This is a genomic window from Nitratireductor sp. GZWM139, from assembly GCF_030068685.1.
Taxonomy (GTDB): Bacteria; Pseudomonadota; Alphaproteobacteria; order Rhizobiales; family Rhizobiaceae; genus Nitratireductor; species Nitratireductor aquimarinus.
Window position 1 is genome coordinate 110,659 of record NZ_JAMQML010000002.1, and the last position, 55,316, is coordinate 165,974.

Below are 55,316 nucleotides of genomic sequence, written 5' to 3' on the forward strand. Positions count from 1 at the left end.
TTTTGCCGCACATGGCCGTGTCCCGCGTTTGGGAAGGCGCGCGCAGCAGCACATTTCACTTGGTGAAAGCACTTCACATAAACATTCAATTGTTTTATTGATTGATTGCGTAATGAAGGAGGACTTGTCAATGGCGGATCGAACCGGGCAGCAGCTTTATGCCCAGGCGGCGGAGCTTGCGCGCGCGCTCGCAAGCCCGCACCGCATTGCGCTCTTGGAGCATGTTGCTCAGGGTGAGCGCCCGGTGGAGCGGCTCGCCGCGCTGACAGGGCTTTCCATGGCCAATGCCTCGCAACATCTGCAGCATCTTCGGCGTGCCGGCCTCGTTCTGGCCCGGCGCGAGGGCAAGAATGTGCTTTATCGTCTGGGGGAGGGGCCGGTGGTGCCGCTTCTGGCAGCCCTGCGTGCGCAGGTGGCGCATACACATGCCGAGGTTATGGCGCTGGTCGCCGGGGGCGAAAACGGCAAGGGGGTGGTGGAAACCGTCTCGCGTGACGAGCTTCTTTCGCGCCTGCGCGACGAGACGGTTCTTTTGCTCGACGTCCGCCCGGAGGAGGAGTTTGCGCAGGGGCATCTGCCCGGTGCGGTGAATGTGCCGCTCGATGCGCTGGAGAAGCGCCTTGCCGAATTGCCGCGAGACCGCGAGGTCATCGCCTATTGTCGCGGCCCCTATTGCATGCTGTCGCTGGACGCCGCCCTTCTGCTCCAGCGTGAAGGTCTGGCGGCCAGCCGTCTTTCCGATGGTTTCCCGGACTGGAAAGCGGCTGGCCTGCCTGTTGAACGACTGAACTGAGTTTCAGTTCGTGTCGAAGGCTGGCGCCGCCAGGCGCTCCAGATGTGTTCTGAGATCTTTCGGCCAGTTGCTGATCCGGCTCTTGAAGGTTTTTGCATCGCCTGCATAGAGCGCGCGCGCCGCTTCCTCGTAGCCGGGTTTGTCGCCGAGCATCGCCATCATGAACCTGTCGGCCGCGGTCTTCGCCCTGCGGATCTGCTCGCGCGGCATATCGGCTGTGCGGGCCGCGTCCACCAGTTTGCGCAGGGTTGCCGACGCGCCGCCGGGCTGTTCACTGAGCCATTCCCACTGGCGCGGCAGCAAGGTGATCTCACGGGCCACCACGCCGAGCCTCGGGCGCCCCGGCGCGCGCTTCTCGGGCGCTGCCTCCTGCGGTTTCGGGGCCAGCCGCTCCAGAACCTCGGCCTCGCTGCCGGTCAGGTTGAAGTCGGTCTGCCGGCCAGTCGCATCATTGAAGATAAGCACATCCGCGCCGGGATAGTCGCTGAGCAATGCTTTGGCTGCCAGGGCAACCTCGGTTGCGGTGCCGCTGGCGAGAAACTTCTCGCCATGAAAACCTGTGAAACTGGACATCGGGGTGGGGCTCCGTTGAATGTCGAATGGCTTTTACCCGGGTATAATATTTCTGTCAATATACCCGGATAAAATGCAGCCTTGACGCTGGTTGAGCATCTGTGCCTAGCGTTCTGGCGCGCTTGAAGGCTGGTTCAACGCGTTTCTTGGAGGGCGAATGAAAGAGCTTCTGCTTTTACGGCATGCGAAATCGAGCTGGGATGAGCCCGGCCTGAGCGATGCCGAGCGTCCGCTTGCGCCGCGTGGACGACGCGCCGCGCCGCGCATGGGGCGAGAACTCGCGCAGCGTGGCTGGTTGCCGGATCTGGTGCTGGTGTCGCCGGCGCGCAGGGCGCAGCAGACATGGCGACTGGTCTCGTCAGCGCTGAAGGGGCCTGCTCCGGCGATTGGCGATGGAAGCGGGCTTTACATGGCAACACCCGGGCAATTGCTGGCCGCTCTCCACAAAGTGCCGGAAGAGGCGGGGCGCGTGCTCGTTGTCGGGCACAATCCGGGCATGGAGGACTTCGCCAGCCTTTTGGCCGGAAATGGTTCCGGGGAAGACGCGCTGGAGCGCATGCGCGAGAAATACCCCACCGCTGCGCTTGCCCGGTTCGCCTTTGATGGACGGTGGGACGCTCTGGCCTTTGGCGGTGCGCGACTGCTCCATTTCATGAAGCCGAAAGACTTCAGCGCATCGGCCTGAAAATCGGAACAGGTTTTCGGAAAGCACCATGCGTAGGTTCAACAGGTTAGAGCGTCCTTTGTGCGTTCGAATGGACGCACGGCGCTCTAGCTGACAGCCGGCGCAATCGAAAAACGATAGATCGTTTCGTCCGTGTCGCTGCTTTTCTCGATGTTCTCCGCACCGGCGGCAATGATCGCTTTTGGCCAGAAGATCTGTGCTGCCTGATTGCCGGCCATGATGCTGACCTCCCACGTGCCGGGGTGCCGGTGCATGGTGCTCACGGCCATCGACCGGCCAAGTCCTCTGCGGCGTGCGTTCGACAGAACCGCGAACTCCGCCATGGAGAAGGTGACGCCATCTTCCTCCAGCGCCCGCACGAACGCGAAACCGGTAACGGTCTTGCCGTCGCGGAAGAGATAGGGCCAGCGCCTGTCGGTCTCCTGCCAGTAGAGGTCCAGATAGGGATAATCGTCATCGACGCCGCCATGGGGCGAGAGTTCTTCAAGGTATTCCCGCAGCATCCGGTCGATCAGCGGCCTGTCGGTCTTTTTCGCGAGGATCAGTTGCATGAGAAGTGGCGCTCGACTGTTCTTGTGGCGCGCAGCATATCACCCTCACATGTCCGCGCGTGGCTTCTGCAAGCTTGCCTTTCCTACATGATCGCGCTAGATCGCGCCAAAATGTCTGGAGGTTTTATGTCCCGGTGAAGCGGGGGCGGGTCTCGCCCCGGAAATGGATGATGGATGGCGCAGTTCCGTCCCGCGCATCCGTTTCGCTTTCAAACCAAATTATTCTGCAGTGCGTGTGTCGTTGTCGACGCGCTTGATGCTGCATAGCTGGACATAAACGAAAATGATCAAGACCTATCAACCCGGCGTCGATGACGACGCCATTGTCGACATCTGGCTCAAGGCGAGCCGGCTCGCCCACGCGTTTCTGGATGATGATTTCCTGACGCGCGAAGCCGACAACATCCGCAATGTCTATCTGCCCATGGCTGACACCCGCACCGTTTGGGCGGATGACCGGCTTGTCGGCTTCATCTCGCTTCTGGGCAACCAGGTGGGTGGCCTCTTTCTCGACCCGGATTGTCACGGTCGGGGGCTGGGCCGAGCGATGGTGGACGATGCGGTTGCGCGCATGGGCGCGCTGGAACTCGATGTCTTCGTGAAGAATGACATCGGCAGGCGCTTCTATGAACGCTACGGCTTTGCGGAAGTGGAGCAGCGCATCGACGAACCCACGGGCGAGCCGGTTCTGCATCTGCGCTACCCGGCCTGATATCCGGACAGGCGGGGGCTCCTGACACCCTTGTGTCAGGAGCTGTGCGGGGTGATGCTTTCCCCATGCGTCACCCCTTTCCATTTGGGGGCAGCGATTCCATATTCAGGGCATGGCCAAATCATCCGAAAAGAAGAATGGCGGCTTCGCCGAAGCCCCTCAGCCCGAGCTTTCGGGCACGCCGCTGACCGGTTCCATCGCGGACTGGGCAAGCGAGATTGCGCAGGAAGCAGAGAAGCCCGCGCCGGCGAAGGCCAGGGACAAGGCGAAGAAACCGAAGAAAACGGCTGAGCGTTCCGCCGGCGGCTCGAAGACCGCGCGCGGCACCTCCATGGGCGGCGCGGCCTCTGCGCGAGAGCGCGCGGCTGCCGGCATGATGCCCGTCGCCGGTCTCGACGTCACGCTGGAGGAGGCCGAGGGGCTTTCTTCCTCGGGCGTTACCGCCACGGTCGCCGCTCTTTCGCGGCTGATCGAGGGTGGCGATCCCAACCTTCAGTCCAACTGGACCCCGCACCGCCCCTCCCGGCCAGCAAAGTCGGAAGGCGGCGTGCCGATCAAGATGGTCACGGAGTTTACGCCCTCCGGCGACCAGCCGACGGCCATTGCCGATCTGGTCGCGGGCGCGAACGAGAACGAGCGCACCCAGGTGCTGCTCGGTGTTACCGGCTCGGGCAAGACCTTCACCATGGCCAAGGTGATCGAGGAGACGCAGCGTCCGGCCATCATCCTCGCGCCGAACAAAACGCTGGCCGCCCAGCTCTATGGCGAGTTCAGGTCCTTCTTCCCCGACAATGCGGTCGAGTATTTCGTTTCCTATTACGATTACTATCAGCCGGAGGCCTACGTTCCGCGTTCCGACACATTCATTGAGAAGGAATCCTCGATCAACGAGCAGATCGACCGCATGCGCCACTCGGCCACGCGCGCGCTGCTCGAGCGCGATGACGTGATCATCGTCGCTTCCGTGTCCTGTATCTACGGTATCGGCTCTGTCGAAACCTACACGGCCATGACCTTCCAGATGCAGATTGGCGACCGGCTGGACCAGCGCCAGCTTCTGGCCGATCTCGTTGCCCAGCAATACAAGCGTCAGGACATCAACTTCGTGCGCGGCTCCTTCCGGGTGCGCGGCGACACGATCGAAATCTTTCCTGCCCACCTTGAGGATCGCGCCTGGCGCATTTCCCTCTTTGGCGATGAAATCGAGACCATCACCGAGTTCGATCCGCTTACCGGCAAGAAGACCGGCGACCTGGAGTCGGTCAAGATCTACGCCAATTCGCACTATGTCACGCCGCGCCCCACGCTGAATCAGGCCGTGAAGGGCATCAATGCCGAGCTGAAACAGCGTCTGGCGGAGCTTGAGCGCGCCGGCCGTCTGCTGGAGGCGCAGCGCCTCGAACAGCGCACCCGCTTTGATCTGGAAATGCTGGAGGCCACCGGCTCCTGTGCCGGCATCGAGAACTATTCGCGCTATCTGACCGGCCGTGCGCCGGGCGAGCCGCCGCCGACCCTGTTCGAGTACATTCCCGACAATGCGCTGGTCTTCATCGACGAGAGCCACGTCACCATTCCGCAGATCGGTGGCATGTATCGCGGCGACTTCCGCCGCAAGGCGACGCTTGCCGAATACGGTTTTCGTCTGCCCTCCTGCATGGACAACCGTCCGCTGCGCTTCGAGGAATGGGACGCGATGCGCCCCGCCAGCGTCGCCGTTTCGGCCACGCCTGGAAACTGGGAGATGGAGCAGTCTGGCGGCGTGTTCGCCGAGCAGGTCATTCGCCCCACGGGTCTCATCGACCCGCCCGTCGAGGTGCGTCCCGCCAAGACCCAGGTGGACGATGTTCTGGGCGAAATCCGCGAGACCGCAGCCAAGGGCTATCGTACGCTGGTGACCGTGCTGACCAAGCGCATGGCGGAGGATCTCACGGAATATCTTCACGAGCAGGGCGTGCGCGTGCGCTACATGCACTCCGACATCGACACGCTGGAGCGCATCGAGATCATTCGCGATCTGCGTCTTGGCGCGTTCGACGTTCTGGTCGGCATCAACCTTCTGCGCGAGGGCCTCGACATTCCCGAATGCGGTCTTGTCGCCATTCTTGATGCCGACAAGGAGGGCTTTCTCCGCTCCGAAACATCGCTCATCCAGACCATCGGCCGTGCGGCGCGTAATGTTGATGGCCGGGTCATGCTCTATGCCGACCGCATCACCGGTTCCATGGAGCGCGCGATGGAGGAGACCAACCGCCGCCGCGACAAGCAGCTCGCCTATAATGAGGAGCACGGCATCACGCCGGCTTCCGTCAAGAAGAACATCGCCGATATTCTCGACTCCGTCTATGAGCGCGACCATGTCCGCGCCGATATCGGCGGTCGCGGCAAGGGCGAGGACCTCAACAACCTCGTGGGCAACAATCTTGCCGCCCATCTGGAGCATCTGGAGAAGGCGATGCGCGATGCGGCTGCCGATCTCGACTTCGAGGAGGCCGCGCGCCTTCGCGACGAGATCAAGCGCCTCAAGGAGACCGAGCTCGCCATCATGGACGACCCGCTGGCCCGCGACGCCGGTGTGGAGAACACCCAGAAGTCCCGCCGCGACAAGGCGCGCAGCAGGAAGGCACCGCAGAAGCAGGCGCAGGGTGAGGGTGGAGCGGCCTCCGCTTCCTCTCTCTTTCACAAGCCGGATCTTGATGAAATGGGCACGTCCGGCGCGCATGCCGTGCCGGCTGGCAAGGGGCTCTTCCGCAAGAACGATCTGGATGAGATGACGGTCGGGCGCACGGAAAAGCCGGTCCGCAGGCCGGTTCCGCAGAAGCCGGAGGATGACGCCAAGCCCGTTCGACGCCACAAGATCGGCCTTGGCTCTTATGAAGATCCAGCCGACGACCGGGCCCGCAAGCGCCGGCCAGGAAAGACCGGGCGGCCGGGACGGTAGGCGGCTGGGTTTTCACGGTGGTGCGTCAGGGGACGGACGTTTCATCTGTGGTCGGTGCCAAGCGCCCCCGCCCTTCGACAGGCTCAGGATGAGGGCTGTTGAGATGAGGCTCAGGATGAGGGGTCTTGAGATGTGAAGCGTCCCTCTTCGGGGCCTCCGCCAGCGTAGAAGTAACCCTCATCCTGAGCCTGTCGAAGGGCGAGGGTGCCTGGCTCCATCCAATGCGGACGGGCATCCTAAAGCGACTGAAATCGAGTGCATCATGAAACGTATTATTGCCTGCGCCTTCGCGCTTCTTCTGTCGGGCGCGGTGGTGGCGCAGCCGATTGATGATTTTGATTCACTGTCCACGCCGGAGCTGATCGACGTCGCGCCGGAGGCACATCCGGCTGCACTCTACGTTCTTTCTTCGCGCCTCATGGCGCAGGGGCGCGGACTGGAGGCGGCAAAGTGGATGTATGCCGGCCAGTTGCGCTACCGGTTTCTTGTAACGGCGCTCGGCGATGCCGGGCAGGATGAAAACATCCTGCTTTCCGCCCTGACGGAATCCGTCGGGCGTCCGGTGAACGAATATATCGCCGCCGATCCTGATGAATGGATCGAGGCGATGAAGTGGGCGCTGGACTGGGACGCCGCCCATGGCAATGCCCTGACCTCGAAAACGACGCATGCCTCCGATCTCGCCGCGATCCGCTCGGGACTGCGCGACTTGATCGTGCAGGTGGACGAAAACCGCGATCTTATCCGCAAGAGGCGCAGGGAAGCTGGTCTGCCTGTCCGATGAGGGACGGGCGCCGGATGCGGGGCCGGTTCAGTGTGGCTGGTCGTCTTCCCGGTTCCGCTCGTATCGTTCTTCAACCGGAAAGGGCGGGAGCCAGGCTTCGCGCCTGATGCTCCACAACTCATAGGAGGGGCTCAACTGGCTGGGTTCGTCCAGCGTGCCGAGATGCACCTCGGTTTCGTCGCCGGTCTTGGCGAAAACGGATGAACCGCAGCGCGGGCAAAAATGCCGCCCCTCATAATCGCGTGTCTCGCCGGTGATGGTCACCCTGTCCTGCGGGAAGACCGCTGCAGCATAGAACAGCGCGCCATGGTGCTTGCGGCAGTCAAGGCAGTGGCAGATCCCGACCCTGTCGGGCTGGCCCTTCGCTTCGACGCGCACGGCGCCACACAGGCACCCTCCTGCAAAATGATCCATGCCGCCTTTCCTTCGTTGTCGATACGTTGCGCGAACTCTGACGCCTGATCAGAAAGGCTGCAAGCGTTCACGGGGGCTGTGAGGCAGGGGGGGAGAGGGGCTGGTCTGTCTCAGCGCTTGCCCGCCAGCTTATGTAATCCTGAAGCAGATCGGCTGAACGGCTGAAAAACCGCCCGTCACCGCGCCTTTGCGCGCTGCGTATCGAGATCAGCGGGAAAGGGGCATTTGGCATTACCTGCCGGTGTTTTGGGGAATGACTGTCTTCGCCGGGCCAGAACTTGCCGAACATGAGGCCGGCTTTCGTGTAGTCCCGCTTCAATGGCCAGTGCAGCGCGCCGAGAAAGGATGCGTGATCGGTGTTTTCCGGCAGGCCGGCAAGCAGAACATTGTAGCAGAGCAGGCGTCCCGGAACGCGGTCAAGCCTGCTGCGCTCGGCAAGGAAAGCGTGGGTCAGACCGTGGAGAGCATCACGAAAGAGCTCCACATGCGCCGTGCCGGCGGCGCATGTGGGGTCGTATGTGGGGGCGCATGCGGCGTCGCGCTGCGCCAGCTTGAACGTTCTGATCGTGCCCGCAGCCCGTGCCTGCTGGATGAAGGGGCAATAGCGGGCGGAGGCGGTGAGAAAGCCGTCAATCTCGGCTTCTCCCGTCTCCGCAAGTCGCATCCGTGCCCGGACTTTGCGCATTGCCGGGCCTACCCGCCGCGCGAGGAGGTTTTCTTGTCCTTGTCGCTGTCGCGTATCGGCTTGGGAGGTGCTGTCTTCCCGCTGTCCTTGCCGTCATCCTTTGGCCTGCGTTCCATCGGATCGGGCTGAAGCGGGCTGCAATCCCACGAGGCGATGACCATGCCGGTTTGCAGATAGTGGTCGCGGGCAGGGCGATCCACCACACCGCCCTCGTTCATGAACCAGATCTCGGGCAGTTTCCCAAACCGCTCTTCATATTCAGCAGTCCATGAAATCAGCCCGTGGCCCTTGCCTTCGGCGTGGATGATGCGCCGGCCGCATGCCTCGATGCAGAACCGGTCATAGGCTTCATGGGCTTTCGAAGAGGATGTGCCCGGCTCGGCGGTCTCGCTGCCGGGTAACATTTCGTGCCAGTGCCTGTCGATGCGCTCCGACCACATTTCGATCGGGCGGTCGAGCGCGACATGGAGTTGGAAGAAGCGCGCCAGTTCTTCGGCAGCTGCTGCGTGATGTGTGTCTTGTCCGGGCATTTTCATACTCCCTCAGCAGCCATTTCTTCCGGATCCACGCTGTAGAAGCGGGGCGCCACCAGTGTGAGGTGCAGGATGTGGGGATGGCTCACCGAGAGTGCGCCCAGATGCCAGTAATTGTGCGCGGCGAGGTGTTCCCACAGGGCTCCATAGGCCGGAAAGCGGCAACCGGATGGGGTTGGCTGGTCCCACTTGGCCACATCGAAGGCGTTCAGTGCAGCAATCGTTCGGTACTGCTCATTGGCGAAGGCGTTCTCGATCTCTCGCCTTGTGCCGAACCGGTCGCGGTCTTCATCGTAAACGGCGCGCCCGCCCTTGAAGGCTTCGCGGGACGCGCGGTCGACCCTTGGTTCAACACCGCCAAAGACGCGGATCCGCGCCCAGTCCTGCAGCGTAAAGAGATGTGTCAATGTCCAGGCCATGGAGCCGCCATTGGCGGGCTCATCGAAAAAGCCGTCGTCCGAAAGTGTCTTGGAAACACGTAATAGCAGTGTTCCACTCGTGTCGATCTGACGCCTGATGGCATCCTTGATTCCGCTCAAATTCCCCTCCCATTGGATGTTCGCCCGGTTTTCCGTTTCCGGGTAAGCGTGAGGTTGCACCCCATGATTGAGGTGCCCCCCGGTAGAGGAAGTACTCTGGAGGCAATTTTACGGGTGCGTTACGCGCTCTGAATGGAGGAGGCAGGGCCGGAAAGCGTCGGCAGGGTTGTGCCAAAAATGCGCTGGAGCGGCGTCAGAAGCGGAGAGTGAAGCGGGTTTTCAGCGTCTGCTTTCTGCCGCTGCCGCGCGTGTCGGCGCTCAGGCCGTAATCCGTGGTCAGTGTCGCGCGCGGATTGAGCGCCCAGTCGAAGCCCGCCCGGGCCGTGATCTTTGCGCTGTCTTCCAGGCGGCGCACCTTCTGCGTTGCGACGGGCGCGGTGCGTTCGCTGCGGGCGGCGCTCCATTCCAGACCTGCGCGCGGCGTGACCCGTCCGCGCCGGGTTTCAATCCGGGTTTCGCCGGTCAGGCCGAATTTCATCTTCGCCGCTTCATTGCGGTGGCCGCTGGCCGCGCCGCTGAAGCGCATGTGCGAAAACGTGGCTTCACCATAGCTGCGCAGCTTTAGCCGATCCAGTGTGAAGGCGCGGCTGGCGCGCAGCATGGCGAACAGACGGTCGCCATCGCCGCCCGGAGCCCGGACGCCAAGCGAAGACCATCCAGAAAAGCTGCTGCGCGATGCGCCCAGCGCCACATCCAGATAGGTCCGGTCGCCGGTAAACAGCGTGCCATAGAGGGTCTGGCTCAGGATGCGTGTTGAATAGGTCATGTCGGTGGCAAGTGGCGAGCGGTCATAGGCAAGGCCCGTTGCATGCCCGATCAGGAGCCGAGGGCTCACCCGGTAATCTGCGCCAAACGCCAGCCCCTTGGTGGAAAACGCCGAAGCGCGGCGGTCATTGGCGCGCGTCTCGCTCAGCACGGCCTTGCCGCCCATCCAGCGGGCGAGCCTTGGTGTGCGTCGCAGCTTCTCCGCCGCGACGATCCGGCGGGTGTCGAGCAGCCGGCTTTCAGCATCATGACCGTGCCTGCGCTTCACATGCAGCCGCACGAGGCTTGCCTCGGCATTGCCGCCACGCGCCCTGAGCTGGCGCGTATTGGCCATCCGCTCACGCACGATGGAGAGCTGCCGCGCTTCGCTGTCGGCCGCGCGCGCCCGCTGCCGCACATGGATCGCCGTCATGTCGAACGACAGTTCCGCCGCACGTGCTCCTTCCGGAGGCGCGGATGATAATGCGACAGTCATGGCGAGCGCTGCCACCACGGGGGTGGAGCGTTTGCGGGCGAAGAACATTCCTGAAAGGCCCCGGTCATTGTTTGGGACGAACACGCCCACGAAGATAGAATGATCGGAGCGCGAGCGGAATGATCACGGCGTGTTTCTGTGTGAAATACTCCGTTTTCGCCCGGCCCTGTTGTCGATATGCCATAGGAGGCAATGCAGGGGCTCCTCAGCAGGCCCGGGGTCCCGGGGGGAAAGGCGGGAGTTCTCTTGTTCCGGGCAGGGGATGATCGCCTTCTTCGCATCGGTTGCCTGTTGGCGCATGGCGAAGAGCCTGATGTGCGGTCGCAATGGCTGGCGGCCGGACTGCGCCGTTACGCCATCGGAGTTTCTGAATCTGGAGTGCGTTTCGATTGCAGCGCTGCCATGGTTGCTGGCCGCACTGCTTGTGATTCTGGCCTGACGGCGGGCAAAGCGAGAGACGCAGTCATGGACAGCGTCCGCTGGTTCTCCGAGAGTTTTCGGGGGAGGAGCTGGGCGCAGCAAAACCCTTTCGCGCCACGGCGCGTCGGGCAGTCTCTGTTCGGCTGATGCTCTAGGCTTCCAGCCGCGTTCCGCCGTCCAGTCCGGCCTGAACCAGGTTGAGCGGTGTGCGGCGTCCATCGGCCCATGATCGCATGACATGTCCTGCCACACGTTCGCGGGTCTTGTTGTCGCTACGCTTTATGCCAAGTTCGCTGCAGACAGCTTCGATGGCGCTTTCCATTTCAGCCATCTCTGCTGCGTCATAGATGCCGGCGCTGATATGCGGTACTCCAGACTTGGCCATCGTCCGGCCCTCCTCTGTCGTTGAGCTGCGGTCGGCGTGCGTTACCTCCTCTGCCGCCGTCCACCTTCGCCCCACGCTATACGGTAACACGTTTATTTCCTCTTTCCATTATGGCGAATCTATGTTGCGCCCATGCGACAGCTCTGGAGGCAAAAAAATGCCCGGGCGCGTGAACCTTTTCGCTTACCTCCGCGACAGACGCATATCGGACGGCCGGGATGGCCGGCCCTTCGTTGCAAAAGGAGGATGATGAAATGACCCTGACCCTGAAACGCACTGTTACCCGTGGCCTGCTGGCTCTCGCGCTCACCGCTTCCGCGCTTTCGTTTGCGCCGTCTGAGAGCCGCGCCGGCAGCCTGTCTCCGGGTGAGGCGGCTGCGATTGCCGGGCTTGGCGGCTTCATCGCCGGTGGTCTGATCGCGGACTCCCGCGCCCGGTATTACGGCCCTGCGCCTGTCTACGGCGTTCCTTCCGCCTGGGACCGTCACGTGGCCCGCTGTTATGCGCGTTACCGCTCCTATGACGCTTACAGCGATACGTTTCTTGGTTACGACGGCTACCGTCATCGCTGTCGCCTGTAACCCTCATTTCTGAAGTGCAACAAAGGAAAGGAGGTGCGAGCGGACGCCGGATGACCGTTTTATCCCTCTCTCCCATTCATCGCGGTCATTCGCGGGCCGGTGCTTCCCTCAGGCGCCGGCCCGATTCACGTGTCGGGTGCGTTCGGTAACCGTTGTTTATCGGGCTTTGCCCGAACGCGGAAAAACACGCGCGGATGTGATCGCGCATTTCATGGATTTTGTCCGCTTTGCAGCACGGCATGATTGAACCATTGGCGCTGTTGCGCGTTGTTGCGCGGAGAGTGCCCGCCGCAGGGGCGATTGCGGCAAAGCTTTGGCGCAGGCCGTGTTTTGGATGGTCACTCTGATTGATTTGAGATTGGCGGTGTTCCGCCCCATCTTTCTGTCCGTCGGCCTGGTTCCCGCTTCCCCCAAGAACTGTCACCGGGGACTGGGCCGACAGTTGAGCAACAAAGGGAGTTCTGTTGATGAAGAAGATCCTCGCAACCCTGGCCGCCACCGGTTTTCTCACGCTCTCGGCCTATGCCGCCGAAGTGCAGGGCACGGTGCAATCCGTGGATGCGGAGACCCGGACGATCGCGCTTGACGACGGCACGGTCTACACCGCTGGTGAGGGCGTCGATCTTGCCAGCATAGCGTCCGGAGCGGCGGTTACGCTGACCATCGATGACACGACCAATGAGGTGACGTCCGTAGACGCGCAAATGTAATCCTGCCCACTCTCACCTGAACGGAAAGCCGGTCTCCACGCGAGGCCGGTTTTCTTTTGTTTGTTGTTTCGGAACAAACTGTCATAAAACTTTGCTAAGGGGGCTCTCTGAAAGGGAATCGAATGGTTCCCATAGCCCGATGCTTTGATTACCGGAGGCAGAATTCCATGAAGATTGCAGTTCTTGGCGGCGATGGATTCGTCGGCTGGCCGACCTCGCTTCACCTGTCGGCACGCGGACATGATGTTCATATCGTTGACAATCTGTCCCGGCGCTGGATCGACACCGAGCTCGGTGTCCAGTCGCTGACCCCGATGGATTCGATCCAGGAGCGCACGCGCATCTGGCATCAGGAGACCGGACGGCGCATCCATTTCCACCTGATCGATCTTGCGCGCGATTACGATGTGCTGAAGGCGTGGCTCGATGAGCATCGCCCCGACGCCATCGTGCACTTTGCCGAGCAGCGCGCCGCGCCCTATTCGATGAAGAGTGACCGGCACAAGAATTACACGGTCAACAACAACGTCAACGCGACGCACAATCTGCTCAACGCGATGACGGAGATCGGCCTCGACGCGCATCTGGTGCATCTGGGCACGATGGGCGTTTACGGCTATTCCTCGGTCGGCGCAGCCATTCCCGAAGGCTATCTGCCGGTTGGCGTCGAGACGCTTTCGGGCGATACGGCTTCGCTCGATATCCTCTACCCGACCAATCCGGGCTCCATCTATCACATGACCAAGTCGCTGGATCAGCTTCTGTTCCAGTTCTACGCCAAGAATGACGGCGTGCGCATCACCGACCTGCACCAGGGCATCGTCTGGGGCACGCACACGGAAGAGACGAAGCAGCATCCGCAGCTCATCAACCGCTTCGATTACGACGGCGACTATGGAACGGTGCTCAACCGTTTCCTGATCCAGGCGGCCATTGGCTACCCGCTGACCGTTCACGGTACGGGCGGTCAGACGCGCGCCTTCATCCACATTCAGGATTCCGTGCGCTGCGTGGAGATTGCGCTCGCCAATCCGCCCAAGCGCGGCGACCGCGTCGAGATCTTCAACCAGATGACCGAGACGCACCGCGTTCGCGATCTGGCCGAAATGATCGCCCGCATGACCGGTGCCGAGGTGGCCTATCTGCCCAACCCGCGCAAGGAAGCCGCTGAAAACGAACTCGTGGTCAAGAACGACAAGTTCCTTGCGCTGGGCCTCAATCCGATCACGCTCGAGGAAGGGCTTCTGGCTGAAGTGGTGGATGTGGCGAAGAAGTTCGACTACCGCGTCGACCGTTCGCGCATCCCTGCCGTTTCCGCATGGACCAAGGACATCGCGCCGACAATCGAGCGCGATCCCGAGGGCAAGCGCCTCAAGAGCGTCGGTTAAGCGGCGCTCCCAATGCCGAAACAGGCCTATGTGACGCTCGTCACCAATGCCGATTATGCAATGGGCGCGCTGGCTCTGGTGCGCTCCCTGCGGCTGACGGGCACCGATGCCGATCTTGTGGTGATGCACACCGGAGGCACGCCGGCCGAGGCGCTGGAGCCGCTTGCGGCTCTTGGCGCGCTTCTGGTGCCGGCGGAGCTTCTGCCGACCTCCGATGCCTTCAATGAGCGGCATCAGCGGGCGCGGCTTCACGCCAATGCGCCCTTTACCAAGGGCAACAAGCCGGCCTTCCACACACCGCTCGACAATTTCGCTAAGCTGCGCCTGTGGCAGCTCACCGAATATGAGCGGGTGGTGTTCATCGACGCCGACGCCGTTGTCGTGCGCAACATCGACCGGCTGTTCGGCTATCCCGAATTCTCCGCCGCCCCCAATGTCTATGAGGGGCTGGCGGATTTTCACCGGCTGAACTCCGGCGTGTTTGTCGCGCAGCCTTCGCAGGCGACCTTCGCTGCGATGCTTGAGCGGCTCGACCGGCCCGACGCCTTCTGGCGGCGCACCGACCAGACCTTCCTGCAGGATTTCTTTCCCGACTGGCATGGCCTGCCGGTGTTCTTCAACATGCTGCAATATGTCTGGTTCAACCTGCCGGAGCTGTGGGACTGGACGTCCGTTTCCGTAGTTCACTACCAGTATGAAAAGCCGTGGGAGCGCGATCATCCCAGGGCGGGCGAGCTCAAACCGCTCATCGATCTCTGGCACGCCTATCATACGGGCGAGAACATTCCCGACATCGATACGCTGGCGAACCCTGCGTCATGAGCATGCCGCACAGCATCGTCTCCGGCGGAACCGGGCTTGTCGGCCGCTTCATTGTCGAGGCACTGCTGACGGCCGGGCACCGGGTCACAATCATGGGGCGCAACGCCCCGCCGGATGGTTTCTTTTCTGAGTCCGTTGCCTTTGCTCCGCTTCGCCTCGAACCGGCGTCGATATCGACTGCCCTTTTCGAAGGGGCGGATTTCTTCGTTCATGCAGCCTTCGACCATGCACCCGGAAAATACCGGGGCGGCGAGGGCGATGACGCGGAAGGGTTTCGGCGGCGCAATCTCGATGCCAGCCTTGCACTTTTTCGCGCGGCAAGGGCCGCTGGGGTTTCCCGAACGGTGTTCCTCTCCACGCGCGCTGTCTATGGGCCGCGTGCGCCCGGCGTGATGCTGGACGAGATGGAGACCTGCCTTCCCGATACGCTTTATGGCGAGGTGAAGCGCGCTGCCGAAGAGGCGCTTTCAGCGCTCTGCGATGATGGCTTTCACGGCATCAGCCTGCGGGTGACCGGCGTCTACGGGGCGGCTGGCATCGGCCGCCGGCACAAATGGGCAGGGCTCTTCGAAGACTATCTGGCCGGCCGTGAGATCGCACCGCGCGCGGCGACCGAGGTGCATGGCGAGGATGTCGGATCCGCGGTGCGGCTGATGCTGGAAGCACCGGTGGCGGCGCTTGCGCAGGGCCTCTTCAACGTGTCCGATCTGGTGCTCGACCGTCGCGATCTTCTGGCGCTGGTGGCGCGTGAAACAGGATGCGGCAATGCGCTGCCGGAGGCTGCCGACCGCAGTGCCGTCAACGCGATGCACACCGAACGGCTGCGCGCACTGGGGTGGAACCCCGGCGGCGAAGCGCTTCTGGAGCGCACCGTCAGGACGTTGTTAAACGGCTATTAACCGTGTTGTGGTGAGATGGTGTTGTGTCGCCGTTCGGTATGAGCGGCGGCAGACCACCACCGAAATTTTCCCCGTGAAGCATTTCTGGTGAAAAGTGGCGAGACCGGCGGGCGCTGCCTGCGGTTATGCGAGCCGTTGCCGCACGTTTACGGTAAAACCTCATCCATCGATTCAAGATGTTGATGTATTGATTCACGTTTTTCGCGCATTGATTCACGTTGTCGCGCCAAGGCTTTGACGCAGAATCGAAAAATCGCGCTGCATTCTTTGCGTAAAGGAGCGGCGTGCCGGATGTTGCGGCGGGGCCAGGCGGCAGGTTTCTTGACCTGTCATTGGCGCGCAGCTACGCCCGGTTCAGACAGGATGAAGGGACCAGGAACCATGAATGCACCGGAAAACCCCACCGGCGACCTGACGCTGCGCACACAGGCGATGCCTGGTGACGCCAATGCCGCCGGCGACATTTTCGGTGGCTGGGTCATGGCGCAGATGGACCTTGCCAGCGGCATTCGCGCTGCCGAGCGCGCGCATGGCCGCGTGGTCACGGCAGCCGTGAAGGAAATGGCCTTCGCCAAGCCCATGAAGGTGGGCGACACGCTGTGCATCTACACGCACATCGAAAGCGTGGGGCGCACATCGATCCGGCTCAAGGTGGAAGCCTGGGCGCAGCGTTATCTCTCGCCGACCATCGAGATGGTGACGCATGCGGATTTCGTGATGGTGGCGCTCGACGTCAATGGCAAGCCGACGCCTGTCCCGCCGGAGGAGTGAGGCTTGGCGCATCGGCCCGAAAATCGGAATCGATTTTCAGAAAGCACGGTGCGCAGATTCAACAGGCTGGAGCGTCCTTTGTGCGTCCGAATGGACGCACGGCGCTCAGGCCTCCGGCGTCTCGTCGAGGCGGGTCGCCAGAACACGGTCGATGCGGCGATTGTCGAGATCCATGATCTCAAACCGCCAGCCCATCGCATCGGTGCTTTCGCCGGTCTTCGGCAGATGCGTGAACTCGGACAGAAGGAAGCCGGCGAGCGTCGTGTAGCTGCGGTCAAGCGGCAGGGTGAAGCCCAGATGGTCCGCCATTTCGTCGGCGGGCATGGAGCCCGGCAGCAGCCACGAACCGTCAGCGCGCTCGACAATGTCCATCTCGCCTTCTTCGGCATCGGCGCGGAACAGGCCGGCAATCGATTCCAGAATATCCGACGGCGTGACGATGCCCTCAAAATGACCGTGCTCGTCATGCACAAGCGCCATGGGCATGTCGGCTTCGCGCAGGATGGAAAGCACATCCAGCGCATCCGCCATGTCATGCACGACGGGGGCAGGGCGCACATGGGCGCGAATGTCGAGGGGCTCGCCCGCCAGATCGGACGCCAGAAGGTCGCGCAGTTTGACGACTCCCACAATCTCGTCGATCGAGCCTTCGCCGGCCGGCAGAAGTGAATGTCCCGAAGTCTTGAGGTTGGCCGCCAGCGCCTCTTCGCCCGCCGAAAGGTCCAGCCAGTCGATTTCGCCACGCGGCGTCATGATGGCGCGCGCCTTGCGGTCGGCAAGACGCATCACGCCGGCGATCATGCGGCGTTCGTCGGATTCGATGGTGCCGCTGCTCTCGGCTTCGGCGATCAGCGTCCTGATCTCCTCGTCCGTCACGCGCTGGCTCGATTCCGCGCTCTGCCCGAGCAGCGCCAGAACCAGACGGCCCGACACGTCGAGCAGCCAGACGAGGGGCAGGGTGATGCGTGACAGGAGCCCCATGATCGGCGCAACCTTGACCGCAATGCCTTCGGCATTCTTGAGCGCGATCTGCTTGGGCACCAGCTCGCCGACGATCAGCGACACATAGGTGATGAGCGCCACGACGATGCCGACGCCAAGCGGGTTTGCCACGTTGGTCGAAAAGCCCTGTGTAATCAGCCATTCCGAAAGCCGGGTGCCCAGCGTTGCGCCGGAGAAGGCGCCGGAAAGGACGCCGACCAGCGTGATGCCGATCTGCACCGTGGAGAGAAAACGGCCGGGATCGGCGGAAAGCGCCAGTGCGCGGGCTGCACCCCGCTGCCCCTGATCGGCGCGCGACTTGAGGCGCGCGGGCCTTGCCGACACCACGGCAAGTTCCGACATGGCCATGAAGCCGTTGAAGAGAATGAGGACGAACAGAATGACGATTTCAACGATGAGCATGGTTGCTCTTTAGCACCCCGGAAAGGACGGCGCGAGCCTTGGTGTGTGTGTATGACTGTTTCAGCGCACAGCTTTACTTGCAGGCGCGATAGCCGTTGCGGCGGCCCTTCAGGTCGAAGTGGAAATGATCGCGGTGATCGTAATTGTAGCCGGGGCCGAGAACGGTGGTGAAATAGTCGCAGCCTTCGGCGCGAACCGAGTTGAGCAGGCCGCGCTGGCGGAAGGCGAAGAAGCCGGGCTTGCGCACATCGACTTCGCGTCCGTTCTTCAGTTCCACACTCATCACGTCGAGCGCGTTGCCCTTGGAATGCTCCGAGGCGACGCTGGTTCCGGCGATCCGGCGGCACGAATAGCTCGAGCCCTGGCGGATCTTGCCGATGCCGGTGAAATAGCGGGTGCGTGCGGCTGGTGCGAGCTCGTTCTTTGTCCAGCGGGCGAAGGTTTCGGCCATCTGGCAGTTAAGCGTCGCTGCGGGCGCCATCTCGATGCCGCCGGACAGTCCGCTGACCTTGATCGGCCAGTCGATGCGGCATGCGCCGCCATCATTGATCGGCTCAAGATCCTGATACTGGACGCCGAGGCGCTTCAGACGTTTGCGGCATGCGACCTCTTCCGGCGGCATGACGCGCGCGGAGCTTTCGTCACGCGGTACGGTAAAACGCGGATAGGACACCATCATCGGATTGGACGGGACGAGCGCCTGAAGGCCCTGCGCCCTGGCCGGCGCCGGTGATGCAGCCGGTGCTGCGGGTTGCACCAGCTGAGCCTGAACCGGTGCCGGCGGCGCAACCTGTTGCATGACTGGCGCTGGCGGTGCGATCTGGCTCACCGTGGCCGCGGGAACGGCAGCGGTGCGCACACCGAGATCCACGGACGGTCGCGGCGACATCACATCGCTGACGGAACATGCGGAGAGGGTTGCAAGCGTCAGGCCGGCGAGCATGAGCCGCACGCGCGGACGCCGCACCGGTGCAACCAGCCTGTCAACTCGAATACCCGCCATGAACACGCCCCCGTCACCTCTCGAATTTGCTGAGAGAAGCTGAAGGTTAGCGCGTCAAGGTAAAGGAAGTATCAGTGACGCCGTTCAGACCTGTGACGTCTTTGTGGCGAGGGGGAGGACCTATCGGCAATAGGGGCGGTCGTTGCGGCGCGATTTCATGTCCAGATGAAAGTGATCGGCGTGGTCCGCGTCGCTGCCGGGACCTAGCACGGTGAGGAACGGGCCGCAGGCCGCCTTGCGGAACGCGTCGAGAAAGCGCGCACCGTCGCTCTTGAGGTCGTCCTTCTTGGAGACGGTCAGTGTGGCGCCGTCTGCCAGCGTGAAGGCTGCAATGTCGAGCGCATTGCCGAAGGCGTGTTCGGAGAGCGTGTTCGTGCCGTTGCGCGCGCGGCAGACATAGGCGGAGGCGTGACGCACGGAACGAATGGGTTGCTTCAGGTGCTTGCGAGCAAGGGCAGGAACCTGTCCGGAGAAGAAGCGGGCCAGCGCCAGCGCAGTCGTGCAGTTGAGCGTGGCTTCAGGCTCCAGCGAAATCTTCCGCGACAGGTCTTTGATGACAAGGGGATGCGGGATGCTGCAGCCGATGTCCTTGTCCCCAATCGGCTCCCGATCCTCGAAGGTGACGCCAAGCTCGGACAGCGCCTTGCGGCAGGCTGTTTCTTCCTTCGGTGTGCTTTGTAGTCTGGGCTGATCCTTGCGCTGCGGTGCTGGCTGATCCTTTTTGGTCCCGGCCTTTTCTTTTTCTTTGCCTTTGCCTTTGTCGGTCGGGCGCGGAGAGGGGATCGGCACAACGACCGACATCTCCTGACGCTTTACCTCACCCCGTAAATGCGGAATGGGTCCCGAAGAGGGAAGCGTGATGCGCCCGCCCTTTTCGGCAAGGACACTCTGCGCCGGAGACAGTGTCAGCGCGAAAAGACTGAGCAGAATGGGCCGAAAGGCGCGCCGGACGGCAGGTCTGTGGATCATGCGGGTTGATTGCATCAAAACCCGATAATCGGGAAATAAGCGCTTTTTCTGATCGGCATTTTATCGCGCGCCAATGGCGTCGAGGGCTTCATCCAGCCAGTCGCCGAGCATCGGCATGCCGAGAAGATAGGTGGCCACCCGTTTCGCGCCGTGCTGTTTGGCGTCATTGACGGCATTGGACCATTCGCTGATGTCGTAGTCGCCTCGACCGATCCAGGCGAGCGCCATCAGTTCGGCCGCTTCATCCACATTGAGGTCGGCCACGAGTTCGCGGAACTCCTCTTCCGTCAGATCCTCTTCTTCCTCTTCAATGAGGCCGTCATGCTGGTGGGTGTCGCGCGCTTCGCCATCGATCTCCACTTCATGCTCATGGCCATCGTCATAGTCGCTGTTGAGGCCGGCGCTGATGGCGCGCGCCTTGCCTGCGAGCAGGCGCACTGTGTCGGGATCGATCGACAGTTCCCATTCTCGTTCGACAGGCTTCTGCACGTCCATGTCCTCCAGCAAACGCTGTCATGATAGCGCAGAAAATGTTGAAAGCGCGATGCCTGACGATCGCTCCGTGAGAAAACGCTCAGGCCACGCTTCGCCGGCGGCTGCGGATGGCGGGAACGATCTCGACGGCAAGGATCGCCGCAAAGATCAGTCCGCAGCCCGCAAGGCCAAGCGGCGGAAGCCGTTCGCCAAGGAAAATCGCGCCAAACAGGGCGGCAAACACGGCCTCGGTGGAGAGGAAAATGGCTGCCTGCGGCGCTGTCGTGTAGCGCTGGCCGATGACCTGCAGCGTGAAGGCGATGCCGCCGGAAAAGACGCCTGCATAGAGGATTTCCGGCAGCGCGATGCGGATGGCGGCAAGATCGATGGGCTCTATGAATGAAGCGATGGCGAGCGCGATGACGGCAGTTACCCCGAACTGTGTCACGGACAGGGTGACGGGACGCCCCGTGTGGCTGGCGCTGCGCCCGATCATGATCACCTGAAGAGCCCAGAACAGGGCGCAGAGGATCGTGAGCCAGTCGCCGATCTGGAGCGAAACCTTGCCTGCGCCGGAAAGGAGCCAGATGCCGGCAAGGGCGGAAAGTGCTGCCGGCCAGACAATCCGGTGCGGCCATTGCCGAAACAGGAGGACGGCGAGAAAGGGGACCATCACCACATAAAGCCCGGTCAGAAAACCGGAATTGGTGACGGTCGTTGTAAGAAGCCCCACCTGCTGCGCAGCCATGCCGGCAAAGAGGAGCACGCCGATGACCACGAAATTGCGCTTGTCCAGAACCGTCAGGCTCGCTGTGCTGCGGCGGCTTTCCCACAGGGCGAAGGGCAGCACCGAGAGGCAGGCGATTGCAAAGCGCAGACCGATGAAAAGGAACGGGCCAATCGCATCCATGGCCGTGGACTGGGCAACAAAGCCCATGCCCCACATGGCGCCGGCAAGAAGCAGAAGAAGATTGGCCTGAACCCGTGTCATGCGCGTATCCGGATCGTAGAAAGAGCGTATTCCTTACGCAGCGCAACCCTGCGGCGCAAGGGCCGCAGGCCCGGCGGCCTATGGTCCAGAACGGCAGGAAAGTTTCGGGCTATTCCGGTCGGAATATGCGGATGATCTCACCCTTGCGCTTGTCGGTCAGAAGCCAGATCGAACCGTCAGGCGCGACATTCACATCGCGGATACGGCCGAACGCGCCCCGGAACAGGCGTTCCTCACCGGTGATTTCCCCGTCCTCATCGCGTTCGAGACGGGCAACGAGGTGGTATTTAAGGGCCGCAACCAGAAGATCACCTTCCCATTCGGGGAACATTTCGCCTTCATAGACAGCCGCTCCCGACGGGGCGATGGAGGGGTCCCAGTAATATTCCGGCTGTTCGTAGCCGGGGGCTTCGGTTCCCTGACCGATCTGCGTTCCGCTGTAATTGACCCCGTAGGAGATGACCGGCCAGCCATAGTTCTTGCCGGCCTCGGGGCGGTTGACCTCATCCCCGCCGCGCGCGCCATGTTCCACCGTCCAGATCGACTGGGTGACGGGATCGAAGACCATGCCCTGCGGGTTTCTGTGCCCCATGGACCAGATCTCGTGCGCGGCGTCGGGCGTGTTTGCAAATGGGTTGTCCTGCGGGATGCTGCCGTCGCGATTGATGCGCAGGACGGAGCCGGCATGATCCGTGGGATCCTGCGCGCGGCCGCCTTCGCCGCGGTCGCCGATGGTGAAGAACAGCGTTCCGTCGGGATGCAGCACGATGCGCGAGCCGAAATGCTGACCGGCCCCGGTTTTCCGGTTCATCGAAAAAATGGTGGTCACGTCTTCAAGTCGTGGGGTCTCGCCGTCCAGAACCAGCCGGGCGCGTGCGATGGCCGTGCCGGCTCCGCCCTCACCAGGTTCTGAATAGGAGAGGAAGATCGTTCCCGTCTCGGCAAAGTCCGGCGCGACGGCAACATCCAGAAGCCCGCCCTGTCCGGTTTCGGCGACGGCAGGCACACCCGGAATTGGAGCCGAGAGGGCGCCATCGGCGTAAAGGCGCAACTGGCCCGACCGCTCCGTGACGAGAGCGCTGCCGTCGGGCAGGAAGTCGAGCCCCCAGGGATTGGAAAGACCGCGCGCGAGCGTTTCGGAGGAGACGGTCACCTTGTCCGTGGCAAACGATTTGGCAGCCGCAAATGAGGGCAGGGCCAGAAGGGCGGAAGCCAGAGCTGTTCGCAGGACCAGGTTGTGCATGAAACTTTCTCCCATTACGCGATTCCGTCAACAGACAGGATGTAGCCACATTCAGGCAAGACAGATTTGTTCGCGATTGGAGCAGTTGTACGTTCGGAACGCAAAAATTTGCGTGAAAAACGTCATGACCTTGTTATATTGACAGGGGTCATGAGAAGCGGTTCCGCAGGCAGAAGCTTTCGGACCGTTTCTTTTTATGTCTGCGCCTGTGGCAGGGCGGCGTTTCGCGCATCGCGTGCGGAAGCTGTTCCTGTTTTCATGTCTGGAAGGTGAATGAAATGATCAAGGTTCCGATGACGCTCGCCGGAGCTGCGGCGTTGAAGGAAGAGCTGCGTTGGCGTCAGCAGGAAGAGCGCCCGCGCATCATCGAGGCAATTGCCGAGGCGCGCGCGCATGGCGACCTTTCGGAGAATGCTGAATATCATGCAGCCAAGGAGGCGCAGAGCCTCAATGAAGGCCGCATCGGCGAGCTCGAGGATTACATCGCCCGCGCTGAAGTGATCGACGTGTCGAAGCTGTCCGGCGACACCATCAAGTTTGGTGCAACCGTGATGCTGGTCGACGAAGACACGGAAGAGGAAAAGACCTACCAGATCGTTGGCGATCAGGAAGCCGATGTGAAGGCCGGTCGTATTTCCATTTCCTCGCCCATCGCGCGTGCGCTGATCGGCAAGGCCGTTGGTGATTCCATCGAAGTGAATGCTCCGGGCGGTGCGCGGGGCTACGAAGTGATAGAAGTCCGCTACGGCTGACCATGTCCGGCAAAGTGCCCGCAAGCGCGAGCGGCCAGCCACTTCCCGTCAGAGACGTGGAAGTGGTGGCCCCGAACTTCAAGAAGCGGCTTTCGGGCGTCACCAGCACAATCGTGCAACTGGTGCCCAAACAGGCCGAGAGCCTGGCCATCACAACCGTGGGGCCGGGCCTTCCCGACACACTGCCGAAGCTGCGCTGGTGGCAGGTGCCGGGTCTTTTGCTGAAACCCCATAACCGTCCGTTCCGTGTCTGGCATGCCCGGCGCAATCCGGAGATGCTGGCCGGTGTGGTGCTGCGTGATGTTTTCCGCGCGCCCCTGAAACTGGTCTTCACCTCCGCTTCCCAGCGTCATCACACGCGCTGGACGCGCTTTCTGATCAACCGCATGGACCGCGTGGTGGCGACGAGCCGCAAGACGGCGAGCTATCTCGAGGTCCCCAATCAGGTTGTGATGCATGGCATCGACACCACGCGCTTCTCGCCGCCGCCAGGCCCCGCCGAGGGGGCGGCGGCCGTCGGCATGCCTGAAGGGCAGCGCTATGTCGGTTGCTTTGGCCGGGTGCGGCATCAAAAGGGCACCGATCTCTTCGTCGATGCGATGATTGCCTTGCTGCCGGAGCGGCCGGGCTGGTCTGCGATCATCGCCGGTCAGGCGACGCAGCCGCACGCCGCTTTCGAGGCAGGGCTGAAGGAAAAGGTGCGCGCTGCCGGACTTGCCGACCGTGTTCATTTCGTTGGCACCCGCGAAGACATTCCCGCTTGGTACCGTGCGCTTTCGCTTTTCATCGCGCCGCAACGTTGGGAAGGGTTTGGCCTGACGCCGCTCGAAGCGATGGCGACAGCGGTGCCTGTCGTCGCCACGGATGTGGGCGCATTCTCCGAGTTATTGGAAAATAGCGGTGCGGGCACGCTTGTTGCCGTTGATGATCTCGGAGCGATGGTTTCTGCGGCAGCGCATTACATGGATGACGACGCCTTGCGGGGCAGGGCAGCCGATGCAGCGCTTTTGCATGCACGGTCGCATTTTCCCCTTGAAGGTGAGGCAAAAACGCTGAACGGGATCTATGAGGATCTGTGGCGAAAGGCTTCAAAGTGAAGATCGAAGGCTTCATCATTCACCTTCAGCGCGCGACCGCCCGGCGACAGCAGGTGGATCATCTTCTGAAAGAACTGCCGGTCAAGGCCAGCGTGGTGAACGCGGTGGACGGTCAGGCAATGAGCGATGAAGAGATCGCAGGCCATTATGTGAAGGAGCTTCACCGGCCGGCTTATCCGTTCGCCCTGCGCAAATCCGAAGTGGCCTGCTTCCTGTCGCACCGCAAGGTGTGGCGCATGATCGTGGAGCGCGGGCTCGATGCGGGGCTGATCATCGAAGACGATGTGGCGCTCGACGTCGCGCTTTTCGGGCGCTGCTTCGAGATGGGGAAGGCCGCCTGCAAGGGGGCTGCCTATGTGCAGTTTCAGACGCGGCCTGTGAAAGGCGCGTTTCGCACTGTTGCACGCGGTGATGGGATTGACGTGGTTTCGCCCGAAATCACGCAATTGCGCACGTCTGCCCAGCTGGTTTCGCGCGAAACGGCGGAAAAACTGCTCGATCTCAGCGAACGTTTCGACCGTCCGGTGGACACCTTTCTCCAGATGCGCTGGCTGACGGGCATTACGCCGGTCTGCGTTGTTCCGTCTGGCGTTTCCGATCGCACGCAAGAGACGGGCGGCAGCACGATTCAGGGTGGCAAGACGCCTTGGCAGCGGGTCTCGCGTGAGTATCACCGCTTCATGTACAGGCAGGCCGTGCGACGCCTGTCGGCTGCAGACCGATGCTAATTCTGGTCATCAATCTCGACCGGGAGAAAAAGCGTCTTCAACACATGCGCAAGGAGTTCTCCGCGCATGGGCTCGCGTTTCAGCGTGTTGCGGCGGTTGATGCCGCCCGGCTTTCCGACGAGACGATTGCTGCGTATCGAAAGGGCAAACCGAATTTCTACGAACTCGGCGTGGGTGAGGTGGCCTGTTTTCTTTCCCATCGAAAATGCTGGGAAATCGCGGCGGAAAGTGCGGAAAACCACACGCTCGTGTGCGAGGACGACCTCTTTCTGGGCGAGAATGCCGGGGAAGTGCTGGCCAGTGGAGACTGGATGCCTGCCGACGGCGGGATCGTGAAGGTGGAAGCGTCACGCTTCAAGACCCTTGTGGGCAAGGTTCCCGTGGCGGAAATTGCGGGCCATGGCGTCTTCGCGCTTCATCGCGATTATGCCGGTGCGGGCGCCTACATCATCTCCCGCGACTGCGCGCGCGAACTGCTGGCGCTGACGGAGACGTTTTGCGATCCTGCGGATCAGTTTCTGTTCAACCGTACGGTGCCGGGGTGGCATGGCAGGCCGATCTATCAGCTGATGCCCGCAGTGGCGATCCAGGAAGTTTTTCTGAAACCGGCATCCGGTCAGGCGCTTGGCAGCGCTCTGCAGGGTGAGCGGCGCACCAAGCGGCGTACGGGCTTTGACAAGCTGCGCCGTGAAGCGGCGCGCCCCTTCGAGCAATTGGGTGGGGTGATCAGCGGCGTGGTAACCGGACTTTTCTCCGACCGTCGCTGGGTGCGTGTCCCTTTCCGCTGAAAGGAAGGGACGGATCTCACCACAATGATGGGCTCTTGTTGGTTAAATTAGATCTCGCCCGATTTATGCGGCAATTGATATTTTATAAGGTCGTTTATTGCGACTCAGGAGTCGGTTTAATCTGATTTCTGCAATAAATTGGCAGTGTCGAGTAAATGAAGCTATACCTGATAAACCTTCGCAGGGCAGAAGATCGCCTGGCGCTGCTCCGCGAGCGTTTCGGGGCGGCGGGGCTTGAGGTTACGCGCGTCGAAGGCGTCGACGGCAGATTGCTGGACCAGTCCGAGCTGGATCGGCACATTTCCGGGGAAGGGCGCTGGGGACGGCTGACGCCGGGCGAGGTCGGCTGTTTTCTGAGCCATCGGGCCTGCTGGCGCGCTCTGCTTGAGGATGGCGGGCGCTTTGGCGCTGTCTTTGAGGATGATGTTCTGCTTGGCGAGAATGCCGGCGCGGTTCTGGGCGACACTGCCTGGATCCCCGAGGACGCGGATATCGTGAAGATCGAGACGACCGCATCCCGTGTCTTTTTGGACGCAGAAGCCCGTGGCGCTGTCGATGGTCGAGCGCTCCATCGTCTGCGTTCATCGCACTATTGCGCGGCGGGTTACATCGTCTCGCGCGATTGCGCGCAGAGGCTTCTGTCGCAGAGCGAAGCATTCTGCGAGGCGCTGGACGATTTTCTCTTCAGTGGTCTCTCGCCGGTCTTCAAGTCATCGAGGATCTATCAGCTTTCACCGGCGATCTGCGTTCAGCAATGGGAAACGACGGGCGACGGCAGAACGCATGACCCGCACACCAGCATTGAAGGGCGCGACGACAAGGTGAAGCGCAGGCTGCCGCCAGGCGAGAGGCTGCGCGAGGTCTGGGGTAAGGAAAGCCGGACGCTGACAAACAAACTCATGGGACTTGCCGGTAAACGCCGGCGGCAGGTCGTGGAGTTCCGTTAAGATGCAGGATCCGTCTTCCTGGCTTTCCAGCCGTGATCAGATCGCACCTGATTGGCGAGACCGCATTTTCGTGTTCTGGCTGGGGCCAGCGGAGCTTTCCGAAACGCGGCTTGAGGGGCTGCGAACACTGACAACAAGCGAATGCAGGGTCCACCTCGTGACCGAGCAGACGCTTGCGAGCTTTGTTCTGCCCGGACGGCCCTTCCATGCGGCGTTCGCGTTTCTTTCGCCGATCCACCAGTCCGATTATCTGCGCGCCTATTTCATGCATCATTTCGGCGGCGGCTACACGGACATCAAGCGCTGCCACGCTTCATGGAAACCCGCATTTGAGGCAATCGAGCGGGAAGAAGCGCTTGGCGCGGGATATGGTGAAGTGCCGGGTGGCACGGCGCGTTTCCATAAGTCGAAAATCGCGGGCCAGCGGTATTTTCTGGATAGGCCGGCCGGTGCGCTGGAGATGGCCTGGCGCTATCGCAGGACAAAGCGGCTGCGTGGGCATGTGATCGGCAACGGCGCTTTCATCTTCCGGCCTGACACGGAACTGACCGGTCGCTGGCTTTCGATTGTCGAAAAGCGGCTGGATATTCTTCTGCCGCATCTCAAGGCCAATCCCGCGCGATACCCGAAGGAAGTGCCGGGCGTTGATTATGGCGACGGGCCTTCACGCTACCCGGTGCCGTGGAGCTTTCTGCTTGGGGATGTGCTTGCGCCGCTCACGCTCGAATATCACCGGCGCATTCTGCAACTGGTGCCTGCGCCCGATTTCGAAAACTACGAATAGCAATGCCGGGTAAGTGCAGGAAGTCGCGATATGCAGCTTCCGCGTGCCTAGTCTATGGCGACGAGGCCTTCGTCCTTGACCTGGCGGATGGTGAGCGCGGTGCGCACCGTGTCGACATTGGGCGCGGAGGTTAACTGCTCGATCACGAAGGTCTGGAAGGTGGTGAGGTCCGGGGCCACGCAATGCAGCATGAAGTCGGAATCGCCTGACACCATCCATGCGCGGCGCACGATTGGCCATTTGAGCGTGCGCTCGGCAAACGTCTTGAGCTCCGTCTCGGACTGGTAATGCAGCCCGATGAGGCAGAACGCCACCACGTCGAGACCAAGGGCCGGTGAATTCAGGAGGGCGCGGTACCCCTTGATGATGCCGCTCTCTTCGAGCCGTTTGACACGGCGAAGACAGGGCGGGGCGGAAATGCCGACGCGCCGCGACAGTTCCACATTGGTCATTTTGCCGTCGGCCTGAAGCTCGCGCAGAATTTTCCAGTCGATTGCGTCAAGATCGGCCTGTAGCGGCATTGTGTTTCCCAATTCTGTTGCCATATCGCCGTGCGTCCATCTCGGCGCACAAAGGACGATCTACATTTTACTGGAGCATCGGAACAGCCCGAAAAGCGGAAACGCCCCAGCGCGCGAGAATCTCTCCTGCACGCAGACCGAAATTAGGGCATGCGTCATGGCAAGCCAAGCAATGCATTTGTTTGCGACGGGCTCTATCCACCGTGTTTGAGGGTATGCAGACTGCGATAAACAGCGGTAGCGGCGTTCGGTAGCTGTTGGAAACGCATTCCTCGCCTTGCACAATCGGGTGGTGAATACTTAGATCATGTCACCGAATTGTCCGGATGGTGGCCTAATAGGTCGGCCGTCCAAAAAATGCGTATCGTTGGCGGGTGGCTGCTTTGATGCGCGCAGAGCCAGAATTGCAGCCGGCAAGCGACCAGATGTCAGCTTCTGCGGGCCATCGAGGAAGAAAGGATTCACTCCATGTCACGTCGTCATGCACCCGTTCTCATCATTGGTTCGGGTCCGGCCGGATACACGGCCGCCATCTATGCGGCGCGCGCCATGCTGAAGCCTCTTCTCGTTGCGGGCATGGAGCAGGGCGGTCAGTTGATGATCACCACCGAGGTGGAGAATTATCCGGGCTTTGCCGATCCGATCCAGGGCCCCTGGCTGATGGAGCAGATGCGCGGCCAGGCGGAGAATGTCGGCGCGGAAATCGCCAACGACCTGATCGTGGAAGCGGATCTTTCCTCGCGCCCCTTCCGGCTCAAGGGCGATTCCGGCACGGAATACACCTGTGACGCCCTCATCATCGCCACAGGCGCAAAGGCGAAGTGGCTTGGCCTGCCCTCCGAAGAAACCTTCATGGGCTTCGGTGTCTCGGCATGCGCCACCTGCGATGGCTTCTTCTATCGCGGGCGCGACGTCGTGGTGGTCGGCGGCGGCAATACCGCGGTCGAGGAAGCGCTTTATCTTTCCAATCTCGCCAAGACCGTAACGCTGGTTCATCGCCGCGACGAACTGCGCTCCGAGCGCATTCTGCAGGAGCGCCTGCTGGCGAAAGAGAATGTGAAGGTCATGTGGGACACGGTGATCGATGAAATCACCGGCACCCCGGCCAAGCCGCCAATGCCGGCATCGGTAACGGGCGTGCGCCTCAAGAATGTGCATTCGGGCGAGGTTTCCGAGCTGGCAACGCATGGCGTGTTCGTGGCCATTGGCCATGCGCCGGCGGTTGAGCTGTTTGAAGGCAAGCTGAAGCAGAAGCCGAATGGCTATCTCTGGACGCAGCCGGGCACGACACAGACCGATGTGCCGGGTGTGTTTGCAGCGGGCGACGTGGCCGACGATGTCTACCGCCAGGCGGTCACGGCGGCGGGCCTTGGTTGCATGGCGGCGCTTGAAGCGGAAAAATACCTGGCGGCGCTGGAAACAGAAAAGGCGGCTGCCGAATAGAGCGGGAACAACACGCAACGACAGCCGGGCGGCAACGCCCATAACGGTACGAGCGCCTGACAGAGGAGAACGAGGCGTTGGACTGGGACAAGCTCAGAGTTTTTCACGCTGCCGCAGAGGCTGGCTCGTTTACGCACGCCGCTGAGATACTGCATCTTTCGCAGTCGGCGATTTCGCGCCAGGTGAGTGCGCTGGAGCAGGAAGTGGGCGTGCCGCTTTTCCATCGGCACGCGCGCGGCCTCGTTCTGACCGAGCAGGGCGAGATGCTCTACCGCACCGCGCATGAGGTGCTGATGCAGCTCGAAAGCGTGCGCGTACGGCTGACCGAGGCGAAGGATCGCCCATCCGGCCTGTTGAAGGTCTCCACCACGGTGGGGCTTGGCACGGGCTGGCTGACGGAGCGTCTGCCGGAGTTCATCGAACTCTATCCGGACATCGAGTTGCAGCTGATCCTCGACAATGAGGAGCTGGATCTGACCATGCGGCAGGCCGACTGCGCCATTCGCATGCGTCAGCCGCAGCAGCCGGATCTCATTCAGCGCAAGCTGTTCACCGTGCATTTCCACCTGTTCGCATCGCCATCCTATGTGAACAAGCATGGCAAGCCGTCGTCGATCGCGGATCTGGACAAGCACCGGATCGTGACGTTTGGCGAGGCAGTGCCGCCGCATCTGAGCGACATGAACTGGCTGGAGACCGCTGGCCGACCGGAGGGCCAAAAGCGCCAGACAGCGCTTCAGATCAACAACATCCTGTCGATCAAGCTGGCCGTTCAGCGTGGTGCCGGCATCGCGATGCTGCCTGATTATGTGGTCGGCAAGAGCAACGATCTCGTGCAGCTTATGCCCGAAACGGCGGTGCCATCCTTCGACACCTATTTCTGCTATCCGAACGTGATGAAAAATCAGGCAAAGCTGCATGCCTTCCGCGATTTCTTGATTTCAAAATCGCGTCATTGGGCATTTTGACGCAGTATTTCCAAAGAAATACGGCGTGTCATGCAAAATTGCATGGGTGAATTGCAAAATCATGTGGTTGTTATTTAGGCGGCGATTGCCCATATGAGAAGCACTCCCGGGGGCGTTCTCCTCCCATTTGCCCCCGCGAGTGTTCCCCTCTGGAGGTTTCGCCTATATGGCACTTCCAATGACTAAGCCGGATCTCTTTTGATCCGGCTCTTTTTTTATCTGCACCCCAAAACCGCGATTGTCAGCGATAGAGCTGTTCGTTTTCGAGCCCCGCATAAAGCGCGGCAACCTCTTCGCCATAGCCGTTGAAGAGCTGCGTGGGCACGGTCTCGCCCGTGTGGAGGACACGCTCTTCCGCCTGGCTCCAGCGCGGATGCGGAACCTGCGGGTTCACATTGGCCCAGAAGCCGTATTCGCTGGCCGCGATCTCTTCCCAGAAGCTGACGGGCCGCTTTTCCGTGAAGCTGATCCGCCGGATCGATTTGATGGACTTGAAGCCGTATTTCCAGGGCAGGGCGAGGCGCAGGGGCGCGCCGAACTGTTTTGCAAGCGGCTTGCCATAGACGCCCGTCACCATGAAGGCGAGGTCGTTGGCCGCTTCCTCCATCGTGACGCCTTCCACATAAGGCCAGGGATACCAGACCTGTTTCTGTCCGCCGGCAACGCTCGGGTCGTTGAACGTCTCGAAACGCACATAGCGGGCGGCTGAGAGCGGACTGGCGAGCGCCACAAGGGCGGAAAGCGGAAAACCCGTCCACGGCACGGTCATCGACCATGCCTCAACGCAGCGATGCCGGTAGAGACGTTCTTCCAGCGGCATGCGTTTGGCCAGATCCTCGAAGGCGATGGTCATGGGCTTTTCCACCAGACCGTCGATCTCGATGTCCCACGGATGGGTGGGCAGCGCCTGTGCGGCGCGCGCGATCTGCTTGTGGGAACCGAATTCGTAGAAATTGTTGTAGGCGCTGCTGACGTCTTCCGGCGTCACGTCACGTTCGATCGTGTAGGCCGTGTTGCGCTCTGCCGGATAAAGCGCGGCGGTGCGGCCTGCGGCGTCATCCCCGCCCTGCGCCCGTGCCATCCCGGGCAGCAACCCGGCGCCGGCAATCGCGCCCATGCCAAGCCCCAGCCCTTTCAGAATGGTCCGGCGGTTGGCGAAAACGTCTTCCGGCGTGGCCGCATGTTCGGCGACCGCCCAGCGCGGGCGGCGGTGGATGGCGGGCATGGCTTTCTCCAGCTTGCTTTTCCAGTTTGTCCAAGTGGTAGGGCCAGATGCCCGCCTGTCAAAATCACACGACTTCACGATTGTGTGCCGCAGGGGCTGAAGCCCTGCGGCTGTTGCCGCTTACGCCGCCTTCCCCTGCGCGTTCATTGCGGCGTCTGCCAGCCGCCCCGTAAGCTCGGCCATATGATCGAAGCTTGCGCGATAGCCCGCCACGCCTGCCGTGGCCGAGCGCAGTTCGATGATCAGGTCGCCTGTCTCCGATGCCGGGATCATCGCTTCCACCACGTCCCAGCCGTTCCAGCCGGGGCGCGCGTCAAAACCGAGGATCTGCCCGCGTCGCTGAGAGAGGATGGCGGTCACCCGCGCCGTCGCATCGGACGGCGTGTGAACCTCCACCTTGAGGATCGGCTCCAGCAAAACAGGAGAACAGTCGCCAAGCCCTTCTTTCATGGCCAGCCTGCCGGCAAGCTGGAAGGCCATGTCGGAGGAATCGACGCTGTGATAGGAGCCGTCTGCAAGGTTCACCGCCACATCGATGACGGGAAAGCCAAGCGGCCCGCATTTCAGATAATCGATGACGCCGGCTTCCACGGACGGGATGTACTGCTTGGGCACCACGCCACCGGTGATCGTGTCGGTGAACTCGAAGCCCGAGCCGCGGGGCAGGGGGCGGATATCCAGAACCACATCGCCGAACTGCCCGTGCCCGCCCGACTGCTTCTTGTGGCGGCCACGCTGGGTGGTGTTTTTGCGGATCGTCTCACGGTAGGCGACGCTGGGCGGGGCCGTGGTGATCGGCACCTGGTATTTGCCTTCCAGCCGCTCGCGGGTGACGCGCAGGTGCATCTCGCCCTGGCCGCACAGCACCGTCTCTCCGGTTTCCTGCCGCTGTTCGAGGCCAAGTGCTGAATCTTCCTCCGCCAGCTTCTGCAGGCCGAGCGAGAGCTTTGCCTCGTCCTTTCTGTCGCCGGGCCGCACAGCCATGGAGTAGACGGGCTGAGGCGGCTCAAGCGCGATCAGCGGCGCAATCGGCGTCTTGCCCGTGGTGAGCGTATCGCCTGTCCGCACGTCGTCCAGCTTGCCGAGAGCAACCGTTTCGCCGGCCTGTGCGCTGGCGACCTTGTTCTGCTCGCGGCCAAGCAGCGTGTAGATGCCCGAGACCTTGTCGGATGCCTTCTCGTTGCGCACTTCCGTTCCGTCGGTGAGCGTGCCGCACAGCACGCGCGAGACCGAGAGCTTGCCGCCATGGGGCGTGTGGATGGTCTTCATGACCTGAAGAACCGTGTCGTCCGTCTCCTGCAGGCCAAGACGCTCGCGGGTGGCTTCGATGTCGGGTGAATCGTGCCGGATCGACTTCAGCAGCCGCAGGATGCCATTGCCCTTTTCCGCCGAGCCGATGAGAACCGGCGTAACACTGCCGTCGCGCAAATCGGCCGCCAGATCGTCGAAGATCGCATCGCGCGGCGGTTCGATCTCTTCGAGCAATTGCTCCATCAGCTTGTCGTCGTGGTCGGCCAGCGTCTCCAGCATGGAGAAGCGGGCCTCCACCTCGCGCGCCCTGTCGTCGTCGTCGATGGGCGCGATCTCGCTGCTGGCGTGTTCGCGGTAGATGTAGGCGCGCTCAAGCGCCAGATCGATGGAGCCGATGACAATGCCGTCCTTGCGCAGCGGGATCTGGCGCAGCATCAGCGGTGTGTCGCTGGTCGGCTGCAGCATCTTCAGCATGTCGCGCACGCCGAGCGTGGCATGCTCGATCTTGTTGAGAAAGATCATGCGCGGAATGCCCAGCTCGTCCAGCCGGTGGAGGGTGAGCTGAAGGGCGGCGATCTTCTTTTCGTCGGGTTCCGTCACGACGATGGCCATGTCGGCAGCCGCCAGAACGGGATCGGCCTCATGGGCGAATTCAATCGAGCCCGGGCAGTCGACGAAGGTCATGCTCTCGCCCAGAAACTCCGTCGTGGCGATGCTCGCCTCGACGCTCATCTGGTGCTCTCTGGCCTCTGCCGAATGATCGCCGACTGTCGCGCCGGAGCCGGTCGCGGCCTGTTTCATTATGGCGCCGGTACGTTCCAGAATGGCTTCAAGAAGGGTGGTCTTACCGCTTGCAAACGGACCGACAATGGCGATGCATTTCGGTCCGCGGCTTCTTTCTCCCGAGCGTGTTCCCATGGCTGGCGGTCTCCTGTCACGCGTTTCACCCACACGTTTCATGAGCGGCGGCCGGCCTCGGCGGCCGTCGCGCGGTCGTGGCGCGTTGACGGATGATCAGGAGCATTCTGCGCCCTTGAGAAACCCGTGCGTGGCATCTGCATGCCGGAGCGCCGACGTTCTCCGTGAAAATATCGTCACACGGCTGCGGGTTTTGGGCAAGGGGCGTCAGGCCGAGAGAGCTAGCGCCCGACGTTCAGTGAGGCCGGGCGCTTCTCGAAAAGGGGGCAGAGGCTGCGGTTTTCCCAGATAATAGCCCTGAAAGCGATTGCAGCCGGCCGAGCGGGCCAGCCGGAACTCTTCCTCTGTTTCGATCCCCTCCGCCACGATGACGAGATCCTGAATGCGCGCGATCTGGGTGAGGGCGGAGACGAACACCTGGGCGATGCGGTCATCGTCCAGATTGTGAATGTAGCTGCGGTCGATCTTGATCGCATCGATGGGCAGCGTCTTGATGTAGTTGAAGCCGCAGTGACCCGTGCCGAAATCGTCGAGCGCAATGTGGAAGCCCATCTCGCGCAGCCGAACGATGCGGGCGATGATCTCCGGCGTGGCGGCGGTGGCCACGGTTTCGGTAATCTCGAGAATGAAGCGGTTGGCCTGCGCATCCGTCTCCTGCAGAACGCGGTCCAGCATGTGCACCAGACCATCACGCTTCAGCTGCTCGCCCGAGACATTGATGCTGATGCGGTTGTCGGGGAAGCGGTGCAGATCGAGGCAGGCCCGGCGGAAAACCCATTCGCCGATCATGTCGATCAGGCTTGACCGTTCGGCAATGGGGATGAACTCGCCCGGCGATATCATTCCGCGCACCGGGTGTCGCCACCGCACAAGCCCCTCCACGGCCGCGCGGTTTCGCTCCGTGTCGGTGATCACCTGATAGTGCAGCTCGAGTTCGTTGAGGTAGACAGCCGCCCTGAGTTCACGCTCGAGAAGACGGCGCTGACGTTTCTCCGACAGCATGTCCGGATCGAAAACCGTCACCCTGCCGCGTCCTGCGCCCTTGCTTTCGTAAAGAGCCAGATCCGCCAGAAGTGGCAGTTCCTTGTGGCTGCTCGCGTGCTGTGGCGCGACGGCAATGCCGATGGAAGCGCTGAGCGGCACCTGATGTCCTTCGCAGGCGCGCCCGTCCTGCAGCATGGCAAGCAGCTTCTGGGCGCGCGTGCGGCAGCGGTTGAGGTCATTGCCGTACATCAGGATGGCGAACTCATCGCCGCCCAGTCGGCCAATGGCGCAGTCGGGAAAGCAATGCCGCGCGCAGGCGACCAGATGCGCAAGCGCCTCATCGCCAAACTGGTGGCCGAAACCGTCATTGAGCTGCTTGAAATGGTCGAGATCGACGAGCAGGAGCATGATGCGTCGCGGCTTGGACAGCGTGCCGATGCTTGCGCTCAGTTCGTCAAGAAAACGGCCGCGTGTGAGCGCGGTTGTCATGAGGTCGGTTTCGGTGACCCTGTGGCGCTCGGCTTCGATGCGCACGGCATCCTGAAGCTGCTGTGAAACGGTGCGTCGCAGATAGGTGAGCAGGGCCAGGCCTGCGACACTGAGCACCATGCAGGTCAGCAGCAGCCAGGTCGTGAAAGCGCTTTCCTCAGGCGGCGCAAAATAGGCGATGGCCACCATCGCCGTCGCCGAAATCAAAAGCGCTTGAACGCCGCTGTAAAACCGTTCGCCATTACGCTGCACGGTGGAGAGGATGCTCATGCCCCCGCTTTCTCCCCAAGGCCCCTGGAGACGGAGAGAACAATACGAAACTCTAAGGGGGCGTTAAGAATGTTGCGCGGCAAAAAAGATATTTTGCCGCGCAATCAAAACACCCCCTAAGGCAATTACTTCAGCGATGCGGTGAAGCGCTGAATCCGGTTGCAGGCTTCTTCAAGAAGCTCTTCCGACGTGGCGTAGGAAATGCGGAAGTTCGGGCCAAGACCAAAGGCCGAACCATGCACCACTGCAACGCCCTCGGCTTCCAGAAGCTCGGACACGAAGTCTTCGTCGGTCTCGATGACCTTGCCCGAAGGCGCGGTCTTGCCGATCAGCTCGGCGCAGGACGGATAGACGTAGAATGCGCCTTCCGGCACCGGGCAGTTGATGCCCTTCGCCTGGTTGAGCATGGAAACCACCAGATCGCGGCGGCCCTGGAAGATCGCCTTGTTTTTGGTGATGAAGTCCTGAGGACCGTTGAGCGCCTCGACGGCGGCCCACTGTGCGATGCTGCATGCGCCCGAGGTCTGCTGACCCTGGATCATGTCCATCGCCTTGATGAGCTCGATGGGGCCGGCCGCATAGCCGATGCGCCAGCCGGTCATGGCATAGGCCTTGGAGACGCCGTTCATGGTCAGCGTGCGGTCATAGAGCTTCGGCTCCACCTCGGCGATGGTGAAGAATTTGAAGTCGCCATAGGTGAGGTGCTCATACATGTCGTCCGTCAGCACCCACACATGCGGATGCGCCATGAGCACGTCGGCGAGCGCCTTGAGCTCGGCTTCGGTGTAGGCTGCGCCCGACGGGTTGGACGGCGAGTTCATGATCAGCCATTTGGTCTTCGGCGTGATGGCTTTTTCAAGCGCATCCGGCGTCAGCTTGAAGCCATTGTCGATGCTGGTCTCGGCGAAGACGGGCGTGCCGCCACAGATGGAAACCATCTCGGGATAGCTGACCCAATAAGGGCTCGGGATGACAACTTCATCGCCGGGATTGAGCGTCGCCATCATGGCGTTGAATAGGATCTGCTTGCCACCGGTGGCGACGATGGTCTGCTTCCAGTCATAGTCGAGATTGTTCTCGCGCTTGAACTTGGCGGCAATCGCCTCGCGCAGCGGCTGGATGCCGGAGACCGGCGTGTATTTCGTTTCGCCGCGATTGATCGCGTCGATGGCTGCATTCTTCACATTGTCCGGCGTGTCGAAATCCGGCTCGCCTGCGCCAAGACCGATAACGTCGCGGCCCTGCGTTTTCAGTTCGCGCGCTTTCTGGGAAACCGCGATGGTAGCGGAGGGTTTTACGCGTGAAAGGGCATCGGCAAGGAAAGCCATAATGGAAGACTCCGGTTCCTGTGAGATTTTACGCTGAGGATCAGCGTTTCCCTTCTTGTCCGATCACGAGCAAAATCGCAAGCCGCCAGCGAATTTGCAGCGTTAAACCAGTCGTTAACCGCGAATAAAGGCTGGGGTGCCATTCTGCCGGGATTGAATGACGACTTGCAAGGAAGCGCAGAATGTCGCGCAGCATCGGCCTGGCCCACATCGTCCGACAGGCGGACGCAAGTGCAGTGGGTGTCTGGGGTGGCTACACATTAAGAACCGCCTTCCAGCCGATCTTCTCCTTTCGCGGTGGACGACTTCTGGTGAGCGCCTATGAGGGGCTGTTGCGCCCTTTTCGCGATGGCCAGCCCGTGGGGCCGGGCATTTTCTTCTCCAGCATTCCCGAAGTCGACCGTTTTCACGTGGAGACGCTGGCGCGAACCGTGCATCTTCTGAATGCCGGTGTATGCCTGAACCGGGGGGCTTCCCTGTTCGTCAATTTCGACCCGTCGCATTTCGTGGATGCTGCTTCTGCGACAATCGCCCTGCGGGACATTCAGACAGTGCTGGCCGAGGCAGGCGTCGAGCCGCACCGCGTGGTCTGTGAGATCACCGAGCAGGAAACCGGTTCCGATGCGTCCCTGCTTGAGTTTGTGCGCGCCCTGAAGGGCTTTGGTTACCGCGTGGCGGTGGACGATTACGGCGCCGACAATTCCGACATGAAGCGGATTGAGGCTCTGGGACCGGACATCGTGAAGTTCGACGGGGCGTGGACGGCGCGCCTGCTCGCTTCCGCCTCGGGCGTCAGCCTGCTCACCGACATGGTCAGCGCGTTTTCCGAAAAAGGCATTCGCACGGTTTTCGAAGGCATCGAAAACGGCGAGCAGCTTCAGCTGGCCGAGCGCTGTGGTGTTTCGATGGTGCAGGGTTTTGCGCTGGCGAAACCGCAGCTTGCGCCGGGTGCGTTCGATGAATTCGAAGTCGCGCGCGAGACTGCGCGCAAGGAAATCCTTTCCAATGCAGCGGCCCGTCTGGAGCGGAGCAAGCCAGCGGATGACACTTCGTCTGCGCCTGCTGCGCGTGCAAGGCGCACATTTGGCCGGCGCGGAGCGTGATGTCATGGGAGCCGTGACTGTCCCCGGCGCGCCTGCCGGATCCATCATCGCCGATGAAATCGGTCTGGAGACAGGATTCCATGGAGCCTACCGGCTGAAATCCTTTTATCAGCCGGTCTTCCGTGTCTCAGGCGATAGCCTTGAGCCGGAGGCGCTGGATGCCTGCGCAAAGCCAATGCTCGATGGACGGCCCGTCGAGACAGAAATGTTCCTGCTGTCGGTCGCCCCGGAGCGCGAGCGGCAGGTGCGAACGCTTTGCAGTCTCCTGCACATTGGAAACTGCCACCAGATGCGTGAGGACGGTCTGTCGCTGCATCTGGGGTTCGACACAGAGCGGCAGAGCGACGCGGATGCAATGAGCCATCTTGCCTTCATGCTCGCGCGGCTTGCGCAGACCGGCGTTGCGCCTCAGGCGCTTGTCTGCGGTTTCCGGGCTGCTCCGGATCCGCTGGCAGAAGTGTCGGAGCGCCTTCTGGAGACAATGCGCAGCAGCGGTGTGCGCTTGTCGGTCGATGGTTTCGGACCGGGGCAGAGCGCGCTTGAGCGCGTCGAGAAGCTGCGGCCTGAAATCGTCAAGATTGATGGGAGCTGGTTCCGCCGGATCGCGCCCGTTGCGCCTGCCAGACGCCTCCTTGCAAAGCTCGTGCAAGGGCTGAAGCGGCAGGGAGCCAGCGTTCTTGTGAAGGGTGTGGAGACACCCCCGCAGCTCGAAGCGGCGCTGGATGCCGGGGCAGATCTGGTGCAGGGCGATCTGCTTGCAAGGCGGGCAATGGCCGGATCGGTGCAGGAGCTTGGCCCACTCGAAATCGACCGCTTTTTCCGGGATCCTGAAAAGGTTGTCGTTTCATTGCGTTAGAGCATCGGGCCGAAAAGTGGAATCCGGTTTTCGGGCACCCCGATGTTCCATCACGGGCCTGTATCGTTCCTTGGCCTCCAGAGAAGCGACCGGCGATCCAGGCCCGGCTTGCACCGGGCCTGTGACTGAGAGCAGCTACGCGCCTGCCTTGTCCCTTGCCGGCGGTGCATCATAGGCGTCGTTCTCGCCATAGGCGGCGGTGGCGGACGCCAGATCCGTCGTGCCTTCCCGATGGTTCTGCATCAGCACGATGCTTTCTGATGCCTCCGGTTTTGCAATGCGCGAGAGCATGGAGGCAAACTGTTCGTTTCTCTGCACCTCGACTGCGGCGCGTCTTGCCCATGCTTCAACAGCTATGTCGTCATCGGCCTTTGCCGGTGCGAAGCTTCCGGAACTCGCCTGATATGTGGAGGGGCCGCCGCGCGCATGTGACGCTGCCGCTGGCTGCGCGCCCGGTCTTGCGCCTGATGCCGGTGTGCCGGACGTGTCCGCCGCCGCCGGCGACTGGCTGGTTCCACCCTGTGCTGGCGTGGCGGAAGACGGTTCGGAAGTGGAGGGCGCGGGGGGCGGGGCCGGTGGCCTGGAGGTGTGTCCGCCAATCAGCGGCAGATTCAAGATATTGCCGAGCAACAGGGTCTATCCTCTTTTCTGGTCGATGCGTTTGGGCGGTTGGTTGCGCCCGTTGTTCTCTTGCTACCAGAGGAGGATTTTGAAACCGTGTCTGCCTTCTCTACAATTTGATGAAAAAGCCCTTCTTTCAGGGCTTTCCTGTTGTTCAGGCCGCTGCCTGAGAGTCAATATCCGGACGCTGGCTCGAAGCGCTTCCGGCTTTTGCTGCATTCGTGCTGGCATGTTTGCGCACGACACGCAGGACGGCATTCAAGAGGTCAACGTCGATGTAATACAGCTGGGAGAGCTCGGCGGGGACCTGATCGAGCTTTATGCCACTGGACAGGAGGCGTTTGACCTCCGCAACCATCTCGGAAGGTTCGGTCAGGCGGTCCTTGATACCGTTGTCGGTTGAATGGCGCATGGAATTCTCGTCGGTTTGAATGACACTGACGCAAAAGAGACCCAACGCTGAACAAGAATACCGCCAAGAAATCGACCGATTGGCGGCAAGATTGTGGCTGTCCCCACTAACCACCGGGACCGCCAGAATCGCTGTAATTATGCGCGACCTGTGTTTGTGCGCAAGAGCAAGATTCAACCAGAGGCTAGGGCCCTGACTCTGGAGCCCGGCTAGAATGAGAATGACGCCTGGGCTGGCTCCGCATTCGGAGAGCGGGCGTTCTCCATGGCCAACATCTTCTGCTTGGTGGCGATGCCGCCATGAGCCGAAAATCCGCCGATCTTGCCGCCGGCCGCCAGAACACGATGGCAGGGTATGATGAGCGGCATGGGATTGCGCCCCATGGCTGCGCCCGTTTCTCGGGTGGCCCTGGGAAAGCCGACGCTCTCGCAAAGCGCGCCATAGGTCGTGGTCTCGCCATAGGCGAGCCTGCGCATGGCCGTGTAGAGCGTGCGGTGAAACGGGCTGATGCCCGAGAGATCGAGGGGAAACCCGGAAAAGTCCTCTTCGCTTCCCGCGAAGTAGCGTTGCGCCGCCGTCACGAGTTCTGCCACCGCGCCGGATGGGGTGGAAGTCGCGGCATCCGGCAGCCGGGCTTTCAGCTGCTGCTCAACCGCGTCAGGCTCTGGCGTTGGCAGGACAAAGCGCACGAGGCCGGCATCGCTCCAGCCCGCGCCGCAAAAGCCGAAGGCGGTTTCAAATACATGATGGCCGGGCACGGACATGGCGCTTCCATTCCGATCGTTTCGCGGCCCAGCTCTAACATGGATACATTCTGGCACGAAGAGTGAACGAAGGGTCACCTGACAAATGATTGCCTTACCCAAGGTTGCGCGATAGAAGGCGCGCGGGTGGGGACTCGTTGATCGAAGGAATGCGCCTTGCCTCTTTTCTCCCGTTATCTCGTTGCCGGACTTGTGATCGCGCTGCCGTCGCTGGCTGCATGCACGACCGCGGGGAGCGACGTTCAGGCGAAGACCGATGCCGCTGAAAGCCGTGCCGATGCACAGCTTGTGGCAAACAGCCTGGTGGCAGAGCAGGACGCCCAGATCAGCGATGGAGATGTGACGCCGGATGCCTTTGCGGGCCAGCGTCCGCCCAGCGCGGCCCTGACGGCGCTGGAGGCTGGCGGAAAGGTGTCGCCGGTTGCCCCGCGCAGCGCTGAGCTCGATGCACTGATCGCGCAATATGCGGGCATTTACGAGGTGCCCGAGCGGCTGGTGCGGCGTGTCGTCAAGCGCGAGAGCAATTTCAACCCGGCTGCCCGCAACCGTATCTACTGGGGTCTCATGCAGATCCGTCATGATACCGCGCAGACCATGGGCTACCGTGGGCCTGCTTCCGGTCTTCTGGACGCGGAAACGAACCTCAAATACGCGGTCAAATATCTGCGCGGCGCCTATATGACGGCTGACGGCAATGAGGATAAAGCCGTTCGTTTCTATGCAAGCGGCTATTATTACGACGCAAAGCGCAAGGGTATCCTTAAGGAAACCGGCCTGCGCAACTGACGTCAGCTGACGGCAAGAGATGTCAGCAAACCTGCCCGCTTCCCGCGAAATGCGGTTCAGGGCAATTGCTCATTGGTGTATTTCTCCGCGCTGTCGGATTCCGCCCCCCGGGTCCGTCTTGCAGCTGACAACAGGCTGCCGGAGGAACAGGCATGAACGATACTTTACCGGTTCAGACCGGTTCAGCGGCGCAGGACGCCGCGCAGCTCGCCATTTCAGTGCGCGGGCTGGTCAAGCGTTTCGGTGACGTCAAGGCGCTGGACGGGATCGACCTCGACGTGCCGCGCGGCATGATTTTCGCCATTCTCGGCCCCAATGGCGCGGGGAAGACAACGCTCATACGATTGCTGGCGACGCTTGCGCAGCCTGATGGTGGAACCGCGCGCGTCATGGGGCACGATCTGGCGACCGAGCCGCATGCCGTGCGCGGCGCAATCGCGCTGACCGGGCAGTTCGCCTCGCTGGATGAGGATCTCACGGGGCGCGAAAACCTGGTCATGCTGGCGCGGCTCTGGGGCTTTGCCGGGCGCACCGCAAAGGCGAGGGCGGATGAGCTGCTTTCCGCCTTCGAGCTTTCCGCTGCGGCGAAGAAGCAGGTGAAGTCCTATTCGGGTGGCATGCGCCGGCGTCTCGACATCGCCGCGTCCCTGATCGTAACGCCGGGTGTTCTCTTTCTCGATGAGCCGACCACCGGTCTTGATCCCAAGGCGCGCCAGGGTGTCTGGAAGATGATCCGCGCGCTGGCGAAGTCGGGCGTCACCATTCTCCTGACAACACAGTATCTGGAGGAAGCCGACCAGCTTGCCGCCCGCATTGCAGTGATCGATCACGGCCGCAAGATCGCCGAGGGCACGAGCCGCGAGTTGAAGTCGGCAATCGGCTCGGGCTTTCTGCATGTGGCCGTTGCCGATACGGAGCGTCTGGATGAGGCCGAGGCCATTCTGGAGCATGCGCTGGACGGTACGGCGCAGCGCAGCGCCGAGGGGGCGACGCTCTCCATCGTCGCCGGGTCTCCGAAAGCCGCCAATGAGGCAATCGCCAGGCTGCTTGCGGCTGGCATTGAACTTTCCGATTTCTCCATGGGCTCGCCCAGCCTTGATGAAGTGTTCTTCGCGCTGACAGGCCAGCCCATCGAAGAGGATGCACAGGGAGACGTGTCATGAATTCCGCCGAGACTGGTCCTGCCATAGAGACTGGCCCTGCCATGCTTTCCAATGTGGCGCGGCCGCCGCGGCCTTCGGCTATTGCAAATGCGCTGACCTTTGGCTGGCGGGCGGTGCTGAAATTCAAACATGTGCCCGAGCAGCTGTTCGATCTGATCATGACGCCGCTCATGTTCACGCTGCTTTTCACATTCGTGTTTGGCGGCGCTCTCGCGGGCTCGACCAGCGATTACCTCCAGTTTTTCCTGCCGGGCATTCTCGTGCAGACGGTGGTGTTCAATTCCGTCTATTCGGGCATGGGGCTTTCGACAGATCTGTCGAAAGGACTTTTCGAACGTTTTCGCTCACTGCCCATCTGGTCCCTTTCACCCTTTGCCGGATTGATGGTCGGAGATGTCCTGCGCCACACGATTGCGGGCCTCATCATCCTGACTGTCGGGCTGGTTTTGGGATATCGGCCCGAAGCGGGGCTGACGGGCATCGTCGCCTCTTTCCTGCTGCTTATCGCAATCGGGTTTGGCACGGGCTGGATCTTCATCGTGCTCGGGCTTCTGATCCGCACGCCGATGACGGTGATGACAATCGGCTTCACCTTCATCTTCCCGCTGGTCTTCGCCTCCAACATCATGGTGCGTCCCGAAACAATGCCTGGCTGGCTGGAGGCCTTTGTGGTCCGGAACCCGGTTTCGCATATGACGACGGCTTTGAGGGGGCTGATGGCGGGAACGGCCACAGGTGGTGAAGTGCTCCTGGCGCTTCTTGCACCGGCATTGCTGACGGTCGTTCTTTCGCCAGTCGTTCTGTGGCTTTACCGTCGCCGTTAGGCGGTGCATTCTTTGCGTGAGAGAATAGAGCGCGCCCTTTAGAAGGGCGCGCTCTGCTTCATTCAATCTGCCTTGGCCTTCACCTTTTGCGGGACGAGGTCAAACCCTTCGTCCTGATACTGGAAGAGAAGGCAGTCTTGGCCTTCAGCGCAACCGCTGAAGTGGTCCAGTCGTCCCGGCAGGAAGTAGAATGATCCAGCCGGATATTCTGTACGCTCGCCGTCGACCACAGCGTAAAATGTGCCCTGCATCACCACCGTCGAAATGTCCCGACTGTGATAATGATACGGATTGCTCTTGCCGGCCGGAAACAGGACGAGAGCCTCGTAAGGGCTCTCGCCTGCAAGGTCGCCCCGAACATTCGCGTATTTTATGCCACCCGAATCCGGGAGCTCGATCCATTCGAGTTCGGATACGGGAAAGGAAATCATCCTTTTCTTGATCAATGCCTGGTCCGTACAGGCTGCTATCACAGCCAGCATTGCCACAAGAGGCAGGGCATGTCTTGCAAAGCGCTTCATTTCAGAAAAGTCCTTGGTGCTTTAAATGTGTGCGCGGGGCCTTGAAATACGGAGCCCCGGATTCGCGCTCTAACGGGTTTTCAGAGCGAGAATGGCCTTCGTGTCGAGGATTTCGGCAAAGGTGTCGGAAAGCGTCACCAGCGATGCCTCGTGTAGAACGTCGTGGGAAATCACCTTGCCATCCGGTCCGGTGATGTCGCGTGTAGCGCAGGCGTCGGAGGCAACGATCACGTCATATCCGAGCGGAACCGCATCACGCGCCGCTCCCGAAACACAGGCATGGGTCATCAGTCCGGCAATGACGAGCGTGTCGATCCCATCCACCTTGAGACGGGCATCGAGATCGGTGCTTGGGAACACGCTGACGGACGTCTTGCAAAGGACATGATGATGCTTTGCCGGCTCGATTTCCGGGTGAAATGCGACCGTTTCTCCATCTTGCGCGAAGATTGGCGCACCTTTCGGCGTTACATGCTGTATATGATAAACAGCAATTTTGTTCGCGTCGGCCCATGCGATCAGCTCAAGCGCTTTGGACAGCGCTGCTTCGCCATTGGGGACAGGCATTCTGCCGGAAAAATATTCTTCTTGAAAATCAATAACAATAAGTGCGGTTTTTCCCGGATTTATCACCTCTTTCGGCGTGCTTCCTGTCATGGTTCTAATGGTCGGATGCAATGCTTCGGTCATCAATCTGCCTCTCGTTTACAGGTTCAGTTACGATAATTCGCTGCGTGATTACCAGTCGATTTGTAACGATCCGGAAAATCGTTTAACTGCCTTTCAGTCACAAGTGTCCCGGACGACAAAGAGCGATGGATTTGGGCCATGAAGGGGAGTGAAGGGGTGCACAGGATTGCGGTCGTGGCTTTTGAGGGGATCAGCCCGTTCCACCTTTCGGTGCCCTGCATGGTGTTTGCCGACGACCTGGCGCGCCTGACAGCGCCGCGTTACGCGTTGATCGTGTGCGCCGAGACACCGGGGCGGATCGGGACCACCTCGGGGATCTCATTGTTCGTGGAACACGATCTTTCGGCGCTTGAGACTGCGGATACAGTGATCGTACCGGCCTGGCCAGGGCCAGAGATCAGACCGCCTGAGGCGCTTCTCGAGGCTCTTCAACGCGCCCATGCACGCGGCGCGCGGCTGGTGGGGCTGTGCGTCGGGGCCTTTGTTCTGGCCGAGGCGGGCCTTCTCGATGGGCGGCGGGCTTCCACCCACTGGGTGTTTGCGGAGGATTTCGCCGAGCGCTATCCGCATGTGTTTCTGGATCGCAGCGTGCTCTATGTGGATGAAGGCGATGTTCTGACCTCGGCGGGAACGGCTGCGGCCATCGATTGCTGCCTGCATCTCCTGCGGCGTGACCACGGGGCAGAGACGGCCAATCGCGTTGCGCGGCGCATGGTGGTGGCGCCGCATCGCAGCGGCGGACAGGCGCAGTATATCGAACAGCCGCTGCACAAGACGCTTCAGGGCGATCTTCTGAAGGAAACGCTGGAGTGGGCCGCCGGTAATCTCAGCGAGCCGCTCTGCCTTGACCGTCTGGCCGCGAAGGCGGCAATGAGCCGGCGCAACTTCTCGCGCCGCTTTCGCAAGGAAACCGGCACAACGGTGTCGCAGTGGATTCTTGCGCAGCGGCTGGCGCTTGTTCAGCGCCTTCTCGAAACCACGGACAGGCGGATGGAAACCATTGCCGAGGCGGCGGGTTTCGGGTCGGCCGTCACCATGCGGCAGCGCTTCGTTGATGCGTTCCGCATTTCACCGATGGCCTATCGACGGCAGTTTCGCACTGCCGGGGCGGATGAGCGCGCGCTTCCATAAGGAGAGCAAGGCGCAGCCGCCTGTCATTTGCGGGCGGCTGCGTAGTGTTGCTTGCGGTTAGCCGAAATAGCTCTGCAGCGGGCGGACTTCTAGGCTGCCGGCCTTGAGCGCCAGAATGGCCTCGGCCACGGCTTCAGCGCCCGCCATCGTGGTGTAGTAGGGCACCTTCTGCATCAGCGTTGCGCGACGCAGCGACTTGGAGTCCGACATGGCCTTCTGGCCGTCCGTCGAGTTGAAGACGAGCTGGACCTGACGGTTGCGGATGGCGTCCTCGATGTGCGGGCGGCCTTCCAGAACCTTGTTGATCTTCTCGGCTTCGATGCCGTTTTCACGCAGGAAGCGGGCTGTGCCGCCGGTGGCCAGAACATGCCAGCCGGCATCGGCCAGACGCTTGACTGCCGGCAGGACGCGAGCCTTGTCGTCGTCACGCACCGACACGAACAGCGTGCCTTCGCGCGGCAGGTCGACGCCGGCGCCGAGCTGCGCCTTGGCAAAGGCGAGCGCGTAATCGGTGTCGAGGCCCATCACCTCGCCGGTGGACTTCATTTCCGGTCCAAGCAGCGTGTCGACGCCCGGGAAACGGGCAAACGGGAACACGGCTTCCTTGACGGCGATGTGGCCCAGCTCGCGTGCATCCGGCATGGAGCCGTAATGCGAGAAGGCGTCTCCCAGCGTCTCGCCGGCCATGATGCGGGCTGCGATCTTGGCAATCGGGCGGCCGATGGTCTTGGCGACGAAGGGCACCGTACGCGAAGCGCGCGGGTTGACTTCAAGAACGTAGACCTCGCCGTTTTTCACGGCGTACTGCACGTTCATCAGGCCGCCGACCTTGAGTGCGCGGGCTAGGGCTGCCGTCTGGCGCTCCAGTTCGCTGACCAGTTCGGCGTCGAGCCCGTGAACCGGCAGCGAGCAGGCGGAGTCGCCCGAATGAATGCCGGCTTCCTCAATGTGCTCCATGATGCCCGACACATAGGTCTGGCTGCCATCGGACAGGCAGTCCACGTCGATCTCGATCGCTTCGGTCAGATAGGTGTCGAACAGAAGCGGGTTCTTGGAGAGCAGCGTGTTGATCTGGCCCGTCTTGTCGGCCGGATATTTCTGGCGGATCTCCTCGGGCACGAGGCCGGGCACGGTGTCGAGCAGATAGGTCTGCAGCATCGTGTCATTGTGGATGATCTGCATGGCGCGGCCACCCAGAACATAGGACGGGCGCACGACCAGCGGGAAGCCGAGTTCGGAGGCCACGACACGGGCCTGCTCGACCGAGTAGGCGATGCCGTTTTTCGGCTGCTTGAGGCCAAGCTTGATAAGCAGCTTCTGGAAGCGGTCGCGGTCTTCGGCCAGATCGATCATGTCGGGCTCGGTGCCGAGGATCGGGATGCCGGCCTTTTCCAGCGCGTCGGCAAGCTTGAGCGGCGTCTGGCCGCCAAACTGCACGATCACGCCATGCAGCGTGCCCGCCGCCTGTTCGGCGCGCAGGATCTCCAGAACGTCTTCAGGCGTCAGCGGCTCGAAATAGAGGCGGTCGGACGTGTCGTAGTCGGTGGAAACCGTCTCCGGGTTGCAGTTCACCATGATCGACTCGTAACCGGCGTCGGCCAGCGCGAAGGCGGCGTGACAGCAGCAATAGTCGAACTCGATGCCCTGGCCGATACGGTTGGGGCCACCGCCAAGGATCACCACCTTCTTGCGGTCCGAAACGCGGGCTTCATCGGCCACTTCGCCCGCAAAGGGAAGCTCGTAGGTCGAGTACATATAGGCGGTGGGCGCCGCGAACTCGGCCGCGCAGGTGTCGATGCGCTTGTAGACGGGGTGCACGCCAAGCGAATGGCGTTGCTTTTGAATCTCTTCCGCCTCTTTCTTCGTGAGCGACGCGAGGCGTGCATCCGAGAAGCCCATGGACTTCAGCAGGCGCAGGTTTTCCGCGTCTTCCGGCAGGCCATGTTCGCGCACGCGCTCTTCCATGGCGAGGATCGCGGCAATCTGCTCCAGGAACCACGGGTCGATGCGGCACATCGTGTGCACGTCTTCAAGGCTGGTGCCGAGACGGATCGCTTCGGCGACCATGCGCAGGCGGTCCGGCGTGGGCGTGCCAAGGGCCGCGCGAATGGCGTTCTTGTTTTCCGACGGATCGCCATCGACGACATAGCCGGGGATCTCGATCTCATCGAGACCGGTCAGGCCCGTCTCAAGGCCGCGCAGCGCCTTCTGGAAGGATTCCGCGAAGGTGCGGCCAATGGCCATCACTTCGCCGACCGACTTCATCGCCGTGGAGAGAACCGGCTTGGAGCCCGGGAATTTCTCGAATGCGAAGCGCGGGATCTTGGTGACCACATAGTCGATGGACGGTTCGAAGGATGCCGGCGTCGCGCCGCCCGTGATGTCGTTCTCCAGCTCGTCCAGCGTGTAGCCGACGGCGAGCTTGGCCGCGATCTTCGCGATGGGGAAGCCCGTCGCCTTGGAGGCAAGTGCGGAGGAGCGCGACACACGCGGGTTCATCTCGATGACGACGAGACGGCCATTCTCGGGATTGACGGCGAACTGAACGTTCGAGCCGCCGGTTTCCACACCGATCTCACGCAGCACCGCAATCGATGCGTTGCGCATGATCTGGTATTCCTTGTCCGTCAGCGTCAGGGCAGGGGCCACGGTGATCGAATCGCCCGTGTGCACGCCCATCGGATCGACGTTCTCGATGGAGCAGATGATGATGCAGTTGTCCGCGCGGTCGCGAACCACTTCCATCTCATACTCCTTCCAGCCGAGTACGGATTCCTCGATCAGCACTTCCGTGGTCGGTGAGGCGTCGAGACCGGAAGAAACGATCTCGAAGAACTCTTCGCGGTTGTAGGCGATGCCGCCGCCGGTGCCGCCCAGCGTGAAGGAGGGACGGATGATTGCCGGCAGGCCGACGAAGTCGAGCGCCTGCGCGGCCACGCCCATGGCGTGGTTCATGTAGCGCTGCTTGCGGTCGCTCTCGCCGAGGTTCCACTCGTTTTCCAGATCGTCCAGGGCTGCGTCGAGCGCTTCGTCGGAGAGCGTGTCTTTCAGCTCCTGGCGCTTGACTTCGTGCTTCTGGCGGTCGGCGTTCTTGACGTCGGATGCATTGGCCAGCATCGAGCGCGGCGTCTCGAGGCCGATCTTGGCCATGGCCTCACGGAACAGCGAGCGGTCCTCGGCCTTGTCGATGGCGTCGGGCTGCGCGCCGATCATCTCGACATTGTAACGCTCGAGCACGCCCATGCGGCGCAGGCTGAGTGCGGTGTTGAGCGCGGTCTGGCCGCCCATGGTGGGGAGCAGCGCGTCGGGGCGCTCCTTGGCGATGATCTTGGCGACCACTTCCGGCGTGATCGGCTCGATATAAGTGGCGTCGGCAAGCTCCGGGTCGGTCATGATGGTGGCCGGGTTGGAGTTCACCAGAATGACTCGGTAGCCCTCTTCTCGCAGCGCTTTGACGGCCTGGGTGCCGGAATAGTCGAACTCGCAGGCCTGGCCGATGACGATGGGGCCGGCCCCGATGATCAGGATCGACTTGATGTCGGTGCGTTTGGGCATGGAAGTACACTCGCGCGTAGAAGCCGTCGCCGCACGGGCGGATGCCGCGCGCAGGCCGGGCAAAAAATTGTCGGGCTAGGCGCGCCTTATAGGCAATGGGCGGCCCTGACGGAACCCCGAAAATGACGATTTCAACGCGACCAGAGGTTACGAAGGCATATTGTACACGGCAAGTTGCGCTTGTGAGGGGCGGGTGGCACCGTATCGGAGCGGGGGACGCTCATTTCTGCTGCCCCGATTCTCGCAGGCGCGGCATCTCAAGCCGGCATCAAACCGTTGGGAACAGGCCATGGGCGCACATGAAGAAACAGCCACCTATCCGCCGCTCAACACGCTGAAGCCGGTGACGGAAAATCTTTGGATTGTTGACGGCCCCACAATTCCCTTTGGTCCGCCGGGTCTCAGAATGCCGTTCCCCACGCGCATGATGATCATCCGGCTGCGCGGTGGCGGTCTTTTCGTGCATTCGCCGACGCATATGACGGAGGATCTGCGTGCGGCCGTGGAGACGCTGGGGCCGGTTCGCTTCATCGTCGCGCCGAACCGCATCCATTACTGGTGGGTGCCGGTGTGGCGCGCTGCCTTTCCCGATGCCGAAATCTGGATGGCCCCGCGCATTCGCGAACAGGCCGGGGGCCACATCGACTTCCCGACACGCGAACTCACGGGCGAGAACGGCTATCCGTGGGATGATGAAATCCGCACCCTGCCGGTTGCGGGCAGCTTCATGACGGAGGTGGAGTTCTTCCACATCGAAAGCCGAACGCTGATCCTGACGGATTTCATCGAGAATTTCGAGCCGCAGAAACTCAACTGGTGGCGGCGCATCATGGCGCGGCTTGGCGGCGTTCTTGCGCCGCAAGGCGCGATGCCGCGCGACATGCGCCTCACCTTCGCCAGCCAGCGCCCCGCGTTGAAACGGGCCGTGGAAACGATGATCGGCTGGGGACCGGAGCGTGTCATCATTGCACATGGCCGCTGGTTCGAACGTGATGGTGCGGAAGCGCTGAAGCGGGCTTTCAGTTGGCTTCTGCGTTGACCGGACGGATTAGCGCCTCACCGCCTATGGTTGCTTTACTTGGGTGGAAAGCTTGGCTGTAATGCTGTCTTTGAAGCCTTCCGCGCTTCCCGCGCTTCCCGCGCTTCTGGAGGGCATCGGGGAGAGGAGCCAGCTTGATGGGAATGCGCGACTTGGGAATGTCAGGCATGAACCGCAGGCGCTTTATGGTCGGGGCAGGGGCCTTGGGAGCAGCAGGCCTGATCGGGCTGGAAGTGGCCGCAGAGCAGGTGCTCAAGGACATCAATGCGCTGAAGCCCGGTGAGTTCACCTGGCACCCGGACCGTCAGCCTTCAGGGCCGGTTGCAGTGGTCGTGTCGCTGCCGGAGCAGCGCGTGCATGTTTACCGCAACGGCATCCGCATCGCTGCCTCCACCTGCTCGACGGGCAAGCAGGGGCATGAGACGCCGACCGGTGTTTTCGTGGTTCTTCAGAAAGACAGGGACCATCGCTCCAGCACCTACAACAATGCGCCCATGCCGAACATGAACCGGCTGACCTGGTCGGGCATCGCGCTTCACGCAGGCAATCTGCCGGGATATCCCGCCTCGCATGGCTGTGTGCGCCTGCCGATGGCCTTTTCCGAAAAGCTCTTTGAGGTTACCCATCTGGGCACGCCGGTCATCATTTCCGGCGCGCATCAAGACCCCTGGGAATTGACGCATCCGGGCATGGTCCTGTCCGGTTATGCCGAGCATGAGTTCGAGAAGATCGAAGCCTCGCTGGACGGCAAGAAGCACCCGAAGGACTGGAGCGCGGCCGAGCAATATCCCGTTACCTCGGTGATTGCCTCATCCGCCGACCGGCGCATCATGCTTGTCGAGAATGGCCGCGTTCTGGCCGAGGGAGATCTGAACATCTCCGGGCGCGGGAAGCTTGGCAGCCACGCCTTTGTGCTTCACGGCGCTGATGGAGAGGCGCAGGGCATGAGCTGGTATGTCATCAGCCATGACAGTGGCGCGGATGGCAATTTCCAGCCCGAGCAGCGACTTCTGTCGCGGCTGACCACGGACAATGCCTTTTCAGCGGCCATGCATGACCGCATGCATCCGGGCATGGTGATGATTTTAACTGACGCCCCGCTTCATCCGGAAACACGTTCGGGCAAGGACTTTGTCATCATGTCCTGAGCCGCTTCGGATATGATTCTGACGGGAAACAATCTCTGGCGTTGTGGTGTATAAGCCGATAACTAGAGTTCACTGAAGACAACTGGGAATTGCACGCATGCGCTGGAAAGGCCGCCGTCAAAGCAGCAATGTCGAAGACCGCCGGGGCCGCTCGAGCGGCGGTGGTTCTTTACCGGGTGGGTTTGGTCGATCCGGCGGGCGCATAAGGTTGCCTTCCGGTGGTAGCAGGCGCGCTGGCGGCGGCTTGTCCGGGATCATTGTTCTTGTCGTCCTGTTCTTCGTTCTGCGGGCCTGCGGGATTGATCCGCTGGGCATGCTCACTGGCGAGCCTGGCGCAGGAAGCCAGACGACCACGACACAGCGTCAGGAAACAGGTGGCGCAAGCGACGAGATGAAGCAGTTCGTCAGCGTCGTTCTCGCGGAGACGGAAGACACCTGGAACGGCATCTTCGAGTCCCAGGGCCTCGATTATAAAGAACCTTCGATGGTTCTGTTCAGCGATTCCGTGCGTTCGGCCTGCGGTTTTGCTTCGGCGGCGACCGGGCCATTTTATTGCCCCGGCGACGAGAAGGTCTATATCGACCTGAGCTTCTTCGATCAGCTTGCCCGGCGTTTCGGCGCGACCGGTGATTTTGCCCAGGCCTATGTCGTGGCGCATGAGGTTGGGCATCACGTGCAGAACGTGACCGGCATCCTGCCGCGCTTCAACCAGATGCGCCAGCGCATGAGCCAGGCCGAGGCCAACGCCATGTCCATCCGTGTCGAATTGCAGGCGGATTGCTTCGCCGGCATCTGGGCGCATTACACGGCCCAGAAGGGGCTTCTGGAAGATGGCGATATCGAGGAAGCGCTGAACGCTGCCAACCAGATTGGCGACGACACCTTGCAGCGCCGCACCCAGGGGTATGTGGTGCCGGAGAGTTTCAATCATGGCACGTCGCAGCAACGGCGGACATGGTTTGCGCGGGGGCTCAAAAGCGGACGGCTGGCCGATTGCGATACGTTCAACGATCCGATCTAGGCGCAAACCGGCTGTTCTGCTGCCACCCAAGAGGTAGATCTGAACATGTTTGGACCAGGACGAATTCTCGGCCTTGCCGTGGCTTTGGCATGTGGAGCCGCAACCTCGCAGGCGCCGGAGTTCGCACAGCAATACCGCCAGCGCCTCAATGGCGCCCTGCATGAACTGAGGTTGGTGGTTTCGGCTTTCGATGCCGACGCCACCCGGAACAACCTCACCCGTGAGAGAGCGATTGTCGTCTACGAAGAGGCTGGCAGCGACTTTCTGCGTGACCGCGCCACGTCCGTTCGTGTCGCGATCGGGCGGCTTGGCGATCTGGAGCGGCAGTCGGCTGCATTTGACGAGGCTTCGCCCGTTCTGCGGCCGCTTATCGTCGCGCGCTCTCCCGATGGACCGCTTCTACAGGGCGCGCTGGATGATTATGAGCCAGCCGTGCCACTGACGCTGCACGGATTTATCTGGACAGGCGTGGGCGTTCTATTTGGCTTTTCTGTAGTCTGGCTCCTGGGACTACTGTTCCGTAGAAAAAAGCATTACCCGGCTCACAATTTACGCGTGTAAAATTTACAACTCGCGTTTAACGTGTTTTTAAAAGCAGAGAAATAGATTGCCCCAAACAATAAAAGCTTGGGTGGGCATATGATTTCTCTTTTAGAACGCTTTTTGCGTTCCGGGACGCGCTTGTGTGAGCGTTTCGGAGCGGACCGATCCGGCAATTTTGCAATGATCACGGCTCTGTCGGCGATGGCCCTCATCGGGGGCTCTGGCTTTGCCCTGGACTACGCGAATATGAGCCGCGTGCGCGCAAGTCTCCAGAACAGTCTGGACAGCGCAGCACTTGCTGTCGCGCAAAAGGGCAAGACGATCACGGATACCGAGGCGCGCGCGATCGCCGAATCCTATCTTGCGGGCAATCTTCCCGTTGTTTTCAAGAATCTGGACGTTGACCGTGTCGGTGAATCCGTCACCGTAACGGCGGACGTGGACGTCAAGCTGTTCTTCGGCGGTATTCTGGGGAAGGAAAGCATGCCGGTTTCCGCCCTGTCGAAGGCGGATGTGGCGCTGATTTCCTATGAAATCGCTCTGGTTCTGGACACGACGGGCTCCATGAGCGGACGCAAACTCCGCGATATGAAAACGGCGGTCGAGGGACTGATCGACAACATCTCTGCGCAGGTCAAGGATCCCGAGCGGCTGCGGTTTTCGCTTGTGCCATTCTCGACTTTCGTCAATGTCGGTCCGCAATTTGCACCGGATTTCGACAAGAACGGCAAGATCGTCAAGGATACTGGCGCTCCATGGCTTGATCTCGAAGGCGTCAGCGAAATCCCGCAGCTTGAGCTGGAAGCCGGGGTTAGCCGCTTCGAAGCCTATCACAATATGGGGCTTGAATGGAAAGGCTGCGTTGAGACACGCATGCCCGATGGCGACAAACGTCACGATGTCGCCGACACCGAGGCCGTTCAGACGCATCAGGCGTCACTGTTCGTACCCACGTTTGCGATTGATGAACCTGAGGATTATCGCAACGATTACATCGAGTCCGAGGTCGACCCGCGCGGCAATGACCGGGAAAAGAAGCTCAAGAAATACGGTTACAACGGCTACAAGCAAATCTTCAAGCGCGTCGCGCTGGAAGACTTGGAGGACAATCGCGGTCCGAACTATATGTGCGTTTCCGAGCCCCTGACGCCTTTGACGAACGACTACGCCGATCTGAAAACGAAGGTTAAAAAGCTCAAGGCAAGCGGCAACACCAACATCATGGAAGGTGTGGCGTGGGGCACGCGGGTTCTCTCGCCGCACGAGCCCTTTGCCGGCGGCGATCCGAATGACGGCATCATCAAGGTGATGGTTGTGCTGACCGACGGCAAAAACATTTTCGGTGTTCGTGATGACAGGCTGCGGTCGCGCTACTCGAGCTTTGGATACATGGTCGACGGCCGCCTTGATGGTGAAGTGAACGCCAGCTCCAGCAAGTCGACCAAGCTGATGAACAGCAAGACGCTTGAAGCCTGCACCTATGCCAAAGCGGACGGGATCGACATCTATACGATCCGGCTTGAAGAGGACGACTCCGATACAGGTACGCTGATGAGCGCCTGCGCGAGCCGGCCGGACCAGTATTACGACACCCCCTCCAGCAGTCAGCTCAAGAAGGTGTTCGAGAACATTGGCGAGAAGATCGTCCGGCTTCGTCTGTCGACCTGACGGAAGCCGGAGTGCTGAAAAAGAAAGGGCGGCCTGTGAGCCGCCCTTTTTGCTGTGTCGTTATTCCGCCAGTGCGGGCTCGCCGCGCCGTTCGCGGATCAGATTGGCGAAGCGGCGGAAGAGATAGTGCGAGTCCTGCGGGCCGGGCGAGGCCTCCGGGTGGTGCTGCACCGAAAAGACCGGGCGTCCGGCGATGGTCAGGCCGCAATTGCTGCCGTCGAACAGCGAGACATGGGTCTCTTCCACACCTTCCGGCAGCGTGTCGCCATCCACTGCAAAGCCGTGGTTCATGGACACGATCTCCACCTTTCCGGTGGTGAAGTCCTTAACCGGGTGGTTTGCGCCATGATGACCCTGATGCATCTTCACCGTCTTGCCGCCAAGCGCCAGGGCAAGCATCTGATGGCCGAGGCAGATGCCGAAGACCGGAATGTCGGTTTCAAGCAGTTCACGGATCATCGGTACGGCATA

The 55,316-nt window shown here is 61.5% G+C and carries 56 protein-coding genes and 1 pseudogene (1 of these 57 running past the window's edge); 31 read left to right on the forward strand and 26 right to left on the reverse strand.

Translation table 11 applies throughout. The features are described from left to right. Nucleotides 1-130: 130 nt before the first annotated feature. Nucleotides 131-793 (forward strand): ArsR/SmtB family transcription factor, encoded by a 663-nt coding sequence (locus tag NDI72_RS02950; protein ID WP_206544003.1) that lies wholly within the window; start codon nt 131-133, stop codon nt 791-793. A 3-nt stretch (nt 794-796) separates the two neighbouring features. On the opposite strand, the gene NDI72_RS02955 is transcribed toward NDI72_RS02950, so the two are convergent. Beyond that, nucleotides 797-1,366, reverse strand: coding sequence for a DUF2239 family protein (locus tag NDI72_RS02955; RefSeq protein ID WP_206554239.1), 570 nt, complete (start codon nt 1,364-1,366; stop codon nt 797-799). Between the two features lie 157 nt (nt 1,367-1,523). Here NDI72_RS02955 and NDI72_RS02960 point away from each other — a divergent pair, with 157 nt between their 5' ends. Next, on the forward strand, nt 1,524-2,051 hold the full coding sequence (locus NDI72_RS02960) for a SixA phosphatase family protein (protein ID WP_283799535.1): 528 nt from the start codon (nt 1,524-1,526) through the stop codon (nt 2,049-2,051). 86 nt (nt 2,052-2,137) lie between these two features. On the opposite strand, the gene NDI72_RS02965 is transcribed toward NDI72_RS02960, so the two are convergent. Beyond that, nucleotides 2,138-2,602 (reverse strand): GNAT family N-acetyltransferase, encoded by a 465-nt coding sequence (locus NDI72_RS02965; protein ID WP_283799536.1) that lies wholly within the window; start codon nt 2,600-2,602, stop codon nt 2,138-2,140. Nucleotides 2,603-2,885: 283 nt separating this feature from the next. Here NDI72_RS02965 and NDI72_RS02970 point away from each other — a divergent pair, with 283 nt between their 5' ends. The 3 genes from NDI72_RS02970 to NDI72_RS02980 all read left to right on the forward strand — a co-directional run bounded on the left by NDI72_RS02970 (nt 2,886) and on the right by NDI72_RS02980 (nt 7,036). After that, nucleotides 2,886-3,314 carry a GNAT family N-acetyltransferase gene (locus tag NDI72_RS02970; protein ID WP_113155783.1) on the forward strand — a complete coding sequence of 143 codons (429 nt, stop codon included), beginning with the start codon at nt 2,886-2,888 and terminating at the stop codon, nt 3,312-3,314. A 112-nt stretch (nt 3,315-3,426) separates the two neighbouring features. Then, nucleotides 3,427-6,252 carry an excinuclease ABC subunit UvrB gene (gene uvrB, locus NDI72_RS02975; RefSeq protein WP_283799537.1) on the forward strand — a complete coding sequence of 942 codons (2,826 nt, stop codon included), beginning with the start codon at nt 3,427-3,429 and terminating at the stop codon, nt 6,250-6,252. 262 nt (nt 6,253-6,514) lie between these two features. Beyond that, nucleotides 6,515-7,036, forward strand: a complete 522-nt coding sequence (locus NDI72_RS02980; RefSeq protein WP_283799539.1) for a hypothetical protein — start codon at nt 6,515-6,517, stop codon at nt 7,034-7,036. A gap of 27 nt (nt 7,037-7,063) precedes the next feature. Here NDI72_RS02980 and NDI72_RS02985 read toward each other — a convergent pair whose 3' ends face one another. The 5 genes from NDI72_RS02985 to NDI72_RS03005 form a co-directional block, all read right to left on the reverse strand. Continuing rightward, nucleotides 7,064-7,450: a GFA family protein gene (locus tag NDI72_RS02985; RefSeq protein WP_206543996.1), complete on the reverse strand. Its 387-nt coding sequence runs from the start codon at nt 7,448-7,450 to the stop codon at nt 7,064-7,066. A 67-nt stretch (nt 7,451-7,517) separates the two neighbouring features. Beyond that, nucleotides 7,518-8,114: a DUF6875 domain-containing protein gene (locus NDI72_RS02990; protein ID WP_283799541.1), complete on the reverse strand. Its 597-nt coding sequence runs from the start codon at nt 8,112-8,114 to the stop codon at nt 7,518-7,520. 29 nt (nt 8,115-8,143) lie between these two features. Then, complete coding sequence (locus NDI72_RS02995; protein WP_283799543.1) at nt 8,144-8,665, reverse strand: glycine-rich domain-containing protein; 522 nt, start codon at nt 8,663-8,665, stop codon at nt 8,144-8,146. A gap of 2 nt (nt 8,666-8,667) precedes the next feature. After that, nucleotides 8,668-9,207: a DinB family protein gene (locus NDI72_RS03000; RefSeq protein WP_283799544.1), complete on the reverse strand. Its 540-nt coding sequence runs from the start codon at nt 9,205-9,207 to the stop codon at nt 8,668-8,670. Nucleotides 9,208-9,400: 193 nt separating this feature from the next. Next, nucleotides 9,401-10,495 (reverse strand): autotransporter outer membrane beta-barrel domain-containing protein, encoded by a 1,095-nt coding sequence (locus NDI72_RS03005; protein ID WP_283799546.1) that lies wholly within the window; start codon nt 10,493-10,495, stop codon nt 9,401-9,403. 214 nt (nt 10,496-10,709) lie between these two features. On the opposite strand from NDI72_RS03005, the gene NDI72_RS03010 reads away from it, so the two are divergent. Next, entirely contained in the window at nt 10,710-10,886 is a 177-nt protein-coding gene (locus NDI72_RS03010; protein WP_206554230.1) for a hypothetical protein, read from the forward strand. A 132-nt stretch (nt 10,887-11,018) separates the two neighbouring features. On the opposite strand, the gene NDI72_RS03015 is transcribed toward NDI72_RS03010, so the two are convergent. After that, entirely contained in the window at nt 11,019-11,252 is a 234-nt protein-coding gene (locus NDI72_RS03015) for a hypothetical protein (RefSeq protein WP_113155775.1), read from the reverse strand. A 254-nt stretch (nt 11,253-11,506) separates the two neighbouring features. On the opposite strand from NDI72_RS03015, the gene NDI72_RS03020 reads away from it, so the two are divergent. From NDI72_RS03020 to NDI72_RS03045, 6 genes are all read left to right on the forward strand, one after another. Further along, a complete protein-coding gene (locus NDI72_RS03020; RefSeq protein ID WP_283799548.1) occupies nt 11,507-11,833 on the forward strand; it encodes a BA14K family protein in 327 nt (108 codons plus the stop codon). A 467-nt stretch (nt 11,834-12,300) separates the two neighbouring features. After that, a complete protein-coding gene (locus NDI72_RS03025) occupies nt 12,301-12,543 on the forward strand; it encodes a DUF1344 domain-containing protein (RefSeq protein ID WP_113155773.1) in 243 nt (80 codons plus the stop codon). Between the two features lie 167 nt (nt 12,544-12,710). Beyond that, a complete protein-coding gene (locus NDI72_RS03030) occupies nt 12,711-13,931 on the forward strand; it encodes an NAD-dependent epimerase/dehydratase family protein (RefSeq protein WP_113155772.1) in 1,221 nt (406 codons plus the stop codon). Between the two features lie 12 nt (nt 13,932-13,943). Then, on the forward strand, nt 13,944-14,753 hold the full coding sequence (locus NDI72_RS03035) for a glycosyltransferase (protein ID WP_283799550.1): 810 nt from the start codon (nt 13,944-13,946) through the stop codon (nt 14,751-14,753). Between the two features lie 2 nt (nt 14,754-14,755). Continuing rightward, the gene (locus NDI72_RS03040; protein ID WP_502888370.1) at nt 14,756-15,652 is read left to right on the forward strand and encodes an NAD-dependent epimerase/dehydratase family protein; all 897 of its coding nucleotides are present in this window, start codon (nt 14,756-14,758) and stop codon (nt 15,650-15,652) included. A gap of 381 nt (nt 15,653-16,033) precedes the next feature. Next, nucleotides 16,034-16,423, forward strand: coding sequence for an acyl-CoA thioesterase (locus NDI72_RS03045; RefSeq protein WP_113155770.1), 390 nt, complete (start codon nt 16,034-16,036; stop codon nt 16,421-16,423). 105 nt (nt 16,424-16,528) lie between these two features. Here the strand turns inward: NDI72_RS03045 and NDI72_RS03050 are convergent, their stop codons facing one another. The 6 genes from NDI72_RS03050 to NDI72_RS03075 all read right to left on the reverse strand — a co-directional run bounded on the left by NDI72_RS03050 (nt 16,529) and on the right by NDI72_RS03075 (nt 22,507). Then, nucleotides 16,529-17,827, reverse strand: coding sequence for a hemolysin family protein (locus NDI72_RS03050; protein WP_206543988.1), 1,299 nt, complete (start codon nt 17,825-17,827; stop codon nt 16,529-16,531). 73 nt (nt 17,828-17,900) lie between these two features. After that, entirely contained in the window at nt 17,901-18,830 is a 930-nt protein-coding gene (locus NDI72_RS03055) for an extensin-like domain-containing protein (RefSeq protein WP_113155768.1), read from the reverse strand. 120 nt (nt 18,831-18,950) lie between these two features. Continuing rightward, the gene (locus NDI72_RS03060; RefSeq protein WP_283799553.1) at nt 18,951-19,799 is read right to left on the reverse strand and encodes an extensin-like domain-containing protein; all 849 of its coding nucleotides are present in this window, start codon (nt 19,797-19,799) and stop codon (nt 18,951-18,953) included. Between the two features lie 60 nt (nt 19,800-19,859). After that, nucleotides 19,860-20,288 carry a DUF3775 domain-containing protein gene (locus NDI72_RS03065; RefSeq protein ID WP_206543986.1) on the reverse strand — a complete coding sequence of 143 codons (429 nt, stop codon included), beginning with the start codon at nt 20,286-20,288 and terminating at the stop codon, nt 19,860-19,862. Between the two features lie 85 nt (nt 20,289-20,373). Beyond that, nucleotides 20,374-21,264: a DMT family transporter gene (locus tag NDI72_RS03070; RefSeq protein WP_113155767.1), complete on the reverse strand. Its 891-nt coding sequence runs from the start codon at nt 21,262-21,264 to the stop codon at nt 20,374-20,376. Nucleotides 21,265-21,373: 109 nt separating this feature from the next. Continuing rightward, a complete protein-coding gene (locus tag NDI72_RS03075) occupies nt 21,374-22,507 on the reverse strand; it encodes a PQQ-dependent sugar dehydrogenase (RefSeq protein ID WP_206543984.1) in 1,134 nt (377 codons plus the stop codon). Nucleotides 22,508-22,785: 278 nt separating this feature from the next. Here NDI72_RS03075 and greA point away from each other — a divergent pair, with 278 nt between their 5' ends. The 6 genes from greA (at nt 22,786) to NDI72_RS03105 (ending at nt 27,603) form a co-directional block, all read left to right on the forward strand. After that, nucleotides 22,786-23,259 (forward strand): transcription elongation factor GreA, encoded by a 474-nt coding sequence (gene greA / locus NDI72_RS03080; protein WP_113155765.1) that lies wholly within the window; start codon nt 22,786-22,788, stop codon nt 23,257-23,259. A gap of 2 nt (nt 23,260-23,261) precedes the next feature. After that, nucleotides 23,262-24,356 carry a glycosyltransferase family 4 protein gene (locus tag NDI72_RS03085; RefSeq protein ID WP_206543983.1) on the forward strand — a complete coding sequence of 365 codons (1,095 nt, stop codon included), beginning with the start codon at nt 23,262-23,264 and terminating at the stop codon, nt 24,354-24,356. Further along, complete coding sequence (locus tag NDI72_RS03090) at nt 24,335-25,084, forward strand: glycosyltransferase family 25 protein (RefSeq protein ID WP_283799554.1); 750 nt, start codon at nt 24,335-24,337, stop codon at nt 25,082-25,084. Before NDI72_RS03085 ends, NDI72_RS03090 begins: the two co-directional genes overlap by 22 nt. Then, a complete protein-coding gene (locus tag NDI72_RS03095) occupies nt 25,078-25,872 on the forward strand; it encodes a glycosyltransferase family 25 protein (RefSeq protein WP_113155762.1) in 795 nt (264 codons plus the stop codon). The genes NDI72_RS03090 and NDI72_RS03095 overlap by 7 nt, the downstream gene beginning before the upstream one ends. 155 nt (nt 25,873-26,027) lie before the next feature. Beyond that, a complete protein-coding gene (locus NDI72_RS03100; RefSeq protein ID WP_283799555.1) occupies nt 26,028-26,819 on the forward strand; it encodes a glycosyltransferase family 25 protein in 792 nt (263 codons plus the stop codon). A 1-nt stretch (nt 26,820) separates the two neighbouring features. Then, entirely contained in the window at nt 26,821-27,603 is a 783-nt protein-coding gene (locus tag NDI72_RS03105) for a glycosyltransferase family 32 protein (RefSeq protein WP_283799557.1), read from the forward strand. A 47-nt stretch (nt 27,604-27,650) separates the two neighbouring features. Here NDI72_RS03105 and NDI72_RS03110 read toward each other — a convergent pair whose 3' ends face one another. Then, entirely contained in the window at nt 27,651-28,124 is a 474-nt protein-coding gene (locus tag NDI72_RS03110) for an Lrp/AsnC family transcriptional regulator (RefSeq protein ID WP_113155759.1), read from the reverse strand. 468 nt (nt 28,125-28,592) lie between these two features. Between NDI72_RS03110 and trxB the strand changes: the two genes are divergently transcribed. Beyond that, a complete protein-coding gene (trxB, locus tag NDI72_RS03115) occupies nt 28,593-29,567 on the forward strand; it encodes a thioredoxin-disulfide reductase (RefSeq protein ID WP_113155758.1) in 975 nt (324 codons plus the stop codon). Nucleotides 29,568-29,644: 77 nt separating this feature from the next. Then, a complete protein-coding gene (locus NDI72_RS03120) occupies nt 29,645-30,535 on the forward strand; it encodes a LysR family transcriptional regulator (RefSeq protein WP_113155757.1) in 891 nt (296 codons plus the stop codon). Between the two features lie 241 nt (nt 30,536-30,776). Here NDI72_RS03120 and msrP read toward each other — a convergent pair whose 3' ends face one another. The 4 genes from msrP to NDI72_RS03140 all read right to left on the reverse strand — a co-directional run bounded on the left by msrP (nt 30,777) and on the right by NDI72_RS03140 (nt 37,000). Next, entirely contained in the window at nt 30,777-31,760 is a 984-nt protein-coding gene (gene msrP, locus NDI72_RS03125; protein WP_283799558.1) for a protein-methionine-sulfoxide reductase catalytic subunit MsrP, read from the reverse strand. Nucleotides 31,761-31,880: 120 nt separating this feature from the next. Then, entirely contained in the window at nt 31,881-33,929 is a 2,049-nt protein-coding gene (locus NDI72_RS03130) for an elongation factor G (protein ID WP_283799559.1), read from the reverse strand. A 207-nt stretch (nt 33,930-34,136) separates the two neighbouring features. Continuing rightward, the gene (locus NDI72_RS03135) at nt 34,137-35,672 is read right to left on the reverse strand and encodes a putative bifunctional diguanylate cyclase/phosphodiesterase (RefSeq protein WP_113155754.1); all 1,536 of its coding nucleotides are present in this window, start codon (nt 35,670-35,672) and stop codon (nt 34,137-34,139) included. Between the two features lie 125 nt (nt 35,673-35,797). Then, the gene (locus NDI72_RS03140) at nt 35,798-37,000 is read right to left on the reverse strand and encodes a pyridoxal phosphate-dependent aminotransferase (protein ID WP_113155753.1); all 1,203 of its coding nucleotides are present in this window, start codon (nt 36,998-37,000) and stop codon (nt 35,798-35,800) included. A 182-nt stretch (nt 37,001-37,182) separates the two neighbouring features. Here NDI72_RS03140 and NDI72_RS03145 point away from each other — a divergent pair, with 182 nt between their 5' ends. Both NDI72_RS03145 and NDI72_RS03150 read left to right on the forward strand, forming a co-directional pair. After that, entirely contained in the window at nt 37,183-38,103 is a 921-nt protein-coding gene (locus NDI72_RS03145; protein WP_206548206.1) for an EAL domain-containing protein, read from the forward strand. 4 nt (nt 38,104-38,107) lie between these two features. Beyond that, nucleotides 38,108-38,959 (forward strand): EAL domain-containing protein, encoded by an 852-nt coding sequence (locus NDI72_RS03150; protein ID WP_283799561.1) that lies wholly within the window; start codon nt 38,108-38,110, stop codon nt 38,957-38,959. Between the two features lie 135 nt (nt 38,960-39,094). Here the strand turns inward: NDI72_RS03150 and NDI72_RS03155 are convergent, their stop codons facing one another. The 3 genes from NDI72_RS03155 to NDI72_RS03165 form a co-directional block, all read right to left on the reverse strand. Next, nucleotides 39,095-39,589, reverse strand: a complete 495-nt coding sequence (locus NDI72_RS03155; RefSeq protein ID WP_283799562.1) for a hypothetical protein — start codon at nt 39,587-39,589, stop codon at nt 39,095-39,097. Nucleotides 39,590-39,734: 145 nt separating this feature from the next. Continuing rightward, complete coding sequence (locus NDI72_RS03160; protein WP_113155749.1) at nt 39,735-39,992, reverse strand: hypothetical protein; 258 nt, start codon at nt 39,990-39,992, stop codon at nt 39,735-39,737. A gap of 209 nt (nt 39,993-40,201) precedes the next feature. After that, entirely contained in the window at nt 40,202-40,756 is a 555-nt protein-coding gene (locus NDI72_RS03165) for a methylated-DNA--[protein]-cysteine S-methyltransferase (protein WP_206554215.1), read from the reverse strand. A gap of 426 nt (nt 40,757-41,182) precedes the next feature. Between NDI72_RS03165 and NDI72_RS22045 the strand changes: the two are divergent. From NDI72_RS22045 to NDI72_RS03180, 3 genes and pseudogenes are all read left to right on the forward strand, one after another. Beyond that, nucleotides 41,183-41,533, forward strand: a pseudogene (locus NDI72_RS22045) (transglycosylase SLT domain-containing protein); the annotation flags it as partial. Nucleotides 41,534-41,694: 161 nt separating this feature from the next. Then, nucleotides 41,695-42,705: an ATP-binding cassette domain-containing protein gene (locus NDI72_RS03175; RefSeq protein WP_283799564.1), complete on the forward strand. Its 1,011-nt coding sequence runs from the start codon at nt 41,695-41,697 to the stop codon at nt 42,703-42,705. After that, nucleotides 42,702-43,529, forward strand: coding sequence for an ABC transporter permease (locus tag NDI72_RS03180; RefSeq protein ID WP_283799565.1), 828 nt, complete (start codon nt 42,702-42,704; stop codon nt 43,527-43,529). Before NDI72_RS03175 ends, NDI72_RS03180 begins: the two co-directional genes overlap by 4 nt. Nucleotides 43,530-43,591: 62 nt before the next feature. Here the strand turns inward: NDI72_RS03180 and NDI72_RS03185 are convergent, their stop codons facing one another. Together NDI72_RS03185 and NDI72_RS03190 are read right to left on the reverse strand one after the other, a co-directional pair. Beyond that, the gene (locus NDI72_RS03185) at nt 43,592-44,050 is read right to left on the reverse strand and encodes a cupin domain-containing protein (protein WP_283799566.1); all 459 of its coding nucleotides are present in this window, start codon (nt 44,048-44,050) and stop codon (nt 43,592-43,594) included. 69 nt (nt 44,051-44,119) lie between these two features. Continuing rightward, complete coding sequence (locus tag NDI72_RS03190) at nt 44,120-44,740, reverse strand: cysteine hydrolase family protein (protein WP_206994117.1); 621 nt, start codon at nt 44,738-44,740, stop codon at nt 44,120-44,122. Between the two features lie 138 nt (nt 44,741-44,878). On the opposite strand from NDI72_RS03190, the gene NDI72_RS03195 reads away from it, so the two are divergent. After that, entirely contained in the window at nt 44,879-45,871 is a 993-nt protein-coding gene (locus NDI72_RS03195; protein ID WP_206543967.1) for a GlxA family transcriptional regulator, read from the forward strand. Nucleotides 45,872-45,928: 57 nt separating this feature from the next. On the opposite strand, the gene carB is transcribed toward NDI72_RS03195, so the two are convergent. Next, entirely contained in the window at nt 45,929-49,426 is a 3,498-nt protein-coding gene (gene carB / locus NDI72_RS03200) for a carbamoyl-phosphate synthase large subunit (RefSeq protein ID WP_113155742.1), read from the reverse strand. A gap of 289 nt (nt 49,427-49,715) precedes the next feature. Here carB and NDI72_RS03205 point away from each other — a divergent pair, with 289 nt between their 5' ends. From NDI72_RS03205 to NDI72_RS03225, 5 genes are all read left to right on the forward strand, one after another. Beyond that, nucleotides 49,716-50,465 carry a DUF4336 domain-containing protein gene (locus tag NDI72_RS03205; RefSeq protein WP_283799567.1) on the forward strand — a complete coding sequence of 250 codons (750 nt, stop codon included), beginning with the start codon at nt 49,716-49,718 and terminating at the stop codon, nt 50,463-50,465. Between the two features lie 167 nt (nt 50,466-50,632). Continuing rightward, entirely contained in the window at nt 50,633-51,613 is a 981-nt protein-coding gene (locus tag NDI72_RS03210; protein WP_283799568.1) for a L,D-transpeptidase, read from the forward strand. 97 nt (nt 51,614-51,710) lie between these two features. Continuing rightward, on the forward strand, nt 51,711-52,634 hold the full coding sequence (ypfJ, locus tag NDI72_RS03215; RefSeq protein WP_113155739.1) for a KPN_02809 family neutral zinc metallopeptidase: 924 nt from the start codon (nt 51,711-51,713) through the stop codon (nt 52,632-52,634). 45 nt (nt 52,635-52,679) lie between these two features. Beyond that, nucleotides 52,680-53,195 (forward strand): DUF2937 family protein, encoded by a 516-nt coding sequence (locus NDI72_RS03220; protein ID WP_283799569.1) that lies wholly within the window; start codon nt 52,680-52,682, stop codon nt 53,193-53,195. 162 nt (nt 53,196-53,357) lie between these two features. Beyond that, complete coding sequence (locus tag NDI72_RS03225) at nt 53,358-54,845, forward strand: TadE/TadG family type IV pilus assembly protein (RefSeq protein ID WP_283799570.1); 1,488 nt, start codon at nt 53,358-53,360, stop codon at nt 54,843-54,845. Between the two features lie 60 nt (nt 54,846-54,905). Here the strand turns inward: NDI72_RS03225 and carA are convergent, their stop codons facing one another. Continuing rightward, nucleotides 54,906-55,316, reverse strand: the final stretch of a protein-coding gene (carA, locus tag NDI72_RS03230) for a glutamine-hydrolyzing carbamoyl-phosphate synthase small subunit (RefSeq protein WP_206543964.1). It continues 789 nt past the right edge of the window; 411 of the gene's 1,200 nt are visible here — the last part of the coding sequence; its start codon lies off the right edge, out of view; it ends in the stop codon at nt 54,906-54,908.

Excerpts from the sequence above, each read along its gene's own strand:
- NDI72_RS02950 (WP_206544003.1), top strand. The coding sequence starts at position 131 with ATGGCGGATCGAACCGGGCAGCAGCTTTATGCCCAGGCGGCGGAGCTT.
- NDI72_RS02955 (WP_206554239.1), bottom strand. The coding sequence starts at position 1,366 with ATGTCCAGTTTCACAGGTTTTCATGGCGAGAAGTTTCTCGCCAGCGGC.
- NDI72_RS02960 (WP_283799535.1), top strand. The coding sequence starts at position 1,524 with ATGAAAGAGCTTCTGCTTTTACGGCATGCGAAATCGAGCTGGGATGAG.
- NDI72_RS02965 (WP_283799536.1), bottom strand. The coding sequence starts at position 2,602 with ATGCAACTGATCCTCGCGAAAAAGACCGACAGGCCGCTGATCGACCGG.
- NDI72_RS02970 (WP_113155783.1), top strand. The coding sequence starts at position 2,886 with ATGATCAAGACCTATCAACCCGGCGTCGATGACGACGCCATTGTCGAC.
- uvrB (WP_283799537.1), top strand. The coding sequence starts at position 3,427 with ATGGCCAAATCATCCGAAAAGAAGAATGGCGGCTTCGCCGAAGCCCCT.
- NDI72_RS02980 (WP_283799539.1), top strand. The coding sequence starts at position 6,515 with ATGAAACGTATTATTGCCTGCGCCTTCGCGCTTCTTCTGTCGGGCGCG.
- NDI72_RS02985 (WP_206543996.1), bottom strand. The coding sequence starts at position 7,450 with ATGGATCATTTTGCAGGAGGGTGCCTGTGTGGCGCCGTGCGCGTCGAA.
- NDI72_RS02990 (WP_283799541.1), bottom strand. The coding sequence starts at position 8,114 with ATGCGACTTGCGGAGACGGGAGAAGCCGAGATTGACGGCTTTCTCACC.
- NDI72_RS02995 (WP_283799543.1), bottom strand. The coding sequence starts at position 8,665 with ATGCCCGGACAAGACACACATCACGCAGCAGCTGCCGAAGAACTGGCG.
- NDI72_RS03005 (WP_283799546.1), bottom strand. The coding sequence starts at position 10,495 with ATGTTCTTCGCCCGCAAACGCTCCACCCCCGTGGTGGCAGCGCTCGCC.
- NDI72_RS03010 (WP_206554230.1), top strand. The coding sequence starts at position 10,710 with ATGATCGCCTTCTTCGCATCGGTTGCCTGTTGGCGCATGGCGAAGAGC.
- NDI72_RS03015 (WP_113155775.1), bottom strand. The coding sequence starts at position 11,252 with ATGGCCAAGTCTGGAGTACCGCATATCAGCGCCGGCATCTATGACGCA.
- NDI72_RS03020 (WP_283799548.1), top strand. The coding sequence starts at position 11,507 with ATGACCCTGACCCTGAAACGCACTGTTACCCGTGGCCTGCTGGCTCTC.
- NDI72_RS03025 (WP_113155773.1), top strand. The coding sequence starts at position 12,301 with ATGAAGAAGATCCTCGCAACCCTGGCCGCCACCGGTTTTCTCACGCTC.
- NDI72_RS03030 (WP_113155772.1), top strand. The coding sequence starts at position 12,711 with ATGAAGATTGCAGTTCTTGGCGGCGATGGATTCGTCGGCTGGCCGACC.
- NDI72_RS03035 (WP_283799550.1), top strand. The coding sequence starts at position 13,944 with ATGCCGAAACAGGCCTATGTGACGCTCGTCACCAATGCCGATTATGCA.
- NDI72_RS03040 (WP_502888370.1), top strand. The coding sequence starts at position 14,756 with ATGCCGCACAGCATCGTCTCCGGCGGAACCGGGCTTGTCGGCCGCTTC.
- NDI72_RS03045 (WP_113155770.1), top strand. The coding sequence starts at position 16,034 with ATGAATGCACCGGAAAACCCCACCGGCGACCTGACGCTGCGCACACAG.
- NDI72_RS03050 (WP_206543988.1), bottom strand. The coding sequence starts at position 17,827 with ATGCTCATCGTTGAAATCGTCATTCTGTTCGTCCTCATTCTCTTCAAC.
- NDI72_RS03055 (WP_113155768.1), bottom strand. The coding sequence starts at position 18,830 with ATGGCGGGTATTCGAGTTGACAGGCTGGTTGCACCGGTGCGGCGTCCG.
- NDI72_RS03060 (WP_283799553.1), bottom strand. The coding sequence starts at position 19,799 with ATGATCCACAGACCTGCCGTCCGGCGCGCCTTTCGGCCCATTCTGCTC.
- NDI72_RS03070 (WP_113155767.1), bottom strand. The coding sequence starts at position 21,264 with ATGACACGGGTTCAGGCCAATCTTCTTCTGCTTCTTGCCGGCGCCATG.
- NDI72_RS03075 (WP_206543984.1), bottom strand. The coding sequence starts at position 22,507 with ATGCACAACCTGGTCCTGCGAACAGCTCTGGCTTCCGCCCTTCTGGCC.
- greA (WP_113155765.1), top strand. The coding sequence starts at position 22,786 with ATGATCAAGGTTCCGATGACGCTCGCCGGAGCTGCGGCGTTGAAGGAA.
- NDI72_RS03085 (WP_206543983.1), top strand. The coding sequence starts at position 23,262 with ATGTCCGGCAAAGTGCCCGCAAGCGCGAGCGGCCAGCCACTTCCCGTC.
- NDI72_RS03095 (WP_113155762.1), top strand. The coding sequence starts at position 25,078 with ATGCTAATTCTGGTCATCAATCTCGACCGGGAGAAAAAGCGTCTTCAA.
- NDI72_RS03100 (WP_283799555.1), top strand. The coding sequence starts at position 26,028 with ATGAAGCTATACCTGATAAACCTTCGCAGGGCAGAAGATCGCCTGGCG.
- NDI72_RS03105 (WP_283799557.1), top strand. The coding sequence starts at position 26,821 with ATGCAGGATCCGTCTTCCTGGCTTTCCAGCCGTGATCAGATCGCACCT.
- NDI72_RS03110 (WP_113155759.1), bottom strand. The coding sequence starts at position 28,124 with ATGCCGCTACAGGCCGATCTTGACGCAATCGACTGGAAAATTCTGCGC.
- trxB (WP_113155758.1), top strand. The coding sequence starts at position 28,593 with ATGTCACGTCGTCATGCACCCGTTCTCATCATTGGTTCGGGTCCGGCC.
- msrP (WP_283799558.1), bottom strand. The coding sequence starts at position 31,760 with ATGCCCGCCATCCACCGCCGCCCGCGCTGGGCGGTCGCCGAACATGCG.
- NDI72_RS03130 (WP_283799559.1), bottom strand. The coding sequence starts at position 33,929 with ATGGGAACACGCTCGGGAGAAAGAAGCCGCGGACCGAAATGCATCGCC.
- NDI72_RS03135 (WP_113155754.1), bottom strand. The coding sequence starts at position 35,672 with ATGAGCATCCTCTCCACCGTGCAGCGTAATGGCGAACGGTTTTACAGC.
- NDI72_RS03140 (WP_113155753.1), bottom strand. The coding sequence starts at position 37,000 with ATGGCTTTCCTTGCCGATGCCCTTTCACGCGTAAAACCCTCCGCTACC.
- NDI72_RS03145 (WP_206548206.1), top strand. The coding sequence starts at position 37,183 with ATGTCGCGCAGCATCGGCCTGGCCCACATCGTCCGACAGGCGGACGCA.
- NDI72_RS03150 (WP_283799561.1), top strand. The coding sequence starts at position 38,108 with ATGGGAGCCGTGACTGTCCCCGGCGCGCCTGCCGGATCCATCATCGCC.
- NDI72_RS03160 (WP_113155749.1), bottom strand. The coding sequence starts at position 39,992 with ATGCGCCATTCAACCGACAACGGTATCAAGGACCGCCTGACCGAACCT.
- NDI72_RS03165 (WP_206554215.1), bottom strand. The coding sequence starts at position 40,756 with ATGTCCGTGCCCGGCCATCATGTATTTGAAACCGCCTTCGGCTTTTGC.
- NDI72_RS03175 (WP_283799564.1), top strand. The coding sequence starts at position 41,695 with ATGAACGATACTTTACCGGTTCAGACCGGTTCAGCGGCGCAGGACGCC.
- NDI72_RS03180 (WP_283799565.1), top strand. The coding sequence starts at position 42,702 with ATGAATTCCGCCGAGACTGGTCCTGCCATAGAGACTGGCCCTGCCATG.
- NDI72_RS03185 (WP_283799566.1), bottom strand. The coding sequence starts at position 44,050 with ATGAAGCGCTTTGCAAGACATGCCCTGCCTCTTGTGGCAATGCTGGCT.
- NDI72_RS03190 (WP_206994117.1), bottom strand. The coding sequence starts at position 44,740 with ATGACCGAAGCATTGCATCCGACCATTAGAACCATGACAGGAAGCACG.
- NDI72_RS03195 (WP_206543967.1), top strand. The coding sequence starts at position 44,879 with ATGAAGGGGAGTGAAGGGGTGCACAGGATTGCGGTCGTGGCTTTTGAG.
- carB (WP_113155742.1), bottom strand. The coding sequence starts at position 49,426 with ATGCCCAAACGCACCGACATCAAGTCGATCCTGATCATCGGGGCCGGC.
- NDI72_RS03205 (WP_283799567.1), top strand. The coding sequence starts at position 49,716 with ATGGGCGCACATGAAGAAACAGCCACCTATCCGCCGCTCAACACGCTG.
- NDI72_RS03210 (WP_283799568.1), top strand. The coding sequence starts at position 50,633 with ATGAACCGCAGGCGCTTTATGGTCGGGGCAGGGGCCTTGGGAGCAGCA.
- ypfJ (WP_113155739.1), top strand. The coding sequence starts at position 51,711 with ATGCGCTGGAAAGGCCGCCGTCAAAGCAGCAATGTCGAAGACCGCCGG.
- NDI72_RS03220 (WP_283799569.1), top strand. The coding sequence starts at position 52,680 with ATGTTTGGACCAGGACGAATTCTCGGCCTTGCCGTGGCTTTGGCATGT.
- NDI72_RS03225 (WP_283799570.1), top strand. The coding sequence starts at position 53,358 with ATGATCACGGCTCTGTCGGCGATGGCCCTCATCGGGGGCTCTGGCTTT.